The organism is Yersinia massiliensis CCUG 53443, assembly GCF_000312485.1.
GTDB lineage: Bacteria > Pseudomonadota > Gammaproteobacteria > Enterobacterales > Enterobacteriaceae > Yersinia > Yersinia massiliensis.
Genome location: NZ_HE997649.1, coordinates 61359 through 119029 on the forward strand (window position 1 = coordinate 61359; position 57671 = coordinate 119029).

Here is a 57671-nt window from a genome sequence, read left to right on the forward strand (position 1 = left end):
CTTACTTTGCACTTCAACCGGCAGCGCAATGTGGTCTGAGTACTTGCTGATAACCGATCTCAGACGCCAATCATCCAGATATTCATCTTCACCTTCACGCAAGTGCAAGGTGATTTCAGTACCACGATCGTCTTTGGTGATATCAGCAATGGTGTAATCACCCTCGCCTTCCGATTCCCAGAACACGCCAGCATCCGCTGGAGCACCGGCTGCACGAGTGCGTACCGTCACTTTATCGGCCACGATAAATGCGGAGTAGAAACCGACACCAAACTGACCAATTAATTGGCTGTCTTTCGCTTGATCGGAACCAATAGACTCAAGGAATGCTTTAGTCCCAGATTTCGCAATAGTACCCAGATTATCAATGACTTCTTCACGGCTCATACCGATGCCGTTATCGCTCACAGTCAAAGTACGTTTTTCTTTGTCAAAAGATAAACGCACACGCAGCTCGCCATCTCCTTCGAATAGCTCAGGATTAGACAGTGCGCGGAAACGCAATTTATCGGCCGCATCAGAGGCATTTGAGATCAGCTCGCGCAAGAAGATTTCTTTATTGGAATAAAGCGAGTGAATCATCAAATGGAGAAGTTGTTTTACTTCAGATTGGAATCCACGGGTTTCTTGACCTTTCATACTCATTAATTACCTCAATCCAAATTACCGATAGGTACAAAATTGCACAATGAGGATTAAGTGGGGCCAACGCGGGGAAGTTTCAAGTCTCAATACAGAAAAAAATAGCGGATTTTGGGCGATAAGTTAATGATCACGAATAAAATTATTCATTTGATAATCAATAACAAAACAATCGCCCACATCGTGATATGACGTTAATACTTAATCGGATTACGTCCAGCTAACGAATGAGACAAGGTTGTACCATCCACCATTTCTAGCTCGCCCCCGACTGGGACACCATGTGCGATACGGCTCGCTAAAACCCCATACTGGCCACACATCTGGCCGATATAGTTGGCCGTTGCATCCCCCTCAACAGTTGGGTTAGTGGCCAAAATCACTTCAGTAATTGTTTCAGATTCAAGCCGAGTCTCGAGCAAATCCAAACCAATGTCACCTGGGCCAATGCCATCCATGGGGGATAAGTGCCCCATTAGCACAAAATAGCGCCCGCCAAACTGACCTGTTTGCTCGATAGCATGGATATCTGCTGGGCTTTCGACCACACAAATTTGGCCATTTTGCTGACGGCGTGGATTCGCGCAGATGGTACAGCGCTCTTGCTCAGTAAATGTGCGGCAGTCGACGCAATGGCCAATTTCAGACATTGCTCGGGTCAGAGACTGCGCCAAGCGCATTCCACCACTACGATCACGCTGTAGTAGCTGGAATGCCATACGTTGCGCTGATTTCGGGCCAACCCCCGGTAAACAGCGCAACGCCTCCATTAATGACTCTAGGAGTGGACTGGTTTGCATCAGAATGGCATCTTAAAGCCTGGTGGCAATTGCATCCCACTGGACACAGAAGCCATTTTCTCTTTTTGCGTTTCATCGATACGGCGTGCAGCATCATTGAATGCCGCAGCGATCAAGTCTTCCAGCATTTCTTTATCATCTTCAACTAACAGGCTTGGATCGATTTCAACCCGGCGGCAATTATGTGCCCCATTTATTGTGACTTTTACCAAACCCGCGCCAGATTCACCGGTAACTTCTAATTTGGCGACTTCTTCCTGCATCTGCTGCATTTTTTCCTGCATCTGCTGGGCTTGTTTCATTAAATTGCCAATACCGCCTTTACCAAACATAGTCATCTCTCATAGCAATGGGCCGCGTCAGTGCACCATGCACTTATCGCAGCAGTTAAACCGGCCGGATACTCTCTTCATCCAGTTCTGCGTCGAAGAAACGGCGCAGTGTCTGAATATTATTATCCGCGATAATTGACTGACGCGCTTGCGCCAGTTTTTCTTCATAAATCGTCTGACGCCACTCCAACGGGGTGCGCTCCGCTGGATTATCATCTTCGACCACGCTGAGTGTCACAACGTGGCCTTTTAATTCACTCAATGCCTCTGCCAGCGCCTTTTGTGCCGATGGCGAATTTAAATGGCGCTGAGCAGAGCGCAGGTGAAGACAAATATTACCTGCTTCTATTTCTTCTTTAAATGCATTCAGCGCGAGTTGTTGCACCAATTTAGGAATTTGCAGCTTATCGATTTCCGCTGCCCATAGGTCACGCACCATAGCTTCTTCAGCTAATTTCGCCGAAAGCTCTGGCGTTTTTTCATGTTCCAGTGCCGTGCGCAGCGCTTTCGGCGTAGCAACTGGCTCCGCAACGGCATCAGGCTGATTTTGCGCAACCCAGCGATAAGCTTCTTCTTTCGCTGGTTTTTTCTCTTCCGTTGATTTGGCAGCCAAACGCTGCTGGCTGCGCTCAGTCACCGAAGCTAAACGCTCAAGTGCTGAGTTTGCCGGCCGCGCTTTTCCTAGCGCCGCCGGTTCATTCTTTTTTGTGGTCGTCGTCCCCGACTGCCGCAGTAACTGCGTACGCGCTTGAAGAAGTTGCGCAGTAGAGTCGGGTAACTGAGGATTGACTTGCGCGGTGGTTCCCAGTGGCGGGGCATCCTGCTGCGCATCAACTGGAGCGATTGGCGTATTGGCTGGCGAACTTTGCACATGGTGCCCACGCTGAGTAGCGGGTGCATGATGACCCACAGCAGCCGTCGGCGCTACTGCTGGCATCACTTGAGGCTCAGCAATTATCGCCTTAGGATGAAAAGCCAATGCACGCAATAACGTCATTTCAACGCCCATACGGCGGTCCGGCGCGTAAGCCAGTTCTTTGCGGCCCACCAAAAGTGTTTGATAATAAAGTTGTATATCAGCGGGCGGTAATGTCCGAGCTAGCTCACGTAAACGTGGCTCAATGGTCGCGTAATGATTATCCAGCATCGAGGGTAGCAACTGCACCATGGCAATACGGTGTAATAGACTTAACGTTTCGACCAAGAGGTTTTCCCAGTCGACGCCGCGTGATGCTGCTTGTTCTACCTGCGCCATGACCCGTGCGCCATCCGCACTGACCAACGCTTCGATAATGGTCAGTGGCTGTTCGTCATCCAGCGTACCCAACATCTGGCTGACAGTGGCCGTAGTAATACGCCCATCGCCTATTGCGACTGCTTGATCCGTTAAGCTGAGAGCATCACGCATACTGCCATCAGCAGCCCGCGCCAGTAATTGCAATGCGCGGGCATCACTACTGATTTGCTCAACCTGCAATATTTTTTCGAGCAATGTGCGAATAACTTCGACATCGATCACTTTGAGATGGAATTGCAAACAGCGAGAAAGAATCGTCACTGGCAGCTTCTGCGGATCAGTCGTCGCCAGCAGGAACTTCACATGAGCTGGCGGTTCTTCAAGGGTTTTTAGCAGTGCATTGAAACTGTGGCGCGACAACATGTGCACTTCATCGATCAAGTAGACCTTGAAGCGGCCACGTGCCGGCGCATATTGCACATTATCCAGTAACTCTCGGGTATCTTCTACTTTCGTGCGTGAGGCTGCATCTATTTCGATCAGATCGACAAAACGACCCTGTTCGATCTCAAGGCAGTTAGCACAAGTACCGCACGGTGTCGCGGTAATACCCGTTTCGCAGTTAAGCCCTTTGGCTAACAATCGAGCGATTGAAGTCTTACCAACGCCGCGAGTGCCAGAAAATAGATAGGCATGATGAATTCGCCCTAACGAAAGGCTATTGGCTAGCGCCGTCAGAACATGCTCCTGACCAACGACGTCTGCAAACGTTTGGGGGCGCCACTTACGGGCAAGGGCCTGATAGCTCATTAATACCGGAGAAGTTGGATAATCTAGAGGGTCATGCTAACACAGCCTCGCCACTGACAGCGAGGCCGATATTTTGAATACAATCAATGTCCGCTGAAGGACACCAAACTGTAGCAAGTAATTCCTTGCGGGGTGAGGCGAGCTTCGCCACCCAGTTCAGGTAAATCAATGATAAACGCTGCGTCAGTGACTTCACCACCCAGCCGACGGATCAGTTTGACCGTCGCTTCGATTGTTCCACCCGTCGCCAACAAATCATCGATGACCAAAACCTTGTCACCTGGCTGAATGCTGTCTGTATGGATCTCGAGTTTGTCGGTGCCGTACTCTAACTCATAGCTTTCACTGATAGTTTCACGAGGTAATTTACCCGGTTTACGTACCGGAACAAAACCCACTCCCAACGCTAAAGCCACGGGCGCGCCGAACAAAAAGCCGCGGGCTTCTGTTCCCACTATTTTAGTCACGCCTTTATCCAAGTAGCGCTCAACCAGCATTTCAATGCTAGAAGCATAGGCTAAGGGATCTTCCAGCAAGCTGGTCACATCACGAAACAGTATTCCCGCTTTTGGATAATCGGGGATGGTTTTGATACTGTCTTTAATATATTTAAGCTGTTGTGCTGTATTAGGTGCAGTAGCGGTCATAATTTGTGCCTGATAAAACTGCTGTACATACTAAAGCGCGGCCAACCAATGCGAATGACAGCACTAGCTGAGTAACTTACTCTATCTGCCAATGATGCCCCGATAGCTCAAGTTACCGCATCCTTAACCCTAAGGATGCAACGAGGGATCACCCCGCGCACGAAAACGCTCAAATCTATGCAAACTGACTTCAAAAAGCAACTAGTGTGATCGGCTCAGCGCTTATTTTGTTGCGATAGGTCAATTACAGGCATTCGCAACATAAAGGTTAGCAACACCGTTAATATGATAAGCAATAAGCCTCTAACCCACCAAATTTTCACTAGCCAAAGTGACAGGGCAAAAGTCGCGACAGTGACCAATATGGCTTTCCACTTTACACCCGGTGGCAGAGCACGATGTTCCTGCCATGTGCGGATGTAACTGCCAAACCATGAACGATAGAGCAGCCAACTGTGGAAACGAGGGGAGGATCGAGCAAAGCACCACGCGGCCAACAGCAAAAAAGGCGTGGTGGGCAAAAGGGGTAGCACAACACCCAAGGTGGCTAATATCACTGCCAGCCAACCTAAAATGATTAACAACCAACGAGACATACACTCCCTTTATGCACATTACTGCGCTCATCAACATGTCTTATCATTAACGCATGCACTGTTTATCATCAACAGTTATTCTTGCCATTATTTCGCGCTGTACCTTGATATCCACTTTATTTCGCCGCCCCTTTACTTGTCACGCCAATCATTCGAAGGCAAGCTGGCGGGAAAACACCGAGGAGAAGCACCATGAGTACAGAAAAGTTATTGCAGGTGCTTGAAAGCCAAATTGAGGCGTTATCTGCGCAGGTTGGCCCTCAAGCCAACACGCCCTCACAGCAGGCGCGTTTTGACCTAAATTTATTTAGCAATCATGGTAACCGTTTTCGTGATTATCTGCTGGAAGTGCGTAAAAACATGGCTCAGCTAAAGCAAGTTGTAGCAGAGAATCGAACCCAGCAAGTCGCCTTTCTGGCCGAGAAATTAGTCGCGCAAATATCTGCATTGCAAAGAGAGCTGGCAACACAAAAGTTAAGGACATCCAACCCTGAGCCAAAAGATAATAAATTGGACCTTTATCATAAGCTGGCTGAACATCAGGATTATGAGCGGCGCATTCTAGCCATGATTCAAGACAGAGAAAGCATACTTGGTCGGCAAAGTTTGCTCTCCGAGCAGCAAAAACTACAAAAAGAACTGGCGGCGCTGGAAGGTCGTTTAATGCGTTGCCGACAAGCATTGATAAAGATAGAACGCAATATTGAGAAAAAAGAGAACGGATTTTGAATATTTGTCACATTTTTTGAATCATTAGGGTTTCGACTGCAAATAGTTTTCTATAATGTTTTATATCGTCACTATGCAATGTTGGTTACATTATGTCAGTTGAAAAAGCTTCACCAGAACTGCAACTGGCAGTAGATCTTATCTACTTGCTGGAATGCAATGAGATAGCGCCAGAAACAGCATTGGCGGCATTGGAGATCGTGCAACTTGATTATCAGCGTAAACTTCGCCGCCAAACTTCAGAATGAAATAATTAAATAGATAGGGCGTAAATAATTTACCATATCTATTATCGTGAATGATGATGTCTATCCCCTGCCAGCCAGAAAACCTCAAGCCAGCGGTTTATTGATATCGGGTAATTCAGGTTTACACTCACTCAAATTAGCGCGTGGGCTTAGTGGACTTTGTGCCTCAATCGGGCGGTTAACTTCCTGAACTTGGGTTCCATCCGGTTGATGCAAATACACCTCTAACTGATTAAAGGCGATATTGATGTCATTCTCGCGACATAATTTATCAATCGCTCGATTCAATTCATCTACCGTATAGCTACGATCGCCAAGTTCACGCACATACACACGTAACTCGTGATCAAGGGTGCTAGCGCCAAAATCCAAGAAGAAGACATGCGGCTCAGGATCAGTCATGACCCGTGGATTCTCATGAGCCGCTTGAAGAAGAATCTCTTTTACTTTTGCTAAATCAGAGCCATACGCGACTCCAACTTTAATAATGATGCGGGTGACCGTATCTGACAGCGACCAGTTGATCAATCGCTCAGTCACAAACGCCTTATTCGGAACAATCACTTCTTTACGATCAAAATCGGTAATGGTTGTCGCACGAATACGTATTTTGCTGACCTTACCCGAATAGGTACCAATGGTAATGGTGTCGCCAATACGGACAGGGCGTTCGAACAGGATAATTAAGCCAGACACAAAGTTAGCGAAAATTTCTTGTAAACCGAAACCTAGCCCAACAGAAAGTGCGGCCACCAGCCATTGTAATTTATCCCACGAAACGCCAAGAGAACTGAGTGCAGTTATCCCCCCAATAGCGGTAATGAGGTAGGTCAAGATTGTGGTAATCGCATAGGAGGTACCTTGCCGTAGTTGTAAACGCGACAACACCAATACCTCGAGTAAGCCCGGCAAGTTACGCGTCAAAATATAGGCGGCCGCCAATGCCAATAAGGCCACGAGGAAATTACCTAATGTGACAGCCTGCGTAACAATTGCCCCCGCCACAGTTGAGGTGTAATGCCACAATGAGACACTGTCCAGATAAGAAATCACAGTTATCAAATCAGCCCATACCCAATAGAAACAGGTGCCGAAAATCAGGAACAGTGCCATGGTGGTCAGGCGCAATGATTGTTGGTTGATTTGATCCATTGCCAGCGGTGGCTCTTCGACAGGCTCACTACCTTCAGCCCCTTCTTTCACCATACTTTGCCGCCGAGCAATCGCCCGACGATAGGCCAAACGCCGTGCCGCAACGCCCAAGCCACGGATCGCAGTGAGATAAACAATATTCCATAAAAAGAGTAAGTACAGACTATCAATCCAACGCCCAGCCAGTTGGAGCGCCGTATAAAAATACCCAGCAACCATTAATCCAATCAATATGATTGGGGTAACAGCCACGGCGGTTACAATCACTAGCCTTACGGCATGGGTGTCTTTTTCTCGCCAGCTATCACGACAAAATGGATAAACGAATAATGTCAGTAGTGCCAACGCAATGACGATGACCACCTGCCCGATGACGTCATCAACTAACCGAAGTGGGCTTTTTTTCCCCAATGCAAACCAGAAGATCACGGGAATGAGTGCCATCGCCAAACGGACCAATTGACGGCGATAATGCGCGCATCGTTCACTCGCGATCATAAAGTGCCGTTCAGTGATTCCCCCAGGGGATAGCATACGGTAGGTGAGGTCAAATACTAGCCAGAGCAAGGACAACCGCTGGAAGAAGCTCCAGAGTAAATCACTGAGATTGAAATCAGAACGTAGGCACCAATAGCCAATACCAAGAATGATTAAGCTACCCGGTATCACCTTCAGTAAGGTCAGTAAGATGGCTTTTGGGGTGTGCATTTGACTATCGTGCTTTAACTGCCCAACATCAGCGGCCAGCCTTGCCAAATGCTCATCGATGATTTTATAGCGGGATCGGAGCACCCCCACCACTATCACCATCGGAATCAGGAATACCAATGATTTGAGCAAACCGGCTAAAACATCATCCAGTGACAGCGTAAAATGAAAATTACTCAGTTCAGCCTTTAGTGCACTCGGTAATGCTTTTAACCAAGTCCAATCCATCGGTTTATTGCTGCTTACCCAAAAAATCTGCTGCGTCAGTGTATGTTGCAATGATTCATTTACGCTGAGTAACTGCTGTTGATTAATTTGCAGATTTATAGCCAGCGTCAATTGGTTGCCCAGTTGCTTATTCAGTTGATCTAAGAGTTCACGACGGATATCAACGATCTGTCCCAGTGCTTCCTCAACATCAGGGCTGATGGTTTCTTTGCTATCTTTCATCAGGGTTTCAATATAATCATTCCCTTGGAATAATTGATCACGCTGCTGATTAATTTCAAACTGCTCAAGGCGCAGGTCTGCAATGCGCGGCCCCATATTGGTGATCAAACCCGATGCCGGCAAATTGAGTTGCTGCTGATAAAGAATTCGGGAAAGCAGCAAGCTGCCACGTAATATGGTGATTTGCTCTTTTAAATTTCGTTCAGACTGTAGAGCGCGATCTAACCAGTTTTTAACCCGAATATTCTGTTGTACCAGCGTATTGCCTTCTTTCGTGGCACTAATTAGCTGTTGGCTAAGTTGTTTGTTAATGGCCAGTTCGCGACTCACCAAGGGGTCATTTTGGATATCGGTGGCATCACTGGGGGCTTGCGCTTCTTTGGCTGTTTTCTCGGAAAGAATTAAGCGCTTACCGCTTACCACTTCTTGCAGTAGCTGAATGTAACGCTCAAGTTGATCGATGTGCGCAGTGGTGTAATCCCGCTGTTTTTGGAGCAAATCTTGCAGTGTAGTGTTGGCTTCTAGATATTTACGTTGCAAGTCTAACTGTGCGTTTAGCATGACTTGTTCAGTCAGTAACTCTTGCTGTTCAGTCGGGCGCTGAACATCTTGATTAGGCAATAATCCATTGAGTTGATTGCGAATCTGCATTAATCGCATCGATGCGTTGTACATCGCACTCTGTACTCGTTCTGGCTGTGTTTGCAGGGAAATGAGTTGGCTATTATAAGCGGAGAGATCTTCCTGAGCAGATTGCAGATCATCCAACGTTTCATTCAGGCGTGACTCTAGCTGCCTCAATGAGTAATTAGCCAGTGTTTCCCGCGTTAAAGTATCCGCTGAATTGTTGTTGAGGGCATCCAATTCAACGGTTGCTTGGCGTAATTTTGCCGGTGCCTGTGCAACTTGCTGTTTAAGTTGGTTAGCTTCCTGCTTAGTTCGCTCAATCGTATCGAGGTATTCCAGCGTTTTAGTCAAATCTTGCTGGGTGAGTTTCTCTGTGGGCGATAAGACTTTCTGTTTTGACAAGGCATCGAGTTGACTCAACACTTCACTACGAGTCGGCACATCGACATTGATATTGGCCGCCTCGCTGAACGATGAAAATAGCAATGAAATAATTAGCAGGAAAACCATCGTTTGGAATCGTAATAGAATGACACCTGCCGATGGTATGATTGACCACGAGGTCGATAGAGAGAATTGATTGTGAAATCTGCTGTTCATATTGAACTTCATTTCAACAAGAAGGCTGAAATCCTATCACGTTCAGTCTCAAGCCATCAGTAAGAAAATTCTTTCTAGGCGTGAATAACTGTAATAATGCGGGCTGTTACGCATTTGTTATTGGATAATATGCAACTGCCAGCATCAGCGACTAGATAGGAAACCGAATGGATAGGAAATTGTTAAATCGCTACCCATTAACTTACCGCTATGCATTAACTGACTTAAAACGTTAGCACTTTCTCAGCCGCCAGTGTCCACTGAGCCAATTCAATCAATGTACCGATTTCTACACCATCAACCAGTGTCAGCCCACCTACACCACGAGCATCTGCACAGGTCTTACATAATTTAATCGGTACATTCTGTGCCGTCAGAATCTCTAACATCTGCTGTAAATTATAACCTTCTCGTGGCTGTTGCCCGTTAATCCCTGCAATAACAGCATCAGACATGAGAAATAGTCGTAAATCGAGATCGGTTTGCTGCTCTTTTAGTGCGATAGATAAGCGCAGAGCGTTAAAGAGTGATTCATGACCATAAGCCGCCCCGTTTGCAATCACAACCATTGAACTCATATCACGCTCCTTATAATAAGCCACTACAGTTAATCCGATGCCTTGCTATTCCGCTTTCTTAAGCAATGAAGGACTGTGGACTAACATATCCAGGTAAGCATCGATTAATATTGGTGCTTCTTGTTTTATATCAAAACTTTCTGGCATAAAAAGCCAGTTTTCCATCAAACCTGTAATATAAGCTCTCATGATAATCGCAGCACGATAAGTATCAAGATTGGCTGGTAATTGCTGGGCGTCAACACAGCCTTTCAAAACAGATTCGATACGATCATAACTAGCTAAATCAAGGACTTTACGTGCATCATGGACCGAGGACATCTCTCCGACAAACTCACATTTATGGAAGACGATTTCCATCAAAGCACGGCGTCGGCAATCCACCTGCGTAGAAACAAGAACATAGATAAGTATTTCACGTAATATTCGGAGTGGATTATCGGGATATTTTGCCTGATACTCTGATTCGAGTTGATCAATTTTAGACTCTGATAACTCCCAAATTTCGTTAAACAGGTCTACCTTATTCTTGAAGTGCCAGTAAATTGCGCCACGGGTTACCCCTGCTGCCGCAGCAATATCAGTCAGCGAAGTGCCGGAAACGCCATGCGCAGAAAACTCCCGCACTGCGGCATCTAGAATTTGTTGCCGAGTTTCTTCGGCTTGCTGTTTGGTTTTTCGTGCCATAGCGTTGTTTTTTCGAAGGGGTGCGATTTACATACATTCACGAATGTATGTACCATAGCACGCACATATAATTTACGCAGCAATGGGTTTTAAAGCTTGTGATCCATTGAATTAAATTAAAAATCGGACACTTGAGGTTTATCTATGAGCAAAAACAGAGGGGTAATGCCTCTGGCTGCAATTCTGGTACTTTCAGGCAGCTTAGTACTTATAGGATGTAATGACAAAGATGCGGCGCAAGCCCATGCTCAACAGGCACCTGAAGTCGGCATTGTGACATTGAAAGCAGCACCACTGAATATCACAACCGAGCTACCGGGCCGCACGTCCGCATTTCGTGTTGCAGAAGTTCGCCCACAAGTGAGTGGGATTATTCTAAAACGTAACTATGTTGAAGGCAGTGATGTCACCGCCGGAACGTCACTTTATCAAATTGATCCAGCGACCTATCAAGCGGCTTATGACAGTGCAAAAGGTGATTTAGCGAAAGCGCAAGCGGCTGCTGAAATTGCGCGTCTGACCGTGAATCGCTACAAACCATTACTGGGTACAAACTACATCAGTAAGCAAGAATATGACCAAGCGGTCTCTAGTGCTATGCAAGCAAATGCGACGGTGCTTGCCGCAAAAGCGGCGGTAGAAACTGCGCGCATTAATTTAGCTTATACCCAAGTGACCTCACCGATTAGTGGTCGTACAGGTAAATCTACCGTGACTGAAGGTGCGTTGGTGACCAGCGGTCAAGCAACGGCGTTGACCACGGTTCAACAACTTGATCCGATGTATGTCGATGTCACGCAATCAAGCGATGAATTCCTGCGCCTGAAAAAAGAGCTGACTGACGGCACGCTGAAACAAGAAAATGGTAAAGCTAAGGTTCGCCTACTGTTGGAAAATGGCGCGGAGTTTCCAGAAATCGGTACGTTGGAATTCTCAGGTGTGACCGTAGATGAAACCACGGGTTCGATTACGATTCGTGCCATCTTCCCTAATCCGAACGAAACGTTGTTACCGGGGATGTTTGTCCGCGCTCGTTTAGATGAAGGTGTTCGACCTGATGCATTGTTAGTTCCTCAGCAAGGCATAACGCGTAACCCACGTGGGGAAGCTACCGCGATGGTTGTTGGTGCAGATGACAAGGTTGAATTGCGCACGTTAGTTGCTAACCAAGCTATTGGCGATAAATGGTTGGTCACTGAAGGGCTGAAAGCAGGTGATCGCGTGATTGTTTCCGGCTTGCAGAAAATCAGACCGGGCGTACAGGTAAAAGTGCAAGAAGCTACGGCAGCAGCACCAAAAGAAGCCCCAGCTGATACAGCGAAGAAGTCTTAAAAGGAGCCGGTAATTCATGGCTAAGTTCTTTATAGATCGCCCCATTTTCGCGTGGGTTCTGGCTATCATTCTGATGTTGGCCGGTATACTCGCGATAATGAAATTACCTGTTGCGCAATATCCGACTATTGCGCCACCGGCAATCTCAATCTCCGCCAACTACCCTGGCGCCGATGCGACTACTGTTCAGAATACAGTAACGCAGGTTATCGAACAGAACATGAACGGTATCGATAACTTGCTGTACATGTCTTCCAGCAGTGACTCATCCGGTAACGTTCAGTTGACGTTGACCTTTAACTCAGGCACTGACCCAGATATCGCTCAGGTTCAGGTTCAGAACAAACTGCAATTAGCCATGCCATTATTGCCGCAAGAAGTGCAGCAACAAGGTGTGAGCGTTGAAAAGTCCAGTAGTAGCTTCCTAATGGTTGCCGGTTTTATTTCCGAAGACGGCACCATGCTACAAGAAGATATCGCTGACTATGTGGGTTCTAACGTTAAAGATCCTATCAGCCGTACCGCAGGTGTGGGTGATGTTCAGCTATTCGGTTCCCAGTACGCGATGCGTATCTGGATGGATCCGCACAAACTGAATAACTACAACCTGACGCCGGTTGATGTTATCAATGCCATTAAAGTCCAAAACAACCAAGTTGCCGCTGGCCAGTTGGGCGGAACGCCTCCGGTACCAGGCCAGCAACTGAACTCATCTATCATTGCGCAGACACGTTTAACCAGCGCAGAAGAGTTCAGCCAGATCATGCTGAAAGTGAATACAGATGGTTCGCAGGTTCGCCTAAAAGATGTGGCAATCGTGCAACTAGGTGCTGAAAACTATAACATTATTGCCCGTTATAACGGCAAACCGGCTGCGGGTATTGGGATCAAGCTGGCGACAGGGGCTAACGCCCTGAACACCTCTGCTGCGGTAAAAGCGGAACTGGCAAAATTACAGCCGTTCTTCCCTGCTGGGTTGAAAGTGGTTTATCCGTATGACACCACACCATTCGTTAAAATCTCGATTAACGAAGTGGTTAAAACGTTGGTAGAAGCCATTATTCTGGTGTTCTTGGTTATGTATCTGTTCCTGCAAAACTTCCGTGCAACGTTGATTCCAACGATTGCTGTACCGGTTGTTTTACTCGGGACGTTCGCCATCCTCTCCGCTTTGGGCTATTCGATAAACACCCTAACGATGTTCGGGATGGTGTTGGCGATAGGTCTATTGGTGGATGACGCCATCGTCGTCGTCGAGAACGTCGAACGTGTTATGCAAGAGGAAGGGCTACCGCCGAAAGAAGCCACCAAAAAATCCATGGAGCAAATCCAAGGTGCTTTGGTGGGGATCGCGATGGTACTGTCTGCGGTATTTATCCCAATGGCTTTCTTCGGTGGGGCTACAGGGGCAATTTATCGTCAGTTCTCCATTACTATCGTCTCAGCGATGGTGCTCTCTGTATTGGTGGCATTGATTCTGACACCAGCATTGTGCGCAACAATGCTAAAACCTATCGCTAAAGGTGAGCATGGGCCAAAAACCGGCTTCTTCGGTTGGTTTAACCGCATGTTCGAGAAAAGTACTCACCACTATACCGACAGCGTTGCCAACATCTTGCGTAGCACGGGTCGTTATCTTGTGATCTATCTGGCGATTGTGATCGGTATGGGCGTGTTGTTCCTGCGTTTACCGTCCTCATTCTTGCCGGAAGAAGATCAGGGGGTGTTCCTGACCATGGTGCAACTGCCTGCTGGTGCGACCCAAGAACGTACTCAGAAAGTGCTCAATCAGGTGACTGACTATTATCTCGACAAAGAAAAAGACGTGGTTAATTCGGTGTTTACCGTTAACGGCTTCGGTTTCAGTGGTCAAGGTCAGAACACCGGTCTGGCATTCGTTAGTCTGAAAAACTGGGATGAGCGTCCGGGTGAGCAAAACAAAGTGCCTGCGATTGTTGGCCGAGCTTCCGCCGCCTTCTCGCAAATTAAAGACGGTTTAGTCTTTGCCTTTAACTTGCCAGCCATTGTGGAACTGGGTACGGCAAGTGGCTTTGACTTCCAGTTGATCGATCAGGGTAACGTTGGGCATCAGAAACTGACTGAAGCGCGTAACCAACTGCTTGGTATGGCAGCTCAACATCCCGATATGTTAGTCGGTATGCGCCCTAACGGACTGGAAGATACACCGCAGTTCAAAGTGGAAGTTGATCAGGAGAAAGCACAGGCGCTTGGCGTCGCTATTTCTGATATCAATACCACGCTCGGTTCTGCAATGGGTGGTAGCTATGTAAATGACTTTATCGACCGTGGTCGTGTTAAGAAAGTTTACGTGCAAGCTGACGCACCATTCCGCATGTTACCGGGTGATATTGATAAGTGGTATGTCCGTAACAGTTCCGGCCAAATGGTGTCGTTCTCTACCTTCTCCAGCGCGAAATGGGAATACGGCTCACCACGGCTTGAACGTTACAATGGTTTGCCATCTATGGAAATTCTGGGTCAAGCAGCACCGGGTAAAAGTACCGGTGAGGCCATGGACCTGATGCAAGATTTGGCGGCTAAATTGCCAAGTGGCATAGGTTATGACTGGACCGGTATGTCCTATCAGGAACGTCTGTCAGGTAACCAAGCTCCAGCACTGTATGCTATCTCACTGATTGTGGTGTTCTTGTGTCTGGCAGCCTTGTATGAAAGCTGGTCGATTCCATTCTCGGTCATGTTGGTGGTTCCACTGGGTGTGGTCGGTGCGCTACTGGCTGCCTCACTACGTGGCTTAAACAACGACGTTTACTTCCAAGTCGGCTTGTTGACCACGATTGGGCTATCGGCGAAGAACGCCATTTTGATTGTCGAGTTCGCTAAGGACTTGATGGACAAAGAAGGTAAAGGTTTAGTGGAATCAACATTAGAAGCGGTGCGTATGCGTCTGCGCCCAATTCTGATGACCTCACTGGCCTTTATCCTTGGGGTTCTGCCGCTGGTTATCAGTAGTGGTGCGGGTTCAGGTGCACAGAATGCGGTAGGTACAGGGGTAATGGGCGGGATGGTGACCGCGACTGTACTGGCGATATTCTTCGTTCCGGTATTCTTTGTGGTGGTTCGCCGCCGCTTTAGCCGGAAAAGTGAAGATATCGAGCACGCACATCCTGTTGACCATAAGGCGAAGTAAACCTTATTCACCATAAATGATGTCATCTCTTAAAGGCCGCACTTAGCGGCCTTTTTCTTTGCCCTCCTCCCAGAATTGGCACAGTAGAAAACAGGGTTAAACTCACCATAGAAAGCAGCCAATTCGGTCAATCGGAATATATTGTGAACTCTATGCCAAATAGCCTATTGAGCATTTGCAGTACCCTCATAAATTACTATGATATAAATATTCATAAAAATGAAGATAATGACAGTAATCGGACATCATAAATGGAAACTAGATTAAAAATTCTCTATGACGCGCAGGTTATTGATTCAGGCGTTTATCTGGGGATGTTGAACGTTCTCGAACGTTTAGAGCAACATTGGAAATTATCCGTGCGCCACCCTCAGGGAGAAATATTAATCACTCACATGGCTAACGCACTGATGCGGTCACGGCGTGGGGAGGTGATTCAGGCTATTGATGATGAAATATTAAAAGAGATTGAGACTACAGCAACTTTTTCTGAAGTCGTCATCATTAACAATAAGTTGCTGGCCCTGTTTGCCTTCGACATCCATGAAAATGAAATCGGCTATTTATTAGCGAATCTCTATGGTTTATCCCTTTCTCAGTCAACGGAACACTGATCGTTCCTGCATAAATTAAATATTCAAAAAAATGATAGTTATGCAGTAATTTAAGGATCATCAATGCTACTGAAAGCGTTACAAAAACAAAATCCTGCGCTTATGAATGCCGCTCTTTTATTGTGGCAGCAAGGAGAGATACAGCCAGACAGCTATGTGATCGACGTTGATCAAGTCAAAAAAAATGCCGCTTTGCTGCTAGAAACAGCCACTCGCCACGGCATGACACTTTATCTGATGAGCAAGCAGTTTGGTCGAAACCCACTACTTTGTAAGCTGCTGCTGGAGTGCGGTTATCAAGGTATCGTTGCCGTGGATTTCAAAGAAGCCCGTCAGCTCTATCAACACAATCTCCCCGTCGCCCACGTTGGTCATTTGGTGCAAATCCCCTGCGGGATGGTGGATGAAGTTGTCTCACATCAACCGGATGTCATCACGGTATACAGTATTGCCAAAGCGCGTGAAATTGCCGCCGCCGCGCGGCGTCAAGACACTGAACAAGCACTATTGCTCAAGGTATGGCACCCCAACGACCTTATTTATCCAGGCCAAGAAGCAGGGTTTTCACTGGATGAACTGCCTAACGTGATCCGCGAAATAAAAACCTTAACCGGTGTCCGACTCGTCGGGGTGACACATTTCCCATGTATGCTCTTTGATGTCGAGCAAGGTAAAACCTTACCCAGTCCAAATCTCAACACGCTCATTGAAGCAAAAAATATTCTTGCACGCGAAGGTGTTCACGTAGAACAGGTCAATGGCCCTTCTGCAACTTGCGTAGAAAGTATTCCGCTGTTGGCACGCTATGGTATCACCCATGCAGAGCCAGGCCATTCGTTGACCGGTACCATGCCATCCAACCAGCAAGGTGAGCAGCCGGAGCGTATCGCCATGCTCTATCTGACCGAAATATCCCATATCCATCAAGGCAAAAGCTACTGTTACGGGGGCGGTTACTATCAACGTGGTCATTTGAGTCATGCGTTGATATTTGACAAACAGTGGCAGCCTAGCAAGGTACTCAGCCCTGATCCTGACTGCATCGATTACAGTCTAAGCCTCACCGAACGTTTCGACGTGGGTCGCCCTGTCGTCATGTGTTTTCGCACTCAAATTTTTGTCACCCGCAGCGATGTGGCCCTCGTTGTAGGAATTCAGTCAGGTCAGCCTAAATTACTCGGTATTTTTGATAGCCAAGGTAACACCATTCCATCGTCCACCGGACAGGAGAGGTTATGAGTAAATTTATCGTCTTGGTCATCGACAGTTTTGGCGTAGGCGCTATGCCAGATGTCGCTGATGTTCGCCCACAAGATATTACCGCCAATACCTGCGCTCATATTTTGCAAACTTATCCCAATATGCGTTTACCTCAGTTGGAAAAACTGGGGTTGCTAAATGCCCTGCATATCGGTTCACCGGATTTTAACGCCAGCATCATGCAAGACGATGAGCAGGCCAACTTTGGCGTGGCTTTATTGCAGCATGAAGGTGGCGACACTTTCATGGGCCATCAGGAAATCATGGGCACTTTACCGCGTTCGCCATTAAGCATGCCTTTCTCTACGGTAAAATCTCGGGTCGCGGATGCCCTACGTCTGGAGGGATATCAGGTTGAACAGCGTAATGCACCGTATGATAACGGTGACTTACATGATAACAGTGACCTGCAATTCCTTTGGGTTAATAATGCCGTGGCGATTGGCGATAATCTTGAAGCAGATTTAGGGCAAGTTTTTAATGTTTGCGCTAATTTAGCCGCCATTGATTTTGAGCAGGTGGAAAAAATTGGCCAAATAGTCCGTCGCTGCGTGTCCGTAAACCGCGTGATTGCTTACGGTGGGCAACTGGCAAATAGCCAAGCGATAGTGAGTGCGGCGGAAATTAAGCAGCAGCATTATATTGGCATCAATAGCCCAAAATCGGGTGTTTACGACAATGGTTTTCAGGTTGTTCATCTGGGCTATGGTGTCGATGCCGAAGTACAGGTTCCTTCTCAGCTTGAGAAAATCAATATTCCCACGGTTCTCGTGGGTAAAGTTGCAGATATCGTCGCGAATCCCACAGGGCGCAACTACCAACAGTTGGTTGATTCCCAAACTATTTTAGATATCACTTTGGCAGAAGTTCAACGTGCAGGGAGCGCCTTTATCTGCACCAATATCCAAGAAACTGATCTCGCCGGCCATGGGCAGGACGTTGAACGTTACGCCGAACGTCTGCAGTTGGTCGATAACATGCTAGGAAAGATAACAGCAGCGATGATCGCCGGTGATTGCTTGGTCGTTATGGCTGATCACGGTAATGATCCCACTATCGGTCACAGCAAACATACGCGAGAACAAGTCCCCTTGTTGGTTTATCTCGCACAGGGCAAAAATTTACCGCAGCAAGCCATTCAACTGGGTATCCGTAAAACGATGTCAGATGTTGGTGCGACCGTCTGTGAATTTTTCGCCGCACCTGCCCCACAAAATGGTCAATCATTTTGGCAGCAACTGCTCCGAACTCATCACTGATGGAATAGCCTCAAACCTTCCACCGTTCACCGTTCATCTTCAAGAAAAGCCCGCTAACTGACGTTCGCGGGTTTTTCTTTATTCTGGCCTTGAAACGAGAAAATGAAAGGCGCATAATTATTGTTATATTATAACATAACAATTGGAGCATTTATGAAACCGGGCATTCATCCCAACTATCGGACTGTCGTTTTCCACGATACCAGTGCAGATACGTATTTCACTGTCGGTTCGACCATTGCGACAACTCGTACCATTGAACGTGATGGACAGACCTATCCCTATGTCACGCTGGATATTTCCTCAGCCTCGCATCCGTATTACACAGGAAAACAAAAAGAGTTCTCCAAAGAAGGAAGTACTGCGCGGTTCCAACAACGTTTTGGTCGCTTCCTCACTAAAAAAGCCAGCTAAATTTGAGAGTTAATCATGCAAGTATTGAGTTCATTACGTTCAGCAAAAAATCGTCACCCTGATTGCAAAATCGTTCGTCGCCGTGGTCGGGTGTATGTCATTTGTAAAAGTAATCCTCGTTTTAAAGCCGTTCAAGGCGGAACTCATAAGAAGCGTTAAGTCTGAGTTCGTTTTCACCGCTCATAAAAAGCCCCGTTGCTGCCCAACGGGGTTTTTTAGCAACAGCTATATCGCTGATTCACTTATTTCATACTGCCCACAAGAGTATCCACATTGTGTTTGAAAGCGTCGGCGTAAGTCGCTGCGGGTCCATTCGCTGGTGACAAGGCTTCAGGGTAAAGTTCTCCACCCGCTTTAGCACCACTGGCAGTCGCGATCTGTTTAACTAAGCGTGGATCAGTTTGATTTTCAATAAAATAGGTTTGGATTTTCTCTTGCTTGATTTGGTTAATCAGGGCAGCAACACCGCTGGCACTGGCTTCAGATTCGGTTGAGAACCCCACTGGTGACAAGAAGTTAACCCCATACTCTTGGCTAAAATAGCCAAATGCATCATGGCTGGTTAGGACTTTTCGCTTCTCGGCAGGGATCGCGGCAAATTGTGCCTTCGCATAGGCATCTAACTTTTCCAATTGCTGGATATATTCTCCGCCCCGTTTGCGGAAATAATCAGCATCTTCCGGGTCAGCAACAATTAATGCATTCATCACGTTGTTGGCATATTTGATGCCATTCGCCATGCTATTCCATGCATGGGGATCGGTGACCATCTTACCGTCCTCATCCAGCTTGCGGGTATCCACCCCTGTGGAAGCGATAACGACCTGGCCTTTATAGCCTGACGCACTGATCAATCGCTCCAACCATCCTTCTAGCCCTAGCCCACTGATAAACACGATATCTGCTTTAGATAACTGCCGGCTATTCTTCGGTGTCGGTTCGAAACCATGAGGATCACCATTTGGCCCGACTAAGGTAATCACATTGACATGCTCCCCACCCACTTGCTGAACGATGTCCCCCAAAATAGAAAAACTGGCAACAACTTCAACGGTTTTCGCCATCGCCAGTGGGCTTGACAGTAGGGCAGCTACCGCCAAACTAATTGATAAACGCTTCATTTCACTCTCCTTTATTAACAGGCACTGCTTAACGACGTACAGTGGACAAAACACCACCGCGCGTACCGAATAGAATCGACAAAAAGAAAATCAGGCTAGCGCTGAGTACAATCGCTGGACCCGCAGGAAGCGAGGCGTAATAAGACCACAGTAGGCCAACGATACTGGCGACCATGCCAATCACCATGGCGATAGCCAATGTATGTGGTAAATTTTTGGCCCAAAAGCGAGCGCTCGCAGCGGGGAGCATCATTAACCCGACCGACATAAGCGTCCCGAGGATCTGAAAACCAGCCACGAGGTTAAGCACCACCAATGACAAGAACAGTGCATGGACTAGCATCAACCAACGCCCCATGCTGACTCGCAGAAAGACAGGATCAAAAGACTCAACCACGAGTGCACGATATATCGCCGCTAATGCCAACATCGAAAATGTCGTTATCACGCCCACCATCGTCATGGCATGAATGTCTACCGCTAAAATTGAACCGAATAGCACATGGAGCAGATCCATGCTTGAGCCTCGTAACGAGACCAGCGTGACCCCTAACGCTAATGATCCCAGATAAAAACCGGCAAAACTGGCATCTTCCTTTAATGGCGTTTGACGGCTGACCCAGCCCGACATCACCGCAACCGCGAGTCCAGCGATAAAACCGCCAACCCCCATTGCAACCAGTGATATGCCAGAAATTAAGTAACCAATAGCCGCGCCCGGTAGTACGGCGTGAGATAGTGCATCGCCAACTAAACTCATTCGCCGCAATAATAAGAAAACACCTAAAGGCGCAGAACTCAGTGAAAGGGCCAAACATGCCACCAATGCTCGGCGCATAAATCCAAAATCCATAAAGGGATCAATAAGGAGATGGATTAATGTCATACGCTGATCACTTGCAAAGAGTTGGGTTGCTGAGTCACAGATGAGAGTGCGCAAGCGTCACTGTGCGAACGATGCAATTCGATTAAAACCTGCTCAGATTGCTGCCAACGATATCCCTGGGGGCTCAACCAAAGCGCGTGGGGAAAATGTTCAGCCACCATCGACATATCGTGCAAAACGGCAATAACGGTTCTCCCCTCATGATGTAACTGATGGATAACCTTAAGAAGAAGTTGTACCGTTTGGGTGTCGATACCGGTAAAAGGTTCATCCAACAAAATCAACGGGGCTTGCTGTACCCATAGGCGAGCAAACAGGACTCGTTGCAACTGACCGCCGGAAAGTTCCCCGACAGGATGATGGCCCCTATCCTGCATACCGACCAAGCTGAGTGCCTGTTTTATTCGCCCACGTGATGCGCTATTAATCCCACCGAGTAACCCACTTTGCGGCCAACACCCCATGGCAACCACATCTTGTACGGTCATCGGGAATTGCTTATCGATTTCAACTTGCTGAGGAAGATAGGCCATTTGGGTTGGCGACCCAGCGGTAAAAACGATTTGTCCTGCCACCAGCGGCTGTAAACCAGCCAGCGTTTTGAGCAATGTAGATTTACCCGCTCCATTTGCACCAATGATAGCGGTGAGGGAACCTGCGGAAAAACAGCCATCAATGGGCGCGGTAATGGCATTGCGCTCATAACCAATTTCAGCTTTGTTTAAATTAATCATGGTAATGCATTCGCCCAATAAATCGCACACCACAGTAATGAGCAAAGCACTACTGCCCCGCAGATTCGCTGCACGGATGAGAGCGAGAACAACGTCCACTCAGGAAAAAGATTTAATCGAGCAAGAAAAGTATGTTTATTCATATTAATAAGAGAGGTACCAATAAGTGATATATTATAACATCACATGTCATGGTGAATTTCAAGGCAACATCGATGATTTATCAGTACCAAAAACAATAAGCCTTACCGCTTGGCTAGGCTCATGCTGATCAACCGGCGGAAAAAAAGCTTCCGCGGATCGGAAAGCGGAAAGGAGTTACATCATCAGTTACACTAAATGAAGTTTTCTTTACTGATACTTAACTAGCTGAGTTGGGTTTGAGTTTGTTACTCTTGCGTCGGATTGACCGCTAAAATGCTCAAGATGATGGATAAGACTAATGACGCAATAGAAAACAAGCCATGCAGTGGCCCTTTAGCTTGATCAAACCAGCAAAGCATTCTAAATTAATAGTCTATAGCGGCATCAATATTCAGTAATAACCCCCAATATGAGAAATTCTCTGTCAGGATTGTTATTTTATTGGAAAAGAGTGTTATTGAAAGGTCAGGGTCAAATAACTTCACTACATGTAAAAGATCAACATTGGTTGAAAAAATTCATTAAATTTGATTTTTTTTCATTCAAATCATGAAAATAGTTGAAAAAAAGCCCTTCCAACGCACTTTTTGCGACAATGATCATGCAATAATGAATTAATGTCATTAACAATAAGCGGGCAATTAATGAACAATGAAATAGCTGGTGACTTCTCATCAGGCGGTTATTCGATTTCATTACTCAAGTGTGTTATCAGCAATAATATCGCTGAAATTGAAGGAAGTTTAGTTTCCGGCTTAATGTATTATTCGGAAAATGCCCGATACACAGCGGGCTCATTAGAGATTCTGGATATTTATCCTCTAGAAGGAGACCGATATTCAATGAGTTACCGCTATCAGTGGCATATTTTCAACCCCTGTTTGGATATCAACACTCAAGATTCCCTAACAAATGCTGTAACATTTATTGTACATCCAGAAAAAATCATCTTTGATATAATTAACAACGACCGACCTTCCACTGCTGATGAATTGTAAGATTAAGTAATAAAGTTTCGCGATAAACGAGGAAATGATTTATATTCATAGAAAGGCAAGCTTATTTACGTTAACGATAAGCTTCATCATTTATATGACAATCAATCTGCTCACATTGTGTTATCAACACCGAATAAAGACTTTACGGAGGGGATGATATGGATGAGTACTCGCCAAAAAGGCATGATATTGCCCAACTGAAGTTTCTCTGTGAGAGTTTGTATGATGAAGGTATTGCTACGCTCGGCGATAGCCATCATGGGTGGGTGAACGACCCTACAGCAGCCGTCAATCTGCAACTTAATGATTTGATCGAGCATATAGCTTCATTTGTGATGAGTTTTAAAATAAAATACCCGGACGACGGCGACCTATCAGAGTTAGTAGAAGAATATTTAGACGATACTTATACTCTGTTTAGTAGTTACGGGATCAATGACCCCGAATTGCGTCGCTGGCAAAAAACTAAAGAGCGTTTATTCAGACTTTTCTCAGGGGAATACATCTGTACGCTGATGAAAAGTTAAGAGATAGTTTTCCTATATTAATTTGTATATCGAGAAGAAAAATCACCATGACTAAAACTGACTACCTGATGCGTTTAAGAAAGTGTACGACTATTGACACGCTTGAGCGTGTAATTGAAAAAAATAAGTATGAGCTTTCTGACGATGAGTTGGAGTTATTCTACTCAGCAGCAGATCATCGCTTAGCTGAGCTCACAATGAATAAGCTTTATGATAAAATTCCACCTACAGTTTGGCAGCATGTGAAATAGTCCGCTTAACGCTGGTCAAGGCACAACAACGTTGAGCCGATAACCGCTATCGGCTTCAATGCGCTAGATAATTTGTATGCACATTAATTTGAGATAAAACCCTTAAATAAAATGATAATATTGGCGGCATCGGCCGTTCTCGTGTTATTACATGCTAATCATTAGATTAAATTCTGTGATTTATCAGGCTGATGTCTAAAACTCAAGCCAAAATGATTTAACACTCTATTTATAAAATTTTTGCTTAGCTGCTATTTATTCTAAGGCATTATTAATCGTATGTTGGATTTAGCATGTTATTAAAAATTTAATTTCCACATTAAATAAGATAAATCTCATTTTCATGCTCAATATTCAGTCTATCGACGATATCTGATAGATCAATGAAACGCCTCAAAAGGGCATGCTACCGGAAGAGCTAGAGACTTCGGATACACAGATGCGATCAATAAGGGAACATCACAAGTGGCGGAGGCCCTGCTTGCTAACATTGACATGTAAAAGACAAAACCGAGCTTAATTGCCCGGTCTGGTTATTTGCGATTCTTAGTCAAAATCAAAAGTGATATTTAACCCCTAGCATCATTGCTGTATCGCTGTAGCCTTTATTGCCTATTTGTTGGCCAATATTACCCCAGATATTCACATTTTTGTTCAACTGGCCTTCGACACCTAACTTCAACTCACCAATATTGGCAGCACCGTCTTGCTTCACGGTCATGCCATCCATAGTGGTACCAAAGTCTTTAGTATTGTGAATCCAGTTCACTTCCACAAAGGGCTGGAATACTCGGTTTTTACCTTTATCCTGATCGGCGTAGCCTTTCATAAAGGCTTTCACGCCGAGACGAGTTTGAATATTGCCATCACCTTCGCCGGAAACTTGGGTTCCGTTATCCTCTTTATGGTCATCAGCTTTCACGCCCATCCAGGTAATCTGCGCTTTAGGTTGGATAAAATAGGTCGCATTTTTAGTGGCATTTTCACCCACTTTAAAGGTATAGCCACTCTCAATCGAGGCTGTAACACCGCTGGATTTATAAGTTTCAGTTGCCAGTTCCTGCCCTTCAACACGGTTATTAAACCAGCTGTATTGCGCCCAGCTATCCACATAAAACCCTGATTTGTCGGCTTCATTGGCATACCAAGTGCCATACATGCCAAGGCTATAACCATCGACAGAGGAGCGCGCGCTGTAACCGGATAAACGGGATTCGGTTCGGCTCTTGCTGTTACCGTACCCTCCCATGATGCCCAGATGGAAACTGTCCGCATCATTGTTACTCCACTGAGCAATATCTCCCCCTAGTTGCAGCACATAGCGGTTGCTCTGGGTGCCTAATTGATCATGACTGTCTTTGGAACGAGTATGTCCGCCCTCATTACGTATCCACAGACTGGTGATTCTCTGTTCACCCGTCAAGGCATCAATATATTGAGTATCCCCCACACGGTCATGCAAGCGTGTGACAAACATATTGTTTGCTGCGGCCAAGTTGGCAGAGTAACCACTGGCCTCTGGGCGCTCAACTTTCTGTTTCGGTCCTACCTCAACCGGAGGTGTGGGGTCGACAGTCTCAGGCGGGTCGATCGGTGTAACGATCGGATCAGAAACATTCGTTAGATACCAGTGGCTGCTCTTACCATCATGACTGCGGCCTAAGCTGCTATCCTGCCCACGATTCAGGCTGTAGTCATAAGCACCCGCAACAATACGTCCTGATTGGATAAATTCACCATCAGAATCACCATTGACCCGAATTAACTCAATACCCTCTAGGGTTTCATTACCCATCCCACCCGCATTTCGCACCACGACGTAAGTGGTCCCAGAGGTGTTGCCTTCAATTAAGAGCTTATCGGTTTCAGAAGTATCGTCATTCAGCGCAGTATTAAAATAGATATAGCCGCCATCACTGTGGTAATTCCCCGTCACGGTCAGTGTTTTAAAGGTAGAACTGTTATCAACATAATTGACTATGGCGCCATTGGCTAAATTCAATGAGGTCAGATCTGAATTGCCAGACATATTCCAGATACTGGAATTGCCACTCATTGCCAGATTAATCACGCCATTATTGCTGCTGGTGCTGCCAATACTTTTAGTTACTCCGCTAAAAACAGAACCTTCAGCAAGGTTCAAGTCAATTAAGCCCCCTTTTTCTGCCAGAATATTGCCATCAATATTGAAAACACCGGCGGTTGATTGATTATTCACAGCATCAAAAGATTTTATTTCTGAACCCGCACCTGTGGCGTAAATGGCATTAGAATTACTGCCACTGACATTAATTGCCAGACCACCCAGTATATTAATAATGCCGCCACGGGTATTAGTATAAAGCCCTGTACTTGCTTTTAGACCGTTGGCATTTGTACCACTGGTCGTCACCTTGGTGCCATCACCTAGATTTACTACGCCACTTTTATTGGCAAAAATCCCATCAGCAGAATTACCAGAGGTGGTGATTGAGCTATCTTTACCGAGAGTCACACTGGCCGATCCTGTTTGCCCAGAATCACCCATCTCACGGTTACCGGCATAAATACCATAACCTAGACCATCAAGAAGATTCGAGCCTGAACCTTCGGTTGTGATGTTAGCCCTGTCGCCCAAGACAATATTATTATACTGCCCTGCGGTATTGGTCAGGTTGGCACGTACACCAATACCATACTTAGCGAAGATCTCAGCATCATTACCCAGTGTAATGAGACTTGAACCGGTGTTGTTTCCCGCATTTATGCCGTCACCCGAAGCCCCTAATGCGTAAATAGTGGCATTATTGCCAACAGTAATGATGGCAGGATTATTAGCAGATGCCCCTGATTTTACCTGTATAGCATCAGCTTTGTTGCCCGATACACTGATGTAGAGATTATTGCCAAACTTCATTTCACCAGCTTGGTTCTTATATAATCCGACAACAGCATTAGTAGGACTGGAAACTAAATCAAATGTATTGGTGATAGAGTAATCATCCCCAAAAATACCGTCCCAAAAAGTTGTATCAGTACAAATGGTTAAATTACATCCGGCAAAGCTAGGGGCACTAAACAAACCCACAGCCAATGAAATGATAATCGTTATTCTTTTCTTTTTAAATGTTTTAGCTGGGGAGTTCTTCATATTAATATCCTGGTTGCTCGATGAAAAATTAAAAAAAATAGAAAATAATAACCTTCGTGAATTTTTATTAAAGATTCACTCTTTCTTTTATTTTTATGAGAAAACAAACATCTTATTTATTTCTATCGAAATATATCACCAAACAGTAAGACATTAATGTAGGATCACACCACCATTGCTTGTATGAATCTTCCTACAAAAAATATCAACTTGATTTAATTTAATTTGAATTCAATACATTGACTTAAAACGCCCTATTGGGCGGAGTAAAATAAGTGGCAATTAGTTGATTAAGATCATCTAAACTTAATATGTCGTTTATATTTCATTTACAATAGTTTCATTCAATTCAATTTGAGTATTCTATATTTTCTGGGTTTGTGAAGAGAAATTCGAATTTCGTCGCGTTTCCGAGGTGTCAGGTAGACTCTACGACAATCCCAATTCAGTGACGGGAAAGCATAAGATGCGGCATTAATCAGCGTCCTAACTGATACACAAACGTTGTATCATTGCCGTTTCAGTGCAACAATTTCATTACAAAACCTTCTTTTTCAGCACGCCCAGTTCAATCAGAGCAGGTTTTTAAAATCAATTAGTTGCGATTATTTAGGAGACATCGACTATGTTGGACAAAACTGCATTAATACTCGTTAGCGTGTTGACGGCATCCTTGATGTTGAGTGCCAGCACTGCTGCGGCTGAAATACCCGCACAATGCCGGATCCTATCAACCGGCGAGTGGGAGGCATCTGTAAACGTGCAACAGTCCGGCCCAGCCAAGCTTATTGTGTTGGGTGAGGTTGAGACTGTTACCGGTGGGTATGAGGTCACGCTTGAGCGTGATGAGACTGCTCTCAATCCTGCTCTTGTAACGTTGGATCTCAACGTCGTCCCACCGCCCGCTGACGCAATGGTATCGCAGATGATTACACCTCATGCGGTAAAGGCTGAAGTACCTGAAGTGAGTCGGGACCTGAAGCGAGTTGTCATCAACTGTGGCGGGGAAAAGCTCATGGAGATAACAGAAATCTCAGTGCTGAACTGATCAACCCATTGGGTGATAGAGCATTAAATGTGACATTGATTAGCGCCCTAAGTGATACACAAAAGTTGTATCACTGCCGTTTCAATGCACGAAACATAGGGATTATATGATGAATATCATGCAGTTAGCTGAAATGGTGGAGGCCCTGCCAGCTACATCCCGGCACACACCTCGCCTGCTGCGGCTGCTTCCTTCCGGACCTGACCGAGTTCACAAGTTAGTGTTGCGGGAGAACCAACAGGACCTCCATTGACGTTGACGGCTCCTTGTACTCTGGAGCGGTGGGCATTATCAGCCATGCCCCGCCAAATAGCAAGGTAACACAAGCTAACCGGTGGATTATTGCTCACTCACCTTTAGCTCAGCATTTACTCCAACAAAAATATCATCGCCACTGTTATTTATTTCGTGCGAAGCTACCCTTTGTGGCGATAATACAACCCAATATGATGCCGTCGTATTATTGAAACCATCCTAAAAGCCAGAGTAATCCAACCATGTCGAAAAACCAGGATGAACATGATAGCTCCCCAATAATGGACAGTTTTCGCCAACGGGTATTCCAAGTGGTTGCCGCAATTCCCTATGGGCAAGTGACAACTTATGGGGATATTGCGCGGTTGATTGGTTCGCCAAGGGCAGCGCGTCAAGTTGGCGGCGTTTTAAAGCGTTTACCGGAAGGTTCTGCATTGCCATGGTATCGAGTCATTAATCGCCACGGTGAAATATCACTAATTGGTGATGATTATCTTAGGCAAAAAAACGCATTATTGGCCGAAGGCATTGAAATAGAGGTGACGGGTAGAATCGATTTACAACGCTATCGTTGGCAATACCGTTAATATCCGCGCCACCGCAGAGTGGAATGCAGTGGCTGCTGAAAACGCCTAATTACGACGCATAACAACCAAAAACGACCAGACTGTTGACAAACACTAACAGCCCTATCGCAAACGGCGAGAACAAGCGGAAGAGTAAAGCGTCCGCGCCAAGGATGGCGCGGCTCGAGCCATCAGGGGGGATTTCACGGCATCTTTACGTTCTGCTTATTCTCGCCACAACAGGCACATTGTCAGCAATATCAACTACTGTATTGTCGCCTCACTAGAGGTGGTCGCCGGGACCGTTTCTATCGCAACAGCAGTGGCGGGGACCAACGTTATATTGGCCTGTGTACCCGCACCATGGTTTATCACTTCTTGGAAAGTATCAGTAATAAACATTAACTGCCCATTATGGGTGATGGCCGCACTGACAATAACACGCGCGTTAGGTTGGATATCTGAAGGGTTAAATGGCAGCGTAAATGTAAACGGAGCCTGCTTACCCTCGGTGCGAATAGCTTTCTGAGCAATAACCCGAGACGGTGCATCAGCCAATGAAGCATCCGACAGCGTCACTGTAACGACGGCATCAGGTGGCAATGCGATACGCTCGCGGATGTTCAATGTCCCCTGCACCGCAGGTTGTGCAATAGGCGCTGCCGTAGTTGCACCAGCAGGCGCAGGAACCGGTACTTCAACCCCTTGTTGGGCACTCACGGTTAAACTCACCACGAGTGCTGCCCCACTGGCTATTTGCCAAAATTTTATGGATTGCCAAGGTTTCATAGGTCGCACTCCTTCTTATTATTAAGATGCTGACTATTCACAGAATAAGCCCGCGTTTAATAAGTGGCTTCAACCACCTAGCAAGCTAATTATAGCACAATATGCTGATGCTGGCCGTTTACCCCAAGATTCGGCCATTTATCAGACGATTCCTTAAAACACGCAGCTAAACACAACAGGGATCACAGCAATATATTGACGCGCCCCCAGCAGATTCAGCACACTGTGGCAGTACTCATCATCAAGGGCCACAATCATGAGCCAGCCATTAGCAAAACTGCTCGATCTACTCCATCTAGAAAAAATTGAAGAAGGGATCTTTCGTGGCCAAAGTGAAGATCTAGGATTACGCCAAGTTTTTGGCGGACAGGTTGTCGGTCAGGCGATTTATGCCGCCAAACAAACTGTCCCTGTTGATCGCATCGTTCACTCATTCCACAGTTATTTCCTCCGTCCAGGGGACAGTAGTAAGCCCATTATCTATGACGTAGAAACGTTGCGTGATGGCACCAGCTTCAGCGCCAGACGAATCAGCGCCATTCAAAATGGTAAACCCATCTTCTACATGACCGCTTCGTTCCAAAGTCAGGAAGATGGGTTTGAGCACCAAAACACCATGCCGAACGTACCACAGCCGGATGGTTTGATGTCAGAGACTGACATTGCGCGTCAATTTGCGCATTTGATCCCTGAAAAAGTGCGCGAGAAGTTTATTGGTAACCAGCCCATTGAAATGCGCCCCGTGAAATTCCATAACCCACTGCAAGGCTCGGTAGAAGAGCCTAATCGCTATGTTTGGTTCCGTGCCAACGGCGAGATGCCCGATGACTTTCGAGTTCATCAGTATTTACTGGGCTATGCTTCAGACTTCAATTTCCTCCCCACTGCGCTACAACCACATGGCATTGGCTTCCTAGAACCTGGTGTGCAAATTGCCACGATTGACCACTCAATGTGGTTCCACCGTCCGTTCCGTTTGGATGACTGGTTGTTGTATGCCGTAGAAAGCACATCAGCTTCTGGTGCTCGCGGGTTTGTACGTGGACAGATCTACAATCAGCAAGGTGTGTTGGTTGCGTCTACCGTGCAGGAAGGTGTTATTCGTTTACATCGGTGATATTGAATAACAGTGCTGCTCAATGACGGTAGTACTCAATAAATAAAAGGGGCGATGTCTCCATCGCCCCTTCTGCCCATCATCATTATTATTTATCTTTTACATCTCAGTCTGTTTCGAACGTCTAACAAACATCTTTCTGACTAATATTCTTACTGGTTGTAAGCATTCTCACCGTGGCTGTTCACATCCAGACCTTCGCGTTCTTGCTCTTCTGGTACTCGCAGGCCCACAATCAGGTCAGCAATTTTAAAAGCAACGAATGCAACAACACCGGACCAGACCAAACACACACCAACGCTGAACAACTGTACGCCAACTTGATGACCCATAGTGACGCCAGCGGCGTAACCTGTACCACCCAATGAAGCGGAAGTGAAGACACCGGTCAGGATACAACCGACAATCCCGCATACACCATGGACACCGAACACGTCGCATGTATCATCGACTCGCAGCCATTTTTTCAGTAGTACCACGCCCCACAGGCCAGCAACACCACCGATCAAGCCGATAATCAATGCACCACCTACACCCACAGTCCCTGCCGCTGGCGTAATCGCAACCAAACCTGCGATACAACCTGAACAGGCACCCAGTAATGAAGGTTTGCCACGTAAAATCCACTCAGCAAATACCCAAGAAAGAATGGCACCCGCTGTTGCGACCACGGTATTCAAGAACGCAAGGGCAGCAATTTCGTTAGCAGCACTCGCTGAACCCGCGTTGAAGCCAAACCAGCCGATATACAGGATCGCAGTACCGGTAAAGACCATCGGCAAGTTGTGTGGCTTAAATGCCTCTTTACCAAAACCAGCACGTTTGCCAAGCAAGTAAGCACCGACCAGACCTGCAATAGCGGCGTTAATGTGCACCACTGTACCACCCGCGAAGTCCAACGCGCCGTCCATTGCCAAGAAGCCACCGCCCCATACCATGTGCGCCATTGGCAGATAAGAGAAGGTGAACCACAATACCGCGAAAATCAGCACCGCAGAGAAGCGAATACGTTCAGCGAACGCACCAACTACCAGTGCAACAGTGATACAGGCAAATGAAGCTTGGAATGCCACATGGATATATTGGTAGAACGTGCCACTTAAACTGGTCAAACCGATGCCTTTCAACATCGCCGTTTCAAAACCACCGAAGAAGGCATTACCCGCACTGAACGCTAAGCTGTAACCATAAAGAATCCACAACACGCAGATTAGCGCGAATGTCACGGTAACTTGGGTCATCATCGATAACACGTTTTTGGAACGCAACAGGCCGCCGTAGAACAGGGCAATACCGGGCACGGTCATAAACAGTACCAACGCGGTACAAATCATCATAAAAGCATTATCAGCTTTGTCAGCTACAGCCGTTTCAGCAGCCATTGCCAAAGAAGGCAGCATCGCTACCGCACTCAGGCCCAACACGGATAAAAGTTTTTTCATCATCAACCCATCCCTATTCACTAAATTTGAGCCTGCAAATTACAGTGCTGCTTCGTCTGTTTCACCAGTACGGATGCGAATAACACGTTGCAATTCAGCAACGAAAATTTTGCCATCACCAATTTTGCCGGTATAGGCGGCCTTACTGATCACATCAATGACTTCATCCAATTGATCATCAGCAATGGCAATATCAATTTTAACTTTAGGTAAGAAATTAACGCTGTATTCAGCTCCCCGATAGAGTTCTGCATGTCCTTTTTGGCGACCAAATCCTTTCACTTCGGTTACGGTCAGCCCCTGAATACCCACAGAGGATAAGGCTTCACGCACATCCTCCAGCTTGAATGGTTTAATCACCACGGTAACCAGCTTCATATTTGCCCCTTCTCGAATTAAGTCGAATTTAAGTCTCCACGAAACAGATAAAGCAAAGGCTATGCCATAAATATTAATTACAGAGAATTAGTCTAAAAATGGCGAACAGAGGGCAGTTGAGATAGGCAGCCCAGCGGCGATGGCGTTGAGTTGAGTTGAGTTGAGTTGATAGGGTTGTGTGTTTTTTACGCACCAAATTAGTGCGACACGCGTCACAAAAGTGCATGAGCATATCGACGCGTGATTAAGCTGCAAGATATTGGTGCGCCATATCCGCTGTTTTTCCAGATTTTGGTGCATTTGCAGGGTATTTCGATGAAGAGGGAGTTTGACGTGCTGCGCTTAAAAGAAAGCGAGGCCACTTGGCCCCGCAGATTACCCTTTAATTTACTGCGCTTTCTACTTGATCAATGGCAGCTAAATCTTCGCTGACTAACTGCAATTGGTACATTTGATAATAACGACCATGAGCCGCGAGCAGCGCTTGGTGCGTACCTTGCTCAACTGCCACACCGCGGTGCAAGACTAAGATGGTATCGGCATCGACAATAGTAGAGAGGCGATGAGCAATCACAACTAAAGTGGTTTTTTTCCGAATCAACTGCAATGCCCGTTGGATGGCCTGTTCAGTACCAGAGTCAATGTTCGCGGTTGCTTCATCCAAAATCAAAATTTGCGGTGCTTGTACCAATACCCGAGCCAACGCGAGTAGCTGTTTTTGCCCAACAGATAAGGTATTGCCCTGCTCCCCTAACAGGCTATGCAACCCATCAGGTAGTGCATGAACCAATGGCGCAAGCTGTACGGTTTCCAAAGCATCCCAAACTTGTTGCTCGCTGATGTCACGACCTAAGGTGACATTGGCAAAAAAGGAATCGGCCAATACCACGGGGTCTTGTTGCACCATGGCAACGCCTTGGCGCAAAGTCTGATGGGATAGCTCGGACAACGGTCGACCATCAAGCAATATCTCGCCTTGCTGCACTGGATAATAGCCCATTAGCAGGTTAGCCAGCGTACTCTTGCCACTGCCAGTATGCCCGACCAAAGCGATAAACCCGCGTGAGGGCACCTCAAGCGAAATATTTTGCAGCACCATTTTATCGTGGCGATAAGCAAAGCTGACATTATTCACTTGGATGCGGCCGCTGGTCAGCGGACGATTATCTGTTCCGTAGCCTTGTTGAGCGCGATCCATTAGATCAAAAATACGCTCCCCAGCAACGACGGCCTGTTGCAAGATTGACTGCTGAGACGTCAGTTCAATCAATGGCTCATTAAGCCGGCCAAGGTAGTTGATAAACGCGTACAACACCCCCACCCCAACCGAGCCTTCAGGGCTGAAGCCGAAAAGAAGCAGCAAACCGCATAACACCATGGCAGAGAACAAGCTCAGCAACGGGCGTAATAGAAAACCTTCTAAGCGCAATGTTTGCATCCGCGCCATATAATGCGCGCGGCTAGCCGAATCCATACGCTCACCGAAACGTGCTTGCTGGCGGAATTGCTGAATGACCCCCATACCATTGATGACTTCGTTAAAACCGTCGTTGATATCCGCGAGATAGGCCCGAACACGTCTTACTACGGGTGTGCTATAGCGCTGGTAGATAGCCATCACTACCAATACTGCGGGGAAAATGCAGATCGAAATCAACGCCATGCGCCAATCCAGGCTGAACATCGCCACCAGCATTGCGCCAATTAATGCCGCACTTTTGAGTACCGTTGATACCACCATCACATATAAATCTTTGATGACTTCAGTGTCATTAGTGACGCGGGAAATCAATTGACCAACAGGTTGGGTATCAAATGCACTGACGGGCTGGCGCAAAGCGGCATCCATGACTTCAATGCGTAACCGCTGAACGACCCCGACGGCTGCACGGTTAAACAGTAATGCCTGAAAATAGTGCAATGAAGCAGCCAGTAATTGCAGCAGTATATATGCCACCGCTAACCCACCAACTAAACCGAGGGGTAGCGTGCCTTTTGCCACTACATGGTCAATAAAATAGCTGATTAACAGTGGGCCACTGACTTCAGCGGCAGCGGCGACCCATAGCATCAATACCGCTAACCCTAATGGTTTACGATATGGAGAACCGTAGGAAAGTAAGCGTTTTAATGTCGGCCAAAGTTTTAATACTGGCAAAAACTTTACCGTCGGCGAAACTTGTTGAGAGTTACTCATCCGTTTTAGCCTCCGGTTCACCATCATCCAGTGCAGCTTCTAATTGCTGATAACGGTACATCTCGCGATACCAACCCGATTGATTAACCAATAAGTTATGTGTACCACGCTGCATCACTCCGCCGTGTTGCATCACCAAAATTTCGCTGGCCTCCGTTAAAGCTGAAAGACGATGAGCGCTAATAATCACAGTACGATCTTCACCCCAGAGGCGCAGATTTTTTAAGATTTCATGCTCTGTTTGGCCATCAACAGCAGAAAGAGCATCATCCAGAATCAAGATCTCCGTCTCCAGTAACAGTGCCCTCGCAATGGAAATTCGCTGTTTTTGTCCACCGGACAGCATCACACCACGCTCACCAACTTCAGTGTCATACCCCTGAGGAAGACGCAAAATATCTTCATGCACGCTGGCTAAACGCGCTGCCCGTTCGATTTGTTCCTGAGTGGCATCGGGTTTACCCAATGCGATGTTGCCTGCGACCGTATCAGAGAACAAAAAAGGTGTTTGGCTGACCACCGATAAGCGCCCACGCCAGTCATGCAGACGAATATCTGACAGTGAATGCCCTTGATAACAGATAGCGCCGTCATCAACATCAAACTGCCGCTGAATCAATGCCAGTAAGGTACTTTTCCCAGAGCCCGTTGGCCCACACAGCCCTAACATCTGCCCTGGCGCCAATTTCAGTGCCACATCATGTAATGCCGGCTGCTCTGCTCCCGGATAATAGAAGTGGCGAATATTGACGGCTAACGAACCACGTTCGTTAGATAATTCGATGTGACCGTCTTTCACCACCGGCGCCTCATCCAGCAAACTACGAATACGGCTATATGCCGCGCTGCCTCGCTCGACGATATTAAACATCCATGCCAGCGCCAACATTGGCCATATCATTAACCCTAAGTACATAACAAAACTGGTCAACTGCCCCAGCGTGATGCTGTGATTAACGACCATCCAGCTGCCACCACCAATGGCTAACAGGTTAGCTACACCGATCGCAATATAAATGGTGGGATCAAAACGGGCATCAATACGCGCAACATACATATTCTTTGCACCGGCTTCGGCGGCTACCTGCGCAAATTGCTGTGATTGATTATCTTCCAGACCAAAGGATTTGATCATGCGGATACTGGTCAAGCTCTCTTGCGCCTGATTATTGAGATTAGAAAATGCGCCCTGCGCCGATTTAAAACGCTGGTGCAGTTGGTCACCATAGTATTTGATCACTATTGCCATCACCGGCATGGGTAACAATGACAACAGCGTCAGTTGCCAGCTAATTTGGGTACTCATGACAATCAGCACCGCGCAGCCCATTACCAGCGAATCCACTAGCGTCAGCACACCTTCACCCGCAGCAAAGACCACACGGTCGACATCATTAGTGGCACGTGCCATTAAGTCACCAGTACGATGACGCAAATAGAAACCGGGGGCTTGGCGACTCAGTTGGCGATAAAAATTCGATCGTAACTCTACAGCCAATTGATAGGATGCGCCAAAGAGTAAAACCCGCCAGACATAGCGCAGTAAGTAGACCACGATTGCCGTCACTAACATCACACCGACCCACACCAGTAACATGTTGGTCGACATCTGTTTTGTACTGATGCCATCCACTATCACGCCCACCAATTTGGGCGGCAGTAATTGCAAGATAGCAATAATGATCAACAGCAACACCGCACCCACATAGCGACGCCACTCTCGGCGGAAGTACCAGCCTAATTGTGCAAACAATCTCACGCAGTTTTATTCCATGGTCTGATACCGAATAGCATCGGTATTATTTCGCTCAAAGCGACAGGAAAGTAGAGTACCATCGTTAAAATGGCTTTTGACTCAAAAAGTTTTCTCACTCGGGCACCGGTAGCATCGTTGTGTATTTGATCTTCTCCATCGCAAAACTCGATGTCACATCAATCAGGCCCGGCACACCATTCACCATACGTTTGTAGAAGTTATCGTAACTTTTCATATCGGCGACTTCTACCTGCATCAGGTAATCATATTCACCCGCCATACGGTAGAATGCCAATACCTCAGGCATTTTCTTGGTGAATTCGACGAAAGCTTGATACCAATCGCTATTATGCTGCTGCGTCTTAATCAGCACAAATGCCGTCAGCCCCAGCCCTAACTTTTCGCTATCCAGCAAGGCAACGCGGCCACGGATAAATCCTTCATCCTCGAGTCGCTTCAGACGCTTCCAACAGGGTGTTGACGTCAAGTTGACTGCTTCCGCCAGAACTTGCAGTGACTGCGTGCAATCTTGTTGCAACATACACAGCAGCTTACGGTCTGTTTTATCTAGCATAACCACTATCCATGGAATAATTTTCTACCATTTGGCGACAAAGAAGGAAAAATGGCAACGTTTTTTCTTTGAAAGTCGATATCATGGTTATCATTAGATGACTCTTAATATACAGGCCAGCAAATGACCAATACTTGGGTAAAAAATGCTATCAGTGAAATAGAAGCTGATTTTCAACGCTCCGCTGATACCCACCTAATTCGCCTCAACCTGCCGACCTTTCCTGGTATTTATCTCTATTTAAAAGATGAAAGTACTCATCCGACCGGTAGCTTAAAGCACCGTTTAGCCCGCTCATTGTTTCTCTATGGGCTGTGTAATGGGTGGATCACGGAAGGGACGACTATCATTGAGGCTTCTTCAGGCAGTACAGCCGTGTCTGAAGCCTATTTTGCCCGCCTAATTGGATTACCTTTTATTGCGGTCATGCCAAGTTGCACTGCGAAGCGAAAAGTTGAGCAGATTACTTTCTATGGCGGCCGCTGCCATTTTGTCGACCATGCAGGGCAAATCTATGCAGCATCAGAGCAATTGGCGCGTGAACTAAATGGCCACTATATGGACCAGTTTACGTATGCGGAACGAGCAACTGACTGGCGTGGCAATAATAACATTGCAGATAGTATCTTCCGCCAAATGGCACGTGAGCCTTTCCCAGTACCGGACTACATTGTGATGAGCGCGGGCACGGGTGGGACTTCTGCCACCCTGGGTCGTTATATCCGCTATCAAGGTCACGACACCCAACTGATGGTTGTCGATCCAGAAAATTCAGTATTCTATGATTGCTTCTGCAACCGTGACCGCGCAGTTACGGGTAGTTGCGGTAGTCGTATTGAAGGGATCGGCCGCCCGCGAGCGGAGCCTTCATTTATTCCGGAAGTGATCGACAGCATGTTACGTGTGCCCGATGCCGCCAGTATCGCAACGATTCATTGGCTTGAAGGCATTCTAGGGCGCAAAGTCGGCGCGTCGACTGGGACTAACGTCTGGGGAGCCTTGCAATTAGCCAAACAAATGCGCGAACAAGGCAAAACGGGCGCAATTGTGACACTGCTCTGTGATAGCGGCGAACGCTATCTGGACACTTATTACGACACCCAATGGGTGAGTAGTAATATTGGTGATTTAACCCCCTTCCGCAATGAGTTAAATAACCTATAACTTGCCAATAAAAAGGGGCGTTAAGCGCCCCCGTTGAGGAAGAAAAAAACCGGATGGTTATCCGGTTGGCTAATAGCTATACCCTTTGTCATTGATGTTGTTGCACCAAGCATTGGGTATTAACCTCAGAATTCGGGGGAATAGGTGAGGTGTGGTGAACTTAGCCAATGTTGCAAATAGTGCGCCACGCCTTGGTGCTCGCAGCGGCCAATAACTTGTAGCTGAGGCAATTCTTGTTTCAATTGCGGTAAGGCATTCCCCATCACTAGCCCACGCCCAACCCGTGACAGCATCTCTTTATCATTCATTGCATCACCAAAAGCCATGCAATCGGCCAGAGTTAAATCAAGGTGATGACTGAGTTGTTCCAACGCCGCACCTTTATTGCAGCCGCGGGGAAGCACTTCAAGGCACTCAACAGCAGAGAAACAGAAGTCAGCTTTGTCGCCCATTTGTTGCTCCAACTGAGCTTTAAGCTCAATTAACTCTTGATGTGAAGCAATAAAGCAAATCTTGTGATTGCCCGTTAACGGTAGTGCATCCAATGCCGTGAGCTGATACTGGAAACCACTGGTTTTATGAGCGGTGAGCAGCGCGGGATCATGAAAATCAGTAAACCACCCCTCATCGCGGAATAAATGGATACTGGCATTCGTTTGCCAAGGCGTTCGCAGCACAAACTCCACCAGCTCCGCGGGCAAATCCATCCCATATAAAGGTGCACCATCCAGATCGCAGACTCGTGTTCCATTGCCGGTAATCAGATAACCGTTAATACCAGAATGAGATAAAATACCTTTCATATCAATGTAATGCCGGCCGGTTGCAAACGTCAGGATCATCCCACTGTCGACTAACTGGTGCAACGCATTCAATGTCGCGCCACCAATATTATGGTCACGCATCAGTAAGGTTCCATCCATATCAAAAGCGGCTAAACGGTACATTTAAAACCTCACTGAGAGTCATTCTGGTGGTATGAATTGGATTATGGCGTACTATTTACGGAACTAATAGTGAACAAATGATTTAAACTATTCCGTATTTAGTGTTAACCCCATTAGACGCCATTGTTGAAGGTAGACCTTTAAATATGCGCATTATTCACCGACTCACTCAATACCAGCGGTTGTATCAGAAATTTGGCGACCAACTCGCAGCAACCACCGTCGGAGAACTGGCAGAATTACTCTTTTGCAGCGAAAGGCATACTCGAACCCTTATCCAGCAGCTACAGTCAAACGACTGGCTCAGTTGGCACTCGCAAGTGGGTCGTGGGAAACGTGCGCAGCTACAATGCCTGAAAACCCCTGATACGCTACGGGCAACCTACCTTAAATTATTCCTTGAGCAAGGCGACCATCAAGCTGCACTTGCCTTAGCCCAGTTGGAACCTGAACGCCTACAAACGCTACTCAACCCTCATATGGGGGGGCAATGGCAAGCCGATAGCCCAATACTGCGTATTCCTTATTACCGCGAACTTGAACCCTTAAACCCGATGCTCAGCACTGGCAGGGCAGAACAACATCTGATTTATACTTTGCATGCGGGGCTGACCCGCTTTAATACCGGCGATCCACAGCCAAAACCAGATTTAGCACATCATTGGCAAGTGAGTGACGATGGATTAACTTGGCAATTCTTCTTACGCAGCCAATTGCGTTGGCATAATGGGGAGCACATTCGCGGAGAACAATTATTACAAACATTGGCACTGTTACGGGCAAATCCTCGCAGCGAGCCGAATTTTGCCAATATCTCAGCCATCGGCCTCTCCCATGCACTGTGTCTCAAATTTACGCTTATCAAACCTGACTACTGGCTAGCGCATCGGTTGGCTGACTTACCATGCCGACTGTTTCATCCTGATAATCCACAGTTGGGTGCAGGCCCATTCAAGTTGGCTACCTTTGACCAACGTTTGGTCCGGCTAGAACAGCATGAGTATTACCATTTACAGCATCCGTATCTGGAAATTATTGAATACTGGATAACACCAAACCTTGTGATGCCTTCTACTGATGGCAGTTGCCAACATCCCGTGCGTATCACCATCGGCCAAGAAGAGGATTACCCGCTAGCCCGTCCCGTTCAACGCAGTATGAGTCTTGGCTTTTGCTATCTCGCCGTTAACCAGCACCTCAGTAATATGACGCCACAGCAAATAACCAAACTACTGATGATCGTGCAAACCTCCGGCATATTGGAAGAATTATCCATGAGCCGTGGAGTGATAACCCCCAGCCATGAAATGCTACCGGGTTGGCCGATTCCGCATTTTGTCTCTGATGATGACCCTGCATTACCCACTCATCTGATACTGACTTACCAACCCCCGATGGAACTCAAAAGTGTCGCTGAACAACTAAAAAACCTACTAGTGGCGCAGGGTTGTACATTAGAAATCAGAGCCAGCCACGATAAACAGTGGAAAGGTACTCATCAAATTGAAAGTGCAGACTTATTATTAGCAGACCACCTAGTCGGTGAGTCTCCTGAAGCCACGATGGAAAGCTGGCTTCGCCTCGATCCACTTTGGCGTGGCATTCTTTCTTCTGAACAATTACTGCAACAGCAAAAAATACTAACCGATATTCAACAAATCGAACTGGAATCGGAACGATTCCGTCAGTTACAGGCGTATTACAATAACCTGATGCAATCAGGCTTGATTTTGCCGCTATTCAATTATCAATATCAGGTGAATGCTCCGCCACGCATTAACGGGGTCACTTTAACTGCTTATGGTTGGTTCGATTTCAGCCAAGCATGGCTACCACCAACGACAACCTGACAAGCAAGTGCAGGCTGCTACCTTTTAGCAGGCGAACTGAGTACCATACTCTCAGTTTTTAATTTTTGCTGCGGGCTATATTATTCAAAACCGCAGTCGTACGAGGTCGCAGTATGAAACGTGCCGTAGTTGTTTTTAGTGGTGGGCAAGACTCCACCACCTGCTTAATTCAAGCATTACAGCAATATGATGAAGTCCATTGCATTACATTTGATTATGGACAGCGCCACCGCGCAGAAATAGATGTTGCCCGCGAGCTAGCCATACAACTTGGTGCAAAAGCCCATAAAGTGTTGGATGTAGGGATGCTCAACGGGTTAGCCGTCAGTAGCCTGACCCGTGAAAGTATTCCTGTGCCCCAGCATGACGAAGAAGATGCTGATGCCATTCCCAGCACCTTTGTTCCTGGTCGTAATATTCTTTTTCTAACCTTGGCGGCTATCTACGCTTACCAAGTACAAGCACAGGCGGTGATCACTGGGGTCTGCGAAACAGATTTTTCTGGTTATCCCGATTGCCGCGATGAGTTCGTCAAAGCACTTAACCAAGCGATTAATTTAGGCATCGGCCGAAATATCGACTTCATTACGCCGCTAATGTGGCTCGATAAAGCTGAAACATGGGCGTTAGCGGACTACTATCAGCGGCTTGATCTTGTCCGAAGCGCAACCCTCACGTGCTATAACGGCATTCAAGGTGATGGGTGCGGCGAATGTGCTGCTTGCCATCTACGCGCCAAAGGGCTTGAGTTTTATCTGGCAAACAAACCCAATGTTCTTTTAAGCCTGAAACAAAAAACTGGGCTGGTTTGATCCATTCATCGTTTTAATCGCTGGCTAGCACCGATCGTTTCGGTGTTAGCATCCTAGCCTCGCTCCACTAGAGCGAGGGATAATATTTTATTTGCAATGACTGTATTCGAACTCAGTGTGGTTCACTTATAGGCTTCGGTCGACAAACTCTTGCAACTTCTCACGTAATTCCCCCTCCAATGGCACCGCTTTCTGGCTACGTAAATCGATACATACGAAGGTTAATTCCGCATCTGCCACAGGGATTAATTCAGGTTCTAGCGAAACAGTCTGTTTCATCACCCCGCTTTTACCGTTGAGTTTTAATAGCTGGCTATCAATACGCAGCAAGTCCCCCAATACCGCAGGCCGGCGGTAGCTAATATTGATATTCACCACGATGAAAGCAATTTGATTCTCCGCCATCCACTGTGCTGCTGGCTCATCATCAAGCCATTCCCAGCGAGCCTCTTCGAGAAACTCTAAATAACGGGCATTATTAACATGTTGAAAAACGTCAATGTGGTAGCCCCGGACTTTGATGTGTGTATGCATAGCGGCGTACGTCTCCAGACAGAAATAATCATTATCAAGTCACAACACAACTGGTATGACCTCAAAGCAAGATTAGCAGAGGAAAATAACTACATAGCGTGTTAATTATATAATCTGGAGCAACATCACAGTTTGACCTTACGGCGTCGATTTACATTATGAGACATTGGGATTTGTTTGCGGCGAAAAGGCCAGACAAACACATCTAGTGCTTGCCTGACACCTGAGTTAATCACCACTCATTTAGATTACAGTTTCAGTTTGCCACCATTTCGCTCTATAAACGAAGGGCCAATTCCTGGCACTTCAAGCAACTGTTCCACATCAGTAAAAGGGCCAAACTGCTCTCGGTAATGAATAATGGCATCAGCCTTCTTCTTACCAATTCCACTGAGCTTCTTCGCCAACTGTTCGGCATTGTCACTATTAATATTGGCCTGACCTTGTGAACCACCCGAGAGATTGTCTGCAGGTGATACGGCTGAGGTATTGGGCAGCCCACTCTCCTTCGACACGGTTTTTAAAGGTGCTTGACCAGCAATTGCCTGATTGACCTTTTTCGCATCATTAGGCTGATTTAGCGCTTTATCTTGCGCAGGATTATTTGAGCCTAATGGCGCGGCATGAGCGAGCTGTTGGAGATTAGCACCGACTAACAATGCCGTTATAACGAACAATTTTCCTATGAATTTCATGCTGTATCCTCCTTGTGTTTGACAGCGTGGCTACCTTGCCCCAACAACCGGTTAATCGCAAAGGACAGATTTTAGATATGCGAAAGGCCGCCAAAGCGACCTTTCGTTGTTACATCGAGTTGCAAATGAATGCGAGAGCTATTGCGGTTATTCTTTACTGCGGTTGCTGTTGCTCCGCAGGCCCCATCTTGATGGTTGCCTGTTTGTGCAGGTTCGCCATCAGGGCATCAAAGGTCACACTGCTCGATCCTTCGAGCATTTTAGCCATAAATGCCTTCATTTCGCCTTCCGGTAATTTACCTGGCGTCACCGATAGCAACTCGATCAATACGATATTGTCCTGACGGTCTTGAGACAACCCATATACTGGCTGACCCTCTTTCGGGTGCGCCAGTGTGAAGATCGTTTGCACTAACTGATCGTCATCAGGTGCCCGTGACATGGTTTTCTTCTCACCAAAGGCAATACCAGCGGCTTTCATCGCTTCTTCACCCTTACCTTGTTTCAGCGCAGTCAGAAGCTTCTCACCATCAACACGTGCAACCTGCTCAGCTTTTTGACGTTTAACCAATTCAGTGACCTGATCACGAACTTGATCGAATGGCTCAATACCTTCTGGTTTATGGCCATCAATACGGATCACAAAAGCACGATCGCCATCAACAGTAATAACATCTGAGTTGCTGCCAGGTGCGCCATTCTCACCCACTAAACCACCATCAAAGATAGCCTGCACTACAGGTTTAAAATTAACGCCGGCTGGGACAGAATCACGGGTAAACCAATCGGTTTGTTTCGCTTTAGCGCCAGCGGCTTCTTCAGCAGAAGCCAGAGATTCGTTATCACTGGTTGCTGCTTCGCTTACTTTTTGCTGTAACGCGTAATAGGCATCAACTGCTTTTTCCTGCTTAACCTTTTTCGCCAAAGCATCATGCACTTCTGACAGTGGCTTAACCTGCTCTGCCTTGATGTCATTTAAGCGAACAATTAAGTAACCAACAGAAGATTTAACCACGTCAGATAACTGGCCTTTTTCGCTTAGATTAGCTTGCTTCAGTTCATCTGCTGTTGTTTCTGGTTCTAACCAACCCAGTTCACCACCATTCTTACGGGAGATAATATCGGTAGATTTCTCTTTTGCCATCGTGGCAAAATCCGCACCTTTTTTCAGCTCATCCAACGCCGCTTTTGCTTCAGCTTCGGTTTTAAACTGGATAACGCTGTAGTTACGGCGCTCAGGCTGGGTGTAGCTACTTTTATGCTGATCGTAATATGCGGCGATATCTTCTTCAGTCACTGTGATTTTGTCTTGCATTACCGCAGCATCCATCTCAATGAAGCTGATTTTCATCTGCTCCGGTGCAATGAAGCTATTTTTGTTCTGATCGTAATAAGCTTTTAGTTCATCATCCGTGACTTTTTGCTGCGCTTGAAGCGCTTTAAGGTCGATAGTTGCCAATCGTACGTCACGTTGCTGCAAAATCAGCTCTGACATAGCCTGTGCTTCGATAGGCAGAACAAAGCCAGTATCACCAAAGGCTTGCAACAATTGCTGGTTAATAAGCTGCTGACGCTGCATTTGAGCAAACTGATCGGGGGTATAGCCCATCCGATTCACCAGTTCGAGATATTTGTTATTGTCGAACTTATTATCAGTCTGGAAATAAGGTGCCTGACGAATGGCATCTTTGACTTGTTCATCAGTGGCCGTCAGACCCAATTTTTTAGCGTATTGGTCAAGCAACATGTTATTGACCAACTGGCCGAGAACCTGCTGACGCAGTTGCAGCATATAGCCTTCGTTAGCGGCCAGCGCGGAGAACTGCTCACCTAATTGCTGTTGCAAACGGCCTCGTTCACTCTGCACAGCTTGTTCTAACTGAGCGCGGCTAATCTCTTGGCCATTAACTTTGGCTGCGTAGTCGTTGGAACCACCAATCAGATAGCTGCCAACCCCGGTCAGGATGAAGGACAGCATGATTAGGGCCAGAAGGATTTTGAGCACGACGTTATTAGCAGCCGCGCGTAAATTGTCCATCATAATGTGACAATACTCCGCTGTAATATGGATTAAAACTGTTGCGCAGGTCTAAATAAACCCAGCATTCCTTGCGACAGCCATTCGTGCTGCTGCGCGTAAAAACTACGACCTAAACGAAAAAAAGCGCATCAATAACGATGCGCCTTGTATCTTACCTTACCAGCTCAACTGCGTCAGGTTATTGTTTATAGCAAACAATATACCCTTTGTATTTGAAGTAGCGAAGATGCTGGTCACTACCCCAAGCTTTTAAACAAATACACAGGTGAGAATTGACGCAAAAATCAGTTTACAGCGTCTTTCAGACCTTTACCGGCGCGGAAGCTTGGTACTTTAGCCGCTGGAATACTGATTTCTTTGCCTGTCTGAGGGTTACGGCCAGTACGTGCAGAACGCTCACGGACTGCAAAAGTACCAAAACCAACCAGAGCTACGTCATCACCTTCTTTCAAAGATTCAGTAACAGAAGCAATAATTGCATCTAATGCACGCCCAGCGGCCGCTTTAGAAATATCAGCACCAGCGGCAATTTTGTCGATCAGTTGTGACTTATTCACTCTTTCATCCCCTTTAGAATTCTATCGTCGCGCCGAAAATCCCTACGGACAACACGACAGCGCAGCTGTTATATCAATCCTGTCCGACCTTAGCAAGCAGCCCGAAGGCCAAAACTTTTACCGGACAGCCGAACTAACTTAGCGGCACAAAAAATAGCTGGCAAGTAGCATTTCACTTACCAGCATCAGTTTTATCAATACTTCTTGCGATACGTCACTATTTTGACGCTACCGGCTGTGCCCCGAAGGCAGGATTTTGCAAAGCAATGGCTAAAACATCATCAATTCGCTTAACTGGATGAATTTCCAGATCAGCGATAACGTTATCAGGAATCTCTTCCAAATCACGTTTATTGTCATCTGGGATTAGCACAACTTTGATCCCACCGCGGTGAGCGGCCAGTAACTTCTCTTTCAAACCACCGATAGGTAAAACTAAACCACGTAAAGTGATTTCACCGGTCATGGCAACATCTGCACGCACTGGGTTACCTGTCAGGCAAGAAACCAATGCGGTACACATTGCGATACCTGCGCTCGGACCATCTTTCGGTGTCGCGCCTTCTGGCACATGTACGTGGATATCACGCTTTTCGTAGAAATCAGGGTTGATACCTAATTTATCCGCTCTTGCGCGAACCACGGTCAATGCCGCCTGAATCGACTCTTGCATCACTTCACCCAAAGAACCGGTGTAAGTCAGCTTACCTTTGCCTGGGACACAGGCGGTCTCGATGGTCAGCAAATCACCGCCAACCTCCGTCCATGCCAAGCCAGTGACTTGACCGACGCGGTTTTCGGTGTCCGCACGGCCATAATCAACCTTTTGTACGCCAAGGAAATCTTTCAGGTTATCGCCAGTGATCTCAATATGTTTAACCGTTTTGTCCATAAGCAGATTTTTGACTGCTTTACGACACAGTTTGGAGATTTCACGCTCCAGACTACGCACCCCAGCCTCGCGGGTGTAATAACGGATAATGCTCATAATGGCACTGTCATCGATAGTCAGTTCGCCTTTCTTAATCGCATTGCGCTCAAATTGCTTCGGCAGCAAATGCTGTTTGGCAATATTGAGTTTTTCATCTTCGGTATAACCTGACAGACGAATCACTTCCATACGATCCAGCAAAGGTGCCGGTATATTCATGGAGTTAGACGTCGCCACAAACATAACGTCAGACAGATCATAATCCACTTCTAGATAATGATCGTTGAATGCAACGTTTTGTTCCGGATCTAATACCTCAAGCAAGGCAGAAGCCGGATCACCACGCATGTCGGACGCCATTTTATCGATCTCATCCAAAAGGAAGAGCGGGTTCTTGACGCCAACTTTTGCCATTTTCTGGATCAATTTACCCGGCATAGAACCGATATAGGTACGGCGGTGACCACGGATTTCCGCTTCATCACGCACCCCACCCAACGCCATACGCACATATTGGCGACCTGTCGCACGGGCAATAGATTGCCCCAGTGAGGTTTTACCCACCCCAGGAGGCCCTACCAGACACAGGATTGGCCCCTTAATTTTGCTGACTCGACTCTGCACTGCGAGATATTCCAAAATACGATCTTTAACCCGTTCCAGGCCATAATGATCGGTATCCAGAACTTCCTGCGCTTTGACCAAATCTTTCTTAACTTTACTGCGACTGTTCCATGGTACCTGCAACATCCAATCGATGTAACCACGAACTACCGTGGCCTCTGCCGACATCGGCGACATCATTTTCAGCTTCTGCAACTCAGCTTCGGTTTTCTCGCGCGCATCTTTCGGCATCTTAGCCGCTTCGATTTTACGCTTCAGCGCTTCATGCTCGTCAGGCGCATCGTCCATCTCGCCCAGTTCTTTCTGAATAGCTTTCATTTGCTCGTTCAGATAGTACTCGCGTTGGCTCTTTTCCATCTGCCGTTTGACGCGGTTGCGAATCCGTTTTTCAACCTGTAACAGGTCGATTTCTGATTCCATCATCGCCATCAGATATTCCAGACGTTCAGTCACATCGAACATTTCCAGAACAGCTTGTTTATCATTCAATTTCAACGGCATATGTGCCGCGATCGTGTCAGCAAGACGTGCTGCATCATCAATGCTATGCAACGATGCCAGCACTTCAGGTGGAATTTTTTTATTCAGTTTGATGTAGCCTTCAAACTGATTAATGGCCGTGCGAACCAATACTTCCTGTTCACGATCATCCATCACAGGCGATTCAAGATATTCCGCCTGAGCAGCAAAATGCTCACCACTATCGGAAAGTGTGGTGATGCGTGCACGCTGCAGCCCTTCGACCAACACTTTGACCGTACCATCAGGCAATTTCAGCATTTGCAAAATCGAAGCTACAGTGCCAACTGAAAACAGATCATTGATACCAGGTTCATCTGTCGAGGCTTCTTTCTGCGCAACCAGCATGATTTTTTTATCATGATCCATTGCAGCTTCCAGACACCGAATCGACTTTTCCCGGCCAACAAACAGTGGGATCACCATATGCGGATAAACCACCACATCGCGCAGAGGCAATACGGGGATTTCTATGCGTTCAGAACGCTCAGGGTTCATAGAGCTCTCTCTTAGTTTAGCTTCCGCCAGATTACTGGAAATCTCGTGAAACACGAATCATCACGAGTTTCACTAAATAGGTAATTGAGTATATGGGGACGAATGTCTTACATTCAACGATTACAATGCGAGGAAAAAGAAATGGGGGATAAAATCCCCCATTGTCATACTAACCATCTGGATTATTTGGCTAATTATTCGCCAGAAGCTTGAGCTTCAGGTTGGCCATAAATCAGCATCGGTGCAGATTGACCCGCAATAACGGATTCATCTACAACCACTTTCTCCACACTTTCCATTGACGGTAGATCGTACATGGTATCCAGTAATGCAGCTTCTACGATAGAACGTAGGCCACGAGCACCTGTTTTACGTGCCATCGCTTTCTTGGCAATGGCTGTCAGCGCCTCGTCACGGAATTCAAGCTCTACACCTTCCAGATTGAACAACGCCTGATACTGCTTAGTCAGTGCGTTTTTAGGTTCTTTCAAGATTTGAATCAGTGCGTCTTCGCTCAATTCACTCAAGGTTGCAACCACCGGTAGACGACCGATAAATTCAGGGATTAAACCGAATTTAATCAAGTCTTCAGGCTCAGCTTGGCTTAATAATTCGCCTTCTGTTGCCTTCTCTAATTTGCCTTTTACCGTCGCGCCAAAACCAATACCCGTACCGGTGTTAATGCGTTGCCCAATGACTTTGTCCAGGCCAGCAAAAGCACCACCGCATATAAACAGAATTTTAGAGGTATCAACCTGCAAAAATTCCTGCTGCGGATGTTTACGACCACCTTGTGGTGGTACGGCAGCAATTGTACCTTCTATCAGCTTCAACAGAGCCTGCTGCACACCTTCACCCGAAACATCACGGGTGATTGACGGGTTATCAGACTTACGCGAAATTTTATCAATTTCATCGATATAGACGATACCACGTTGCGCTTTCTGAACGTCGTAATCACATTTCTGCAAAAGCTTCTGAATGATGTTTTCCACATCTTCACCCACGTAACCGGCTTCGGTCAGCGTGGTGGCGTCTGCCATCGTGAATGGCACATCTAAGAAGCGAGCTAATGTTTCCGCCAGAAGTGTTTTACCACTCCCCGTTGGACCAATCAGCAGGATATTACTTTTACCCAGTTCGATACCATTACTAGTATCACCATTGCGTAAACGCTTGTAGTGGTTATATACCGCAACAGCCAGCACTTTTTTCGCCGGTTCTTGCCCAATGACATAGTCATCAAGGTGGTGGCGAATTTCATGCGGTGTAGGCAGCGAACTACGCTCCCGATGCGGAGCCACTTCTTTGATCTCTTCGCGAATAATGTCGTTACACAAGTCGACACATTCATCGCAGATATACACTGACGGTCCGGCTATTAGCTTACGCACTTCATGCTGGCTTTTGCCGCAGAAAGAGCAATACAGCAGCTTTCCAGAACCGTCTTTGCGCTTATCTGTCATCAGTAAACCTCTTTTTCAGTATCTGCCACACCCAAAAACACAGTGGCAGGGAGACTATTATCGCTATTTCTGGACACCACGTTAGCCTTCAACAGGCAGCCGATATATTGGGTCGTGTACGAACAATCAGTCATTAAGCGCCTTAAGCGCCACAATTTATTCTAATAACACACACGACCTGTTCTATTTACATCCAATTATAGTCTATCGGCTCACAGAAATAAGTCGTTAGTCACGACGGGTGAACACGGAATCCACTAATCCATATTCTACAGCCTCTTCGGCTGACAAGAAACGGTCGCGCTCAGTGTCTCTCTCTATTTCTTCAAGAGATTTCCCCGTGTGAAGTGCCATCAGGTCATTCATGCGTGATTTCACTTTTAAAATCTCTCTTGCATGAATTTCAATATCTGTGGCTTGGCCTTGGAAACCGCCCAACGGTTGGTGAATCATTACCCGTGAATTCGGCAAGCAGAAACGCTTACCTTTCGCGCCAGCCGTCAACAGAAATGCCCCCATTGAGCACGCTTGCCCCATACAGATAGTGCTGACATCAGGCTTAATAAATTGCATGGTGTCATAAATTGACATCCCAGCCGTAATCACCCCACCTGGTGAGTTGATATACAGGAATATATCTTTCTCTGGGTTTTCTGCTTCCAGAAACAGCATCTGCGCTGTAATCAGGTTGGCCATATGGTCTTCAACCTGACCGGTCAGGAAAATAATACGTTCTTTAAGCAGACGAGAGAAGATATCGTAAGAACGCTCCCCACGTGAAGTCTGCTCAACCACCATTGGCACCAGAGCCATGTTAGGTGCAAATTGATCTCGTTCGCCACTGTATGACATTACCGTCTCCTAATAGAATTTACTTTGGCGCCATTCATAACCGATTCTACTTGAGATAAGTAATGATGACTATGTCCATGCATCAAGGTGCGTGCAAACTGCCTGGTTATCCAGACACACTCTACAGCGGTAATCAGCCAGTGTTTCATCAACATCTTATGAACGTTCACTAAATAAATTGGGGGATTAATCTTCTTTTTCAAGTCCCCTCATATTTTTTAGCCTAACAACCGTTCGCTATCCCTACCCTAATCCAGACGCCAAATTGCTTTTTATCCGTATCTCACTTGTCAAATATAGCGCAAATTACACAGCAACATGCCAGATTAATCATACTATTGAGTGATTGTTGTTACCAAAAGAAAAGCCCGTGGCCAAAGGCAACGGGCTTCATCAATCAAAACTGTTACACCCTTTCCAATTTTAGGAGATGGGTTATATCCAGCTTGATGCGCTAAAAAACATTACGCATTAGTGGTCTGATTCATCAGCTCACTGAAGGTCGTTGGTTTTTCAGTCACTTTGGCTTTAGCCAGCAGAGTTTCTACCGCTTGTTCTTCCAGAGCAACACTGCGCATGTTGTTCATCAGCTCTTTGTTTTTGCTGTAGAACTCAACAACTTCTTGCGGATCTTCGTAAGCAGAAGCCATTTCTTCGATCAATGCCTTAACACGATCTTCATCAGCTTTCAGCTCATGCTTGCTGATAACTTCGCCCAACAGCAGACCGACAACAACACGACGTTTCGCTTGTTCTTCAAACAGTTCACGTGGCAGTTCAGCAGCTTGCTTCTCATTACCACCGAAACGCTGAGCAGCTTGACGGCGCAGAACATCGATTTCACCTTCAACCAGTGCAGCAGGAACGTCGATTTCATTTGCACTGACTAAACCGTCGATTGCCTGAGTTTTAACACGGTTACGTACCGCGCCTTTCAGCTCACGTTCCATGTTTTTACGCACTTCGGCACGCAGACCCGCAACTGAACCATCAGCAACGCCGAAACGTTTGATAAATTCTTCAGTCAATTCTGGCAACTCACGCACTTCAACTTTCTTCAACACGATGTCGAATTTAGCTGATTTACCTTTCAGATTTTCTGCGTGGTAATCTTCTGGGAAGTTAACGTCGATGACGAACTCTTCACCGGCTTTATGGCCGATAACACCGTCTTCGAAGCCTGGGATCATACGACCCTGACCCATTGCCAGCACGAAATCAGTCGCTTTACCACCTTCGAATACTTCACCGTCGATAGAACCGGTGAAATCCAGTGTTACGCGATCTTCAGCCGTTGCTGCAGCATCAGTGTCTTTCCACGTTGCTTGTTGCTTACGCAGAGTTTCCAGCATGGTATCAACGTCAGCGTCATTGACTTCAACAACTGGCTTTTCGACTTCAATGCTTTCCAGATCTTTCAGCTCAACTTCTGGGTACACTTCAAACTCAACAGAGAAAGTAAAATCTTCACCCTGCTTGTATTCACCTGGCACATAATTTGGCGCGCCAGCTGGATTAATTTTTTCTTTAATGATCGTGTCAACGAAATTACGTTGCATCAGGTCACCCAGTACGTCTTGGCGAACAGATGCGCCATAGCGCTGTTCAACGATGTTCATTGGCACATGGCCTTTACGGAAACCGTCAATACGAACACTTTTAGCGGCTTTCACTAATTCACTTTTTACTGCTTTCTCAATGCTGTCAGCAGCAACAGTAATTGTTACACGGCGGCCAAGGCCTTGAGTGGTTTCAACAGAAACTTGCATCTTGTTACCTCAAAAAAATCACAGTGCTCGGTCAACTCCAGAAGCTGCAAACGAAGCAGCACCATTTACCTTTTCAGGAATGATGCAAACTCTGAAAACACCCTCTAAGAACCGGGACGGCCGCATTAAACAGAACCGAGTATCCCAGATGTCAGAAGCGTCCCGAAACCATTCCGGAAAAATAAGACGCGACATTATAGCGGCGCTCAAGGTATGAGTCGAGGAAAGCAAGCGAATGTTGTCGCGGTAAAATTCACGCGTGAATCGTTCCCTCGGCTAAAACTTCTGTCACGCACGAATAAAAACAGCGGTGTCGCCTATACAGAAAAACAAGCGGCCCATAGGCCGCTTGCGAAATTCTCATCTACTAATACCCTAAATCAGGCCAGAATTACTACTGTTATCCAGTCTGTTTTTGATTAAATCCACAGTTTAAGCCAATGTCCCTGCACCACGACAAGACGGGGAATCGGGAACCGTATCTTGTAACCCAGCCCACTCTTTTGATGTGTAAGTGTGCAAAGCCAGCGCATGAACACTGCCAGCCAGCTCATCAGCTAACACACTATAAATGGCACGATGACGACTCAGAAAGCGTTGATCTTGAAATTTATTACTAACGATCACGATTTTAAAATGGCTTTCAGAACCCGCAGGAACATTGTGGCGGTAGCTTTCATTAATGACCTCCAGATGATCCGGTTCGAATGCCTTTCTAAGTTTTTCTTCAATTTGTTCTCGAATCAAAATCATCATATTCTCCTTACTGCCAAGGCAGAAAACTGCCTACTCTCTAATGCAATATTAGCTGATTTTCGCTGTTTTATAACATTTCAGATACAAAATAGCCCGTATATCTACTGTCAGGTCACTGAGGGTATGAAACTAACGTTAGATATGAGGTGAATCTGATAGTCAGGCAAAAACGTGACTTGTAAGGTCTTTATGTCAATTACACTCCCGCTTGAGTATAAATTGCCTTTTTTGCTGAAATTCTCTGCATCGGGATCTTCCACCGGCCAATCCCGGTGCTATGATGTCGCCATTGCAAACTTGCAAAATAACATGGCTGCTATCCCGCTCTGATTATTAAAGAATTCCATAACTATTGAGATAAAGTGAACATGCTAAAGAAAATTCTTTTCCCGCTGTTGGCTGTTTTTATCCTGGCGGGTTGTGCTGCCAGCAACAACACATTGAATGTCACGCCCAAAGTGGTATTGCCACCGCAAGATCCAACTTTAATGGGAGTCACTATCAGTATCAATGGTGCTGATCAACGTCAAGATTCCGCTCTGGCGAGAGTCAACCGTGATGGGCAACTGGTGGTGTTAACGCCTTCTCGCGACCTTCGTTTCTTGTTACAAGAAGTGTTAGAAAAACAGATGACGGCTCGTGGCTATATGATCGGCTCCGATGCCCCTGTTGATTTGCAAATTGTTGTGAATCAACTCTTCGCCGATGTTCAGGAAGGTAATCTGCGTTATAACATCACCACTAAAGCGGATATCTCTATTACCGCCACCGCGAAAAATGGCAATAAACAGGTGAAAAACTATCGCGCCAGTTACAATGTCCAAGGTGCATTTACTGCCACTAACGAAAAAATCACTGATGCCGTCAATACCGTGCTAAGCGATGTGATTGCAGATATGGCGCAAGACACCAGTGTCAGCAGCTTTATCAAACAAAACGCGCGCTAATAAGGCGTTTGCTTAGCACCATTATTACCGCTTAACAGAATGCTCCGCCCTATTTGATCGGGTGGAGCATGTAGGTCTCACATGTCCAATCGCTATTCAAACCTTTTTACCCAACGTAATTCACTTATTCTGCTGCTATTGGGGTTTGCTTCGGGCCTACCTTTAGCCCTGACCGGTGGGACGCTACAAGCTTGGATGACTGTTGAAAACGTCGATCTGAAAACCATTGGTATTTTTTCTCTGGTTGGTCAAGCTTATGTATTTAAGTTCCTCTGGTCCCCCCTGATGGACCGTTACACACCGTCGTTTCTTGGCCGTAGACGCGGTTGGTTATTGATTAGCCAAGTACTATTGATCATAGCAATTATCGCGATGGGCTTTATGGAGCCTGCTAAGCATTTATGGTGGCTAGCGGCTATCGCCGTATTAGTCGCATTTTGCTCTGCATCTCAAGATATCGTTTTTGATGCCTATAAGACCGATTTACTTACATCTGAGGAACGAGGCACTGGCGCGGCAGTTTCAGTCTTAGGTTATCGTCTGGCCATGTTGGTTTCAGGCGGATTAGCGCTGTGGATAGCCGATCGTTACCTCGGCTGGCAATCAACCTACTGGTTAATGGCTGGGTTGATGCTCATTGGGGTATTTGCCACCCTATTCGCCCCCGAACCCGATATTCGCATTGCCCCACCCAAAACATTGGAGCAAGCAGTCGTTGCCCCATTACGTGATTTCTTTGGCCGCAACAATGCATGGCTAATTCTCCTGCTAATTGTGTTTTACAAAATGGGCGATGCTTTTGCGGCGAGTCTGAGCACGACCTTCTTGATACGTGGTGTTGGATTCGATGCCGGTGAAGTGGGTCTGGTCAATAAAACGCTAGGATTGGTTGCCACCATTATTGGTGCGCTTTATGGCGGTCTGTTAATGCAGCGGTTGAGCTTATTCCGAGCATTAATGATATTTGGCATTTTACAAGCCATTTCCAATGTGGGCTATTGGATTTTATCCATCACTGATAAGAATATATTCTCGATGGGCAGCGCTATCTTCCTAGAAAACCTCTGTGGAGGAATGGGAACTGCGGCGTTCGTCGCCTTACTCATGACGCTGTGTAACAAGTCCTTTTCTGCCACGCAGTTTGCTTTGCTTTCTGCGCTATCCGCAGTCGGTCGTGTTTACGTCGGCCCTATCGCTGGCTGGTTTGTTGAAACCCATGGCTGGCCTCAGTTTTACATATTCTCTATTGCCGCAGCCGTCCCCGGCTTATTGTTGCTCTATGTTTGTCGTCAAACTCTCGAACATACTCAGCAGACAGATGAGTTTATGCCAAGAACTGAATTTAAAACGGCTTATCGTTGGGCACTACGCTTCTTAACCGTAGGTTGTATATTGCTTTCTGCGTGGTTGATTCTACTGATAAGTAACGCGTTGGATTGGACCACGGCACCACAAATAGCGGACATTTTGCTACTGCGAGGCATTCAGCTTAGCGTGGTCGGAATGGTTCTCGGTGGCGTATTGGATTACCTGGCGCTTCGGCGAGAAAAACTAGCTTAATCCACTGAACTAACATTCAAAGGCTGGCATTAACACCGGCCTTTTTTGTTTTTATCAGTCAATAAAACAGCCTCTCCCGATAAACCTTTTTGAAACCACCCCGCAAAATTAGTGATCCATGTCACATGAACAAGTAACAGTTGCAAAACAATATATTCAAAACGAGATCAAGGTCACCTTGGTGGGTTTATCCTTTCGTGCGGTGAGATTATGATGAGCGCACTTTTTGTTAAGGACTGTGTCCTTTTGTTTTCACTGACATCTTTCAACTGCACAGAGGCATTTATGCGTAAAATTCTTATCGGTGCTATCGCACTGAGCACGGTTACTTTAGCGCCAGCCGTACAAGCTGAATACCAATGGGGGTTCGGTAATATCAGCATGAACTATCTTGACTGGACGCGCAGTACTACGCATAAATCAGGTGATTCCTCGCATAAAGATGACTTTGCTTATATTGAATTAGAAGGCGGTGCGGGTTATAGCTGGGGTGAGATCTACGGCTTCTTTGATTTAGAAAACCCGTTCAATTCCAAAACGGCTCAACCGGGTGACAACCAGCGTTATACTTTTAAAACCACAGGTCGCTACTATTTAGGTGATACTGGCTTCAATCTTTATGGTCACGTCTATGGTACCTACTCACTGCCAAGCGCCGAAGGTAACGATTACAACAACTTCCATGAAGTCAATACGCTGTATGGTGTTGGCTATAATGCAACGATCGCTGGCGTGTGGATGAAGCCTTTCGTTGCACTGCACTATGTCGACCAGACTTACTACTCAGGCAATAACGGTTATGTCGTAGGCTGGGTTGCTGGTTATGATTTTACTGCGTTTGATGAGAAATTTAGTATCACCAACTGGAATGAACTGGAGTTCAACCGCGCAGAACGCTACGCCGCAGGCAATGGAGGGCGCAACGGGGTAAATGGTGCCATCGCACTCTGGTGGACACCTATTAAGCAATTCACCACGGGTATTCAGTATCGTTATGCCTATAACAAATTAGGCGAAGATTTTTTACAAGATGGTATCATTTATTCAATTAAATATAATTTCTAACTAAATGATCCCGAGGTGCCGAAATAGGTCACCTTGGGATATATTTTAATTTACTTTCTCATCACATATTTTTCACAGAAAATAAGTCTACTGACGAATTTAAAATCAGTATTCCACCTGAATAAAACGCTAATTACCGTTGTTTTTCCTTAATATCTCTGTGTGATTACCCAAGCTTAGCGCCAACATATTGTTGCTATTAGTAAATTATCACGCCATTCAACATCTGTGACCCCCTTAACATAAAGTGTCAACAAGCCGCTGACACAATCTTAAGCATGTTTACAGTCTCGCAACCTTCCCGTAAAATGCCCGCACACATGAAACGACAATAGAGCCCTTTTGTTATTGAGGTCGTTAGATGAGACTTAAGAAATACATTAAAAATATGGGTATGTTGTCTTTATTTGCAGCCACGGTAATGCTTAGTGGTTGCGATATGGTATTGATGAATCCCAAAGGCGCAATCGGAGTCGAACAAAAAACACTGATACTCACTGCTATCGGTTTGATGTTGATCGTCGTGATTCCGGTTATTTTTATGGCGTTCGCTTTTGCATGGAAGTATCGCGCGTCCAACAAAAGTGCGACCTACACCCCCAACTGGTCCCATTCCAACAAAATTGAGCTTGTTGTATGGGCTGTTCCAATCATTATTATCGCGATTTTGGCGACGATAACTTGGAAAACTTCTCATGAACTTGACCCGTTCAAACCACTTGAAGTGGCCGGCAAAGAGCCGATTACCATTGAAGTGGTCTCCCTTGACTGGAAATGGTTATTTATCTATCCAGAACAAGGTATCGCTACAGTAAATGAACTAGCTTTCCCTACTGGTGTTCCGGTGAACTTTAAAATCACCTCTAATTCAGTAATGAACTCGTTCTTTATTCCTCAGTTAGGCGGGCAAATCTACGCGATGGCCGGGATGCAAACCAAGCTGCATCTGATTGCCAACGAAGCCGGAAAATACAATGGTATTTCCAGTAGCTTCAGCGGTAAGGGCTTCTCTGGTATGAAATTCACTGCGATTGCAACACCAACGCAAGAAGACTTCGACCAATGGGTCGCACAGGTGAAAAAATCGCCGAATACCCTGAATACCACTGACGATTTCAATAAGCTGGCTGAACCGAGCGAAAATAACCTGGTTGAGTATTTCTCCAGTGTTAAACCGGAGATGTTTAAAGGAATCATTGGCAAATTTATGGGTGATATGAACATGCACAGTAAAGGCAATGATCCCCATAAAGGTATGGATATGAGCCAGGGCATGGATA

Annotated in this window: 51 protein-coding genes, 1 other RNA gene and 1 other annotated feature (2 of these 53 cut by a window edge); of the genes, 22 read left to right on the forward strand and 30 right to left on the reverse strand. The window is 46.4% G+C overall.

Annotation, left to right across the window (positions count from 1 at the left end):
- The 6 genes from htpG to BN68_RS19445 form a co-directional block, all read right to left on the reverse strand.
- Window positions 1-639, reverse strand: the 5' end (the start) of a protein-coding gene (gene htpG, locus BN68_RS19420; protein ID WP_042807023.1) for a molecular chaperone HtpG. Its footprint begins 1230 nt before the window's first position; the window shows 639 of its 1869 coding nt (coding positions 1-639); its start codon is at window positions 637-639; its stop codon lies beyond the left edge, outside the window.
- 197 nt (window positions 640-836) lie between these two features.
- On the reverse strand, window positions 837-1442 hold the full coding sequence (gene recR / locus BN68_RS19425) for a recombination mediator RecR (RefSeq protein WP_019212858.1): 606 nt from the start codon (window positions 1440-1442) through the stop codon (window positions 837-839).
- Window positions 1442-1774 carry a YbaB/EbfC family nucleoid-associated protein gene (locus tag BN68_RS19430; RefSeq protein WP_019212859.1) on the reverse strand — a complete coding sequence of 111 codons (333 nt, stop codon included), beginning with the start codon at window positions 1772-1774 and terminating at the stop codon, window positions 1442-1444. The genes recR and BN68_RS19430 overlap by 1 nt, the downstream gene beginning before the upstream one ends.
- Window positions 1775-1829: 55 nt before the next feature.
- A complete protein-coding gene (gene dnaX / locus BN68_RS19435; protein WP_019212860.1) occupies window positions 1830-3821 on the reverse strand; it encodes a DNA polymerase III subunit gamma/tau in 1992 nt (663 codons plus the stop codon).
- Window positions 2436-2500 (reverse strand) — a sequence feature (DnaX frameshifting element). (Overlaps the previous gene by 65 nt.)
- Window positions 3822-3904: 83 nt before the next feature.
- Window positions 3905-4468 carry an adenine phosphoribosyltransferase gene (apt, locus tag BN68_RS19440; protein ID WP_019212861.1) on the reverse strand — a complete coding sequence of 188 codons (564 nt, stop codon included), beginning with the start codon at window positions 4466-4468 and terminating at the stop codon, window positions 3905-3907.
- Window positions 4469-4683: 215 nt separating this feature from the next.
- Window positions 4684-5064 (reverse strand): DUF454 family protein, encoded by a 381-nt coding sequence (locus tag BN68_RS19445; protein WP_019212862.1) that lies wholly within the window; start codon window positions 5062-5064, stop codon window positions 4684-4686.
- Between the two features lie 192 nt (window positions 5065-5256).
- Here BN68_RS19445 and priC point away from each other — a divergent pair, with 192 nt between their 5' ends.
- Together priC and rsmS are read left to right on the forward strand one after the other, a co-directional pair.
- Window positions 5257-5793, forward strand: coding sequence for a primosomal replication protein PriC (gene priC / locus BN68_RS19450; RefSeq protein ID WP_019212863.1), 537 nt, complete (start codon window positions 5257-5259; stop codon window positions 5791-5793).
- A gap of 92 nt (window positions 5794-5885) precedes the next feature.
- Window positions 5886-6041, forward strand: coding sequence for a pleiotropic regulatory protein RsmS (rsmS, locus tag BN68_RS19455; protein WP_019212864.1), 156 nt, complete (start codon window positions 5886-5888; stop codon window positions 6039-6041).
- Between the two features lie 84 nt (window positions 6042-6125).
- Here rsmS and mscK read toward each other — a convergent pair whose 3' ends face one another.
- From mscK to acrR, 3 genes are all read right to left on the reverse strand, one after another.
- Complete coding sequence (gene mscK, locus BN68_RS19460; protein ID WP_019212865.1) at window positions 6126-9578, reverse strand: mechanosensitive channel MscK; 3453 nt, start codon at window positions 9576-9578, stop codon at window positions 6126-6128.
- Between the two features lie 224 nt (window positions 9579-9802).
- Window positions 9803-10156: a DsrE/DsrF/TusD sulfur relay family protein gene (locus BN68_RS19465; protein ID WP_019212866.1), complete on the reverse strand. Its 354-nt coding sequence runs from the start codon at window positions 10154-10156 to the stop codon at window positions 9803-9805.
- Window positions 10157-10201: 45 nt separating this feature from the next.
- Entirely contained in the window at window positions 10202-10843 is a 642-nt protein-coding gene (acrR, locus tag BN68_RS19470) for a multidrug efflux transporter transcriptional repressor AcrR (protein WP_019212867.1), read from the reverse strand.
- Window positions 10844-10987: 144 nt separating this feature from the next.
- Here acrR and acrA point away from each other — a divergent pair, with 144 nt between their 5' ends.
- The 7 genes from acrA to ykgO all read left to right on the forward strand — a co-directional run bounded on the left by acrA (window position 10988) and on the right by ykgO (window position 19050).
- A complete protein-coding gene (acrA, locus tag BN68_RS19475; RefSeq protein ID WP_019212868.1) occupies window positions 10988-12175 on the forward strand; it encodes an efflux RND transporter adaptor subunit AcrA in 1188 nt (395 codons plus the stop codon).
- Between the two features lie 16 nt (window positions 12176-12191).
- On the forward strand, window positions 12192-15344 hold the full coding sequence (acrB, locus tag BN68_RS19480; protein ID WP_019212869.1) for an efflux RND transporter permease AcrB: 3153 nt from the start codon (window positions 12192-12194) through the stop codon (window positions 15342-15344).
- A 251-nt stretch (window positions 15345-15595) separates the two neighbouring features.
- Entirely contained in the window at window positions 15596-15958 is a 363-nt protein-coding gene (locus BN68_RS19485) for a PRD domain-containing protein (protein ID WP_019212870.1), read from the forward strand.
- A gap of 63 nt (window positions 15959-16021) precedes the next feature.
- Window positions 16022-17197 carry a YhfX family PLP-dependent enzyme gene (locus BN68_RS19490; RefSeq protein WP_019212871.1) on the forward strand — a complete coding sequence of 392 codons (1176 nt, stop codon included), beginning with the start codon at window positions 16022-16024 and terminating at the stop codon, window positions 17195-17197.
- Complete coding sequence (locus BN68_RS19495; protein WP_019212872.1) at window positions 17194-18477, forward strand: phosphopentomutase; 1284 nt, start codon at window positions 17194-17196, stop codon at window positions 18475-18477. The genes BN68_RS19490 and BN68_RS19495 overlap by 4 nt, the downstream gene beginning before the upstream one ends.
- Window positions 18478-18630: 153 nt before the next feature.
- Complete coding sequence (locus BN68_RS19500; protein ID WP_019212873.1) at window positions 18631-18891, forward strand: type B 50S ribosomal protein L31; 261 nt, start codon at window positions 18631-18633, stop codon at window positions 18889-18891.
- Between the two features lie 15 nt (window positions 18892-18906).
- Window positions 18907-19050, forward strand: a complete 144-nt coding sequence (ykgO, locus tag BN68_RS19505; RefSeq protein WP_002208618.1) for a type B 50S ribosomal protein L36 — start codon at window positions 18907-18909, stop codon at window positions 19048-19050.
- 83 nt (window positions 19051-19133) lie between these two features.
- Here the strand turns inward: ykgO and BN68_RS19510 are convergent, their stop codons facing one another.
- From BN68_RS19510 to BN68_RS19520, 3 genes are read right to left on the reverse strand one after another with little or no spacing between them, the layout of a single operon-like run.
- Window positions 19134-20012 (reverse strand): metal ABC transporter substrate-binding protein, encoded by an 879-nt coding sequence (locus BN68_RS19510; RefSeq protein WP_019212874.1) that lies wholly within the window; start codon window positions 20010-20012, stop codon window positions 19134-19136.
- A gap of 28 nt (window positions 20013-20040) precedes the next feature.
- Window positions 20041-20898 carry a metal ABC transporter permease gene (locus tag BN68_RS19515; protein WP_019212875.1) on the reverse strand — a complete coding sequence of 286 codons (858 nt, stop codon included), beginning with the start codon at window positions 20896-20898 and terminating at the stop codon, window positions 20041-20043.
- On the reverse strand, window positions 20895-21632 hold the full coding sequence (locus BN68_RS19520) for a metal ABC transporter ATP-binding protein (protein ID WP_019212876.1): 738 nt from the start codon (window positions 21630-21632) through the stop codon (window positions 20895-20897). The genes BN68_RS19515 and BN68_RS19520 overlap by 4 nt, the downstream gene beginning before the upstream one ends.
- Window positions 21633-22420: 788 nt before the next feature.
- Here BN68_RS19520 and BN68_RS19525 point away from each other — a divergent pair.
- The 3 genes from BN68_RS19525 to ymoA all read left to right on the forward strand — a co-directional run bounded on the left by BN68_RS19525 (window position 22421) and on the right by ymoA (window position 23552).
- Window positions 22421-22774 carry a hypothetical protein gene (locus tag BN68_RS19525; RefSeq protein WP_019212877.1) on the forward strand — a complete coding sequence of 118 codons (354 nt, stop codon included), beginning with the start codon at window positions 22421-22423 and terminating at the stop codon, window positions 22772-22774.
- 158 nt (window positions 22775-22932) lie between these two features.
- Window positions 22933-23301, forward strand: coding sequence for an Hha toxicity modulator TomB (gene tomB, locus BN68_RS19530; protein WP_019212878.1), 369 nt, complete (start codon window positions 22933-22935; stop codon window positions 23299-23301).
- 47 nt (window positions 23302-23348) lie between these two features.
- Window positions 23349-23552, forward strand: a complete 204-nt coding sequence (gene ymoA / locus BN68_RS19535) for an expression modulating protein YmoA (RefSeq protein ID WP_002208622.1) — start codon at window positions 23349-23351, stop codon at window positions 23550-23552.
- A gap of 556 nt (window positions 23553-24108) precedes the next feature.
- Here ymoA and BN68_RS23500 read toward each other — a convergent pair.
- Window positions 24109-26682 carry an autotransporter outer membrane beta-barrel domain-containing protein gene (locus tag BN68_RS23500; protein WP_019212879.1) on the reverse strand — a complete coding sequence of 858 codons (2574 nt, stop codon included), beginning with the start codon at window positions 26680-26682 and terminating at the stop codon, window positions 24109-24111.
- Window positions 26683-27307: 625 nt separating this feature from the next.
- Between BN68_RS23500 and BN68_RS19545 the strand changes: the two genes are divergently transcribed.
- Window positions 27308-27730, forward strand: coding sequence for a hypothetical protein (locus BN68_RS19545; RefSeq protein WP_019212880.1), 423 nt, complete (start codon window positions 27308-27310; stop codon window positions 27728-27730).
- A gap of 143 nt (window positions 27731-27873) precedes the next feature.
- Here the strand turns inward: BN68_RS19545 and ffs are convergent.
- Window positions 27874-27970: signal recognition particle sRNA small type (ffs, locus tag BN68_RS23505), an RNA gene on the reverse strand.
- Window positions 27971-28227: 257 nt separating this feature from the next.
- Here ffs and BN68_RS19550 point away from each other — a divergent pair.
- Window positions 28228-28572 (forward strand): MGMT family protein, encoded by a 345-nt coding sequence (locus BN68_RS19550; RefSeq protein WP_051144580.1) that lies wholly within the window; start codon window positions 28228-28230, stop codon window positions 28570-28572.
- A 243-nt stretch (window positions 28573-28815) separates the two neighbouring features.
- On the opposite strand, the gene BN68_RS19555 is transcribed toward BN68_RS19550, so the two are convergent.
- Complete coding sequence (locus BN68_RS19555; RefSeq protein WP_019212882.1) at window positions 28816-29340, reverse strand: YbaY family lipoprotein; 525 nt, start codon at window positions 29338-29340, stop codon at window positions 28816-28818.
- 256 nt (window positions 29341-29596) lie between these two features.
- Between BN68_RS19555 and tesB the strand changes: the two genes are divergently transcribed.
- Window positions 29597-30457, forward strand: coding sequence for an acyl-CoA thioesterase II (tesB, locus tag BN68_RS19560; protein WP_019212884.1), 861 nt, complete (start codon window positions 29597-29599; stop codon window positions 30455-30457).
- 152 nt (window positions 30458-30609) lie between these two features.
- Here tesB and amtB read toward each other — a convergent pair whose 3' ends face one another.
- The 5 genes from amtB to BN68_RS19585 all read right to left on the reverse strand — a co-directional run bounded on the left by amtB (window position 30610) and on the right by BN68_RS19585 (window position 36804).
- A complete protein-coding gene (gene amtB / locus BN68_RS19565; RefSeq protein ID WP_042807025.1) occupies window positions 30610-31899 on the reverse strand; it encodes an ammonium transporter AmtB in 1290 nt (429 codons plus the stop codon).
- A 39-nt stretch (window positions 31900-31938) separates the two neighbouring features.
- On the reverse strand, window positions 31939-32277 hold the full coding sequence (glnK, locus tag BN68_RS19570) for a P-II family nitrogen regulator (RefSeq protein WP_002208627.1): 339 nt from the start codon (window positions 32275-32277) through the stop codon (window positions 31939-31941).
- Window positions 32278-32659: 382 nt separating this feature from the next.
- A complete protein-coding gene (locus BN68_RS19575; protein WP_019212886.1) occupies window positions 32660-34474 on the reverse strand; it encodes a SmdB family multidrug efflux ABC transporter permease/ATP-binding protein in 1815 nt (604 codons plus the stop codon).
- Window positions 34467-36233 (reverse strand): SmdA family multidrug ABC transporter permease/ATP-binding protein, encoded by a 1767-nt coding sequence (locus BN68_RS19580; RefSeq protein WP_019212887.1) that lies wholly within the window; start codon window positions 36231-36233, stop codon window positions 34467-34469. The genes BN68_RS19575 and BN68_RS19580 overlap by 8 nt, the downstream gene beginning before the upstream one ends.
- A gap of 109 nt (window positions 36234-36342) precedes the next feature.
- Window positions 36343-36804, reverse strand: coding sequence for an Lrp/AsnC family transcriptional regulator (locus BN68_RS19585; protein ID WP_019212888.1), 462 nt, complete (start codon window positions 36802-36804; stop codon window positions 36343-36345).
- Between the two features lie 123 nt (window positions 36805-36927).
- Here BN68_RS19585 and BN68_RS19590 point away from each other — a divergent pair, with 123 nt between their 5' ends.
- Window positions 36928-37968: a PLP-dependent cysteine synthase family protein gene (locus BN68_RS19590; protein ID WP_019212889.1), complete on the forward strand. Its 1041-nt coding sequence runs from the start codon at window positions 36928-36930 to the stop codon at window positions 37966-37968.
- Window positions 37969-38093: 125 nt separating this feature from the next.
- On the opposite strand, the gene cof is transcribed toward BN68_RS19590, so the two are convergent.
- The gene (cof, locus tag BN68_RS19595; protein WP_019212890.1) at window positions 38094-38915 is read right to left on the reverse strand and encodes an HMP-PP phosphatase; all 822 of its coding nucleotides are present in this window, start codon (window positions 38913-38915) and stop codon (window positions 38094-38096) included.
- A 146-nt stretch (window positions 38916-39061) separates the two neighbouring features.
- On the opposite strand from cof, the gene BN68_RS19600 reads away from it, so the two are divergent.
- Together BN68_RS19600 and queC are read left to right on the forward strand one after the other, a co-directional pair.
- Window positions 39062-40765 carry an SgrR family transcriptional regulator gene (locus BN68_RS19600; protein ID WP_019212891.1) on the forward strand — a complete coding sequence of 568 codons (1704 nt, stop codon included), beginning with the start codon at window positions 39062-39064 and terminating at the stop codon, window positions 40763-40765.
- Between the two features lie 77 nt (window positions 40766-40842).
- The gene (gene queC / locus BN68_RS19605) at window positions 40843-41577 is read left to right on the forward strand and encodes a 7-cyano-7-deazaguanine synthase QueC (protein ID WP_330126703.1); all 735 of its coding nucleotides are present in this window, start codon (window positions 40843-40845) and stop codon (window positions 41575-41577) included.
- A 126-nt stretch (window positions 41578-41703) separates the two neighbouring features.
- On the opposite strand, the gene BN68_RS19610 is transcribed toward queC, so the two are convergent.
- The 9 genes from BN68_RS19610 to bolA all read right to left on the reverse strand — a co-directional run bounded on the left by BN68_RS19610 (window position 41704) and on the right by bolA (window position 52816).
- A complete protein-coding gene (locus tag BN68_RS19610) occupies window positions 41704-42111 on the reverse strand; it encodes an acyl-CoA thioesterase (protein ID WP_019212893.1) in 408 nt (135 codons plus the stop codon).
- Between the two features lie 248 nt (window positions 42112-42359).
- Window positions 42360-42806 (reverse strand): ComEA family DNA-binding protein, encoded by a 447-nt coding sequence (locus BN68_RS19615; RefSeq protein ID WP_019212894.1) that lies wholly within the window; start codon window positions 42804-42806, stop codon window positions 42360-42362.
- Between the two features lie 154 nt (window positions 42807-42960).
- Complete coding sequence (gene ppiD / locus BN68_RS19620; RefSeq protein WP_019212895.1) at window positions 42961-44847, reverse strand: peptidylprolyl isomerase; 1887 nt, start codon at window positions 44845-44847, stop codon at window positions 42961-42963.
- Window positions 44848-45131: 284 nt separating this feature from the next.
- Window positions 45132-45404, reverse strand: a complete 273-nt coding sequence (gene hupB, locus BN68_RS19625) for a nucleoid-associated protein HU-beta (RefSeq protein WP_019212896.1) — start codon at window positions 45402-45404, stop codon at window positions 45132-45134.
- Between the two features lie 217 nt (window positions 45405-45621).
- Complete coding sequence (lon, locus tag BN68_RS19630; RefSeq protein WP_019212897.1) at window positions 45622-47976, reverse strand: endopeptidase La; 2355 nt, start codon at window positions 47974-47976, stop codon at window positions 45622-45624.
- A gap of 194 nt (window positions 47977-48170) precedes the next feature.
- Window positions 48171-49442 (reverse strand): ATP-dependent protease ATP-binding subunit ClpX, encoded by a 1272-nt coding sequence (gene clpX / locus BN68_RS19635; protein ID WP_019212898.1) that lies wholly within the window; start codon window positions 49440-49442, stop codon window positions 48171-48173.
- A 228-nt stretch (window positions 49443-49670) separates the two neighbouring features.
- Window positions 49671-50294 (reverse strand): ATP-dependent Clp endopeptidase proteolytic subunit ClpP, encoded by a 624-nt coding sequence (gene clpP / locus BN68_RS19640; protein ID WP_019212899.1) that lies wholly within the window; start codon window positions 50292-50294, stop codon window positions 49671-49673.
- 464 nt (window positions 50295-50758) lie between these two features.
- Entirely contained in the window at window positions 50759-52063 is a 1305-nt protein-coding gene (tig, locus tag BN68_RS19645; RefSeq protein ID WP_019212900.1) for a trigger factor, read from the reverse strand.
- Between the two features lie 432 nt (window positions 52064-52495).
- On the reverse strand, window positions 52496-52816 hold the full coding sequence (gene bolA, locus BN68_RS19650; RefSeq protein WP_019212901.1) for a transcriptional regulator BolA: 321 nt from the start codon (window positions 52814-52816) through the stop codon (window positions 52496-52498).
- A 371-nt stretch (window positions 52817-53187) separates the two neighbouring features.
- On the opposite strand from bolA, the gene BN68_RS19655 reads away from it, so the two are divergent.
- The 4 genes from BN68_RS19655 to cyoA form a co-directional block, all read left to right on the forward strand.
- Window positions 53188-53766 carry a lipoprotein gene (locus tag BN68_RS19655; RefSeq protein ID WP_019212902.1) on the forward strand — a complete coding sequence of 193 codons (579 nt, stop codon included), beginning with the start codon at window positions 53188-53190 and terminating at the stop codon, window positions 53764-53766.
- 81 nt (window positions 53767-53847) lie between these two features.
- Window positions 53848-55326 carry a muropeptide MFS transporter AmpG gene (ampG, locus tag BN68_RS19660; RefSeq protein ID WP_019212903.1) on the forward strand — a complete coding sequence of 493 codons (1479 nt, stop codon included), beginning with the start codon at window positions 53848-53850 and terminating at the stop codon, window positions 55324-55326.
- A 285-nt stretch (window positions 55327-55611) separates the two neighbouring features.
- Window positions 55612-56391 carry a nucleoside-specific channel-forming Tsx family protein gene (locus BN68_RS19665; RefSeq protein ID WP_019212904.1) on the forward strand — a complete coding sequence of 260 codons (780 nt, stop codon included), beginning with the start codon at window positions 55612-55614 and terminating at the stop codon, window positions 56389-56391.
- Window positions 56392-56752: 361 nt separating this feature from the next.
- Window positions 56753-57671: the 5' portion of a cytochrome o ubiquinol oxidase subunit II gene (gene cyoA / locus BN68_RS19670; protein WP_019212905.1), read on the forward strand. The gene runs 38 nt beyond the window's last position; only the first 919 of its 957 coding nucleotides appear in the window; it begins with the start codon at window positions 56753-56755; the stop codon falls past the right edge of the window.

What these genes read in the sequence shown, in the direction of transcription:
- recR (WP_019212858.1), bottom strand. Translation starts at nt 1,442, where the DNA reads ATGCAAACCAGTCCACTCCTAGAGTCATTAATGGAGGCGTTGCGCTGT.
- BN68_RS19430 (WP_019212859.1), bottom strand. Translation starts at nt 1,774, where the DNA reads ATGTTTGGTAAAGGCGGTATTGGCAATTTAATGAAACAAGCCCAGCAG.
- dnaX (WP_019212860.1), bottom strand. Translation starts at nt 3,821, where the DNA reads ATGAGCTATCAGGCCCTTGCCCGTAAGTGGCGCCCCCAAACGTTTGCA.
- apt (WP_019212861.1), bottom strand. Translation starts at nt 4,468, where the DNA reads ATGACCGCTACTGCACCTAATACAGCACAACAGCTTAAATATATTAAA.
- BN68_RS19445 (WP_019212862.1), bottom strand. Translation starts at nt 5,064, where the DNA reads ATGTCTCGTTGGTTGTTAATCATTTTAGGTTGGCTGGCAGTGATATTA.
- priC (WP_019212863.1), top strand. Translation starts at nt 5,257, where the DNA reads ATGAGTACAGAAAAGTTATTGCAGGTGCTTGAAAGCCAAATTGAGGCG.
- rsmS (WP_019212864.1), top strand. Translation starts at nt 5,886, where the DNA reads ATGTCAGTTGAAAAAGCTTCACCAGAACTGCAACTGGCAGTAGATCTT.
- mscK (WP_019212865.1), bottom strand. Translation starts at nt 9,578, where the DNA reads ATGAACAGCAGATTTCACAATCAATTCTCTCTATCGACCTCGTGGTCA.
- BN68_RS19465 (WP_019212866.1), bottom strand. Translation starts at nt 10,156, where the DNA reads ATGAGTTCAATGGTTGTGATTGCAAACGGGGCGGCTTATGGTCATGAA.
- acrR (WP_019212867.1), bottom strand. Translation starts at nt 10,843, where the DNA reads ATGGCACGAAAAACCAAACAGCAAGCCGAAGAAACTCGGCAACAAATT.
- acrA (WP_019212868.1), top strand. Translation starts at nt 10,988, where the DNA reads ATGAGCAAAAACAGAGGGGTAATGCCTCTGGCTGCAATTCTGGTACTT.
- acrB (WP_019212869.1), top strand. Translation starts at nt 12,192, where the DNA reads ATGGCTAAGTTCTTTATAGATCGCCCCATTTTCGCGTGGGTTCTGGCT.
- BN68_RS19485 (WP_019212870.1), top strand. Translation starts at nt 15,596, where the DNA reads ATGGAAACTAGATTAAAAATTCTCTATGACGCGCAGGTTATTGATTCA.
- BN68_RS19490 (WP_019212871.1), top strand. Translation starts at nt 16,022, where the DNA reads ATGCTACTGAAAGCGTTACAAAAACAAAATCCTGCGCTTATGAATGCC.
- BN68_RS19495 (WP_019212872.1), top strand. Translation starts at nt 17,194, where the DNA reads ATGAGTAAATTTATCGTCTTGGTCATCGACAGTTTTGGCGTAGGCGCT.
- BN68_RS19500 (WP_019212873.1), top strand. Translation starts at nt 18,631, where the DNA reads ATGAAACCGGGCATTCATCCCAACTATCGGACTGTCGTTTTCCACGAT.
- ykgO (WP_002208618.1), top strand. Translation starts at nt 18,907, where the DNA reads ATGCAAGTATTGAGTTCATTACGTTCAGCAAAAAATCGTCACCCTGAT.
- BN68_RS19510 (WP_019212874.1), bottom strand. Translation starts at nt 20,012, where the DNA reads ATGAAGCGTTTATCAATTAGTTTGGCGGTAGCTGCCCTACTGTCAAGC.
- BN68_RS19515 (WP_019212875.1), bottom strand. Translation starts at nt 20,898, where the DNA reads ATGACATTAATCCATCTCCTTATTGATCCCTTTATGGATTTTGGATTT.
- BN68_RS19520 (WP_019212876.1), bottom strand. Translation starts at nt 21,632, where the DNA reads ATGATTAATTTAAACAAAGCTGAAATTGGTTATGAGCGCAATGCCATT.
- BN68_RS19525 (WP_019212877.1), top strand. Translation starts at nt 22,421, where the DNA reads ATGAACAATGAAATAGCTGGTGACTTCTCATCAGGCGGTTATTCGATT.
- tomB (WP_019212878.1), top strand. Translation starts at nt 22,933, where the DNA reads ATGGATGAGTACTCGCCAAAAAGGCATGATATTGCCCAACTGAAGTTT.
- ymoA (WP_002208622.1), top strand. Translation starts at nt 23,349, where the DNA reads ATGACTAAAACTGACTACCTGATGCGTTTAAGAAAGTGTACGACTATT.
- BN68_RS23500 (WP_019212879.1), bottom strand. Translation starts at nt 26,682, where the DNA reads ATGAAGAACTCCCCAGCTAAAACATTTAAAAAGAAAAGAATAACGATT.
- BN68_RS19545 (WP_019212880.1), top strand. Translation starts at nt 27,308, where the DNA reads ATGTTGGACAAAACTGCATTAATACTCGTTAGCGTGTTGACGGCATCC.
- BN68_RS19550 (WP_051144580.1), top strand. Translation starts at nt 28,228, where the DNA reads ATGTCGAAAAACCAGGATGAACATGATAGCTCCCCAATAATGGACAGT.
- BN68_RS19555 (WP_019212882.1), bottom strand. Translation starts at nt 29,340, where the DNA reads ATGAAACCTTGGCAATCCATAAAATTTTGGCAAATAGCCAGTGGGGCA.
- tesB (WP_019212884.1), top strand. Translation starts at nt 29,597, where the DNA reads ATGAGCCAGCCATTAGCAAAACTGCTCGATCTACTCCATCTAGAAAAA.
- amtB (WP_042807025.1), bottom strand. Translation starts at nt 31,899, where the DNA reads ATGAAAAAACTTTTATCCGTGTTGGGCCTGAGTGCGGTAGCGATGCTG.
- glnK (WP_002208627.1), bottom strand. Translation starts at nt 32,277, where the DNA reads ATGAAGCTGGTTACCGTGGTGATTAAACCATTCAAGCTGGAGGATGTG.
- BN68_RS19575 (WP_019212886.1), bottom strand. Translation starts at nt 34,474, where the DNA reads ATGAGTAACTCTCAACAAGTTTCGCCGACGGTAAAGTTTTTGCCAGTA.
- BN68_RS19585 (WP_019212888.1), bottom strand. Translation starts at nt 36,804, where the DNA reads ATGCTAGATAAAACAGACCGTAAGCTGCTGTGTATGTTGCAACAAGAT.
- BN68_RS19590 (WP_019212889.1), top strand. Translation starts at nt 36,928, where the DNA reads ATGACCAATACTTGGGTAAAAAATGCTATCAGTGAAATAGAAGCTGAT.
- cof (WP_019212890.1), bottom strand. Translation starts at nt 38,915, where the DNA reads ATGTACCGTTTAGCCGCTTTTGATATGGATGGAACCTTACTGATGCGT.
- BN68_RS19600 (WP_019212891.1), top strand. Translation starts at nt 39,062, where the DNA reads ATGCGCATTATTCACCGACTCACTCAATACCAGCGGTTGTATCAGAAA.
- BN68_RS19610 (WP_019212893.1), bottom strand. Translation starts at nt 42,111, where the DNA reads ATGCATACACACATCAAAGTCCGGGGCTACCACATTGACGTTTTTCAA.
- BN68_RS19615 (WP_019212894.1), bottom strand. Translation starts at nt 42,806, where the DNA reads ATGAAATTCATAGGAAAATTGTTCGTTATAACGGCATTGTTAGTCGGT.
- ppiD (WP_019212895.1), bottom strand. Translation starts at nt 44,847, where the DNA reads ATGATGGACAATTTACGCGCGGCTGCTAATAACGTCGTGCTCAAAATC.
- lon (WP_019212897.1), bottom strand. Translation starts at nt 47,976, where the DNA reads ATGAACCCTGAGCGTTCTGAACGCATAGAAATCCCCGTATTGCCTCTG.
- clpX (WP_019212898.1), bottom strand. Translation starts at nt 49,442, where the DNA reads ATGACAGATAAGCGCAAAGACGGTTCTGGAAAGCTGCTGTATTGCTCT.
- clpP (WP_019212899.1), bottom strand. Translation starts at nt 50,294, where the DNA reads ATGTCATACAGTGGCGAACGAGATCAATTTGCACCTAACATGGCTCTG.
- tig (WP_019212900.1), bottom strand. Translation starts at nt 52,063, where the DNA reads ATGCAAGTTTCTGTTGAAACCACTCAAGGCCTTGGCCGCCGTGTAACA.
- bolA (WP_019212901.1), bottom strand. Translation starts at nt 52,816, where the DNA reads ATGATTTTGATTCGAGAACAAATTGAAGAAAAACTTAGAAAGGCATTC.
- BN68_RS19655 (WP_019212902.1), top strand. Translation starts at nt 53,188, where the DNA reads ATGCTAAAGAAAATTCTTTTCCCGCTGTTGGCTGTTTTTATCCTGGCG.
- ampG (WP_019212903.1), top strand. Translation starts at nt 53,848, where the DNA reads ATGTCCAATCGCTATTCAAACCTTTTTACCCAACGTAATTCACTTATT.
- BN68_RS19665 (WP_019212904.1), top strand. Translation starts at nt 55,612, where the DNA reads ATGCGTAAAATTCTTATCGGTGCTATCGCACTGAGCACGGTTACTTTA.